The sequence below is a fragment of the Pirellulaceae bacterium genome, assembly GCA_029243025.1.
Lineage (GTDB): Bacteria > Planctomycetota > Planctomycetia > Pirellulales > Pirellulaceae.
Window position 1 is genome coordinate 115,343 of the sequence record JAQWSU010000045.1, and the last position, 57,671, is coordinate 173,013.

Below are 57,671 nucleotides of genomic sequence, written 5' to 3' on the forward strand. Positions count from 1 at the left end.
GTCGGTACCCAACGTCGAAGCACACCGCACATCGCGCAAGCTCGGGAAGAAATCATTCAGTCGGGTCTTCTTGGCAACGTCGGCCTTGTCGAAATCTACTGCTATTACCACATGCGGGCTCGAGACAACCCGGCAGACAGTGACCCGCCAGCCAATTTGGATTATGAAATGTGGACGGGGCCTGCCCCGCTACGTCCTTACAATTCACTGGTCCATCCTCGACGTTGGCGCGCCTTTATGGAATACAGCAATGGCATTGTCGGCGACATGTGCATCCACATGCTCGACATGGTGCGTTGGATGCTCGACTTAGGCTGGCCAGACCGTGTTTCGTCGACCGGCGGCATTTACGTGGACAAGGCCAGCAAAGCAAACATCACGGACACGCAAACCGCGACGTTTGATTTTGGCGATCTTCCCATTGTCTGGCAACATCGCAGCTGGGGACCTCCTGTTGATCCCCAGTATCCTTGGGGCGCCACACTCTATGGGGACAAAGGGACGCTGAAGGTCAGCGTGCAAAGCTTTGACTTTATTCCAAAATCAGGTAAGTCGATTCACCAAGATGTCGTTTACGAGCTGGAACAGTATCCGGAAGACAAAACTGAGAAAGATCTGGAGCGACATGTGGCGCCGGCCATCCGCCGCCACATGCAAGATTTCTTGAGCAATATCCAATCACGTGGCAAACCAATCGCCGACATCCAAGAGGGTCACATTTCCACGACCAGTTGTGTGCTTGCCAATCTATCAGTTGACCTTGGACGTTCGTTGACCTGGGATGCTGAAAAACAGCAGGTCGTCGGCGATCAGGAGGCAAACGAGCGACTGGCACGGCCCTATCGAGCGCCTTGGATCCACCCCGATCCCAATCACGTCTAACTCAAGAAAAACAGTTCGGAAACAAGTCGATCTTCTTTTCCGTATGCCGAACGAGAAGATCGGACCGCTGTTCTGTTGCCGCTTGAAAAAGGTCAGTCAAGAATTTGGTCAAAAACATCCTGTCGACAAGACCGATCGGGCGGGCGATCGAGTCTCGGTATGCACTCACATTCATTGCTTCCCTCGCCTTCATCGGCCTGCCAGCCGAGGAGAGCCAAGCCAGCGATAATCGGCCAAATATTCTGTGGATCACTGCAGAGGACATGAGTGCGAATCTTGGCTGTTACGGAGACTCATTCGCGTCGACACCGCATCTAGACCGTTTCGCAAGTGAATCCATTCGCTTCACTCAAGCCTACGCATCGGCGCCCGTTTGTTCACCCGCGCGCTGCTGCCTGATTACGGGCATGTATGCAACGTCGCTCGGCACACAACGTTTGCGTTCTCATTTCTCTCTTCCGGAACATTGCAAACCGTTTCCTGAATTGTTGCGAAGTTCGGGTTACTTCACATCAAACAACGTAAAAACCGATTACAACATCCAGGATGAGAGACAACACATCCAAGCCATGTGGAGTCAGAATGGTCCGCACGCTCACTGGCGTCAACGGAAGTCAAAACAACCCTTCTTTGCCGTTTTCAACCTGATGACTACCCATCAGTCACGAACCAGCGTCTGGCCCCACGCGAAGTTTGAACGCGAAGTTGCCGCTCAAATCAGTGATGGAATTCAACATCCGCCAGCCGATGTGCCGTTGCCACCTTACTATCCGGACACTCCAACTGCCCGACGTGAAATGGCACGTTACTATGATTGCATTCGTGTCATGGATCAACAAGTCGGACAACTCTTGCGAGAACTTGACGAGGACGACTTGGCCGAGGAGACAATCGTTTTTTTCTTTTCGGATCACGGCATGGGAATGCCGCGCGGCAAACGATTACTCCACGACAGTGGCATGCACGTGCCGTTGATTATCCGGATCCCTGAAAAATTCAAGCCGTTGAAACCGGGAGACGTCCAGCGTCACAACAAGTCAGACGTCCAGAATCAAATGATTTCGTTTGTTGACTTCGCACCCAGCGTGCTGGCCTGCACCGAGGTTGAAACTCCCGCGTGGATGCAGGGACAGCCTTTCATTGGACCGAACCCAATACGTCGAGAATACGTCTACGGAGCGCGCGATCGGGTGGATGAAGTCGACGATTTGTCTCGATCCGTTCGCGATCATCGCTACCTGTATATCCGCAACTACATGCCTCATCGATCATGGATGCCGCCCGAATGGTATTCCGATCACTCTGCTTTGCGCCGTGAAATAGCGACATTGCGAGATGCGAAGCGTCTCAATTCGAATCAACTCACCTTCGCCGCAGATCAAAAGCCCGTGGAAGAACTCTACGACACGTCCGTGGATCGGTTTCAGTTGAACAATCTGGCAAAGGATCCTCGAGTTTCTGATGTCCTCCAACGCATGCGATCAGCTCATAAAAAATGGGTATTCGAGACACGCGACATTGGCTTCTTGCCGGAATCCATTGTCTGGGATCGCTTGCGTCACGACAGCCCCTGGGACGTGGCGCAAGATCATGATCGCTATGCCTTAGACCACACGCTGTTGACAGCTCAATCCGTCGGACGGGAAAGCACGCTGGCGGAACATATAACGCGCTGCCAAGCTGCGGATCCGGCCGTTCGTTTTTGGGGCGTAGTCGGTTTACGCTGCCAGGGAGAATTGACCACGTCGAGCCGATCCCTCTTGTTGGATCTACTGAATGATCCAGTCGCCGCGGTTCGAATCGAAGCCGCTTCGGCCCTTCTTTCAGCCGGTGAATCCCAATCAGCAACCAACGTACTTTTAAGCGAGATCCGCGGTGACAATGTTGATGTGATCCTGCGGGCAATTCGGGCACTGCAACTGAATTTCAAGACGGCACGACCTGACCGCGAGACAGTTCAAGCTGTCTTGGATCGAGCAACAGAAAAAGAAACGACTAGCTCGCATCCCTGCTGGATGTTCGTCCGATTCAGCGCCGATGCCTTGCGAAACCACCTGAAACAATAAGACAAGAACAGCGTCTGATGCAGACCAGCGAGCGAGCAAGTCACTTAACAGCGACTCATGTAGCCTGCTGAAAAACTCCAGCCTTGTATGCCAAAATGAATTCAAATTGCATTGTGGAAGACAAGAAGAAAAGTACCATGTCGAATTTTCAAATTGATTTTCGCCCCCAGCTCGTTGATCCAACAGCATTCATTGCCGAAAACGCAGTGGTACTAGGCGATGTGACGATCGGGGCCGAGGCGAGTGTTTGGTTCAATGCGGTCGTTCGTGGCGACACGAGTCCGATACAAATCGGTCCTGGCTCGAATGTGCAAGACAGTTGTGTCCTGCACGCCGACCCAGGTTTCCCCTGTGAGATTGGAGAGAACGTTACCATCGGACACGCTGCCGTCGTTCATGGAGCGACGATCGAGGACAATGTCTTGATCGGCTTGCGTGCCGTTGTCCTGAATGGAGCCAGAGTTCGTTCGGGAAGTGTCATTGCCGCTGGTGCAATCGTCACCGAGGGAGTAGAAATCCCACCTCATTCACTCGTAATGGGAGTGCCAGGCAAAGTAGTTCGAGAAACGACCGAGCAGCATCTAGCGCAGATTCGTCATGCAGCTGAACATTACAAGATTGCAAGTCGAAAATACAATTCTCGGTTGGAGAGCTGATGAGTAACACGGTGACCCAACGTGTTATTTCGATCCGTTCATGAACAGAACATTAAACTTCAGAACTGAGTAAGTGCCGATGACAAAGGATTTGATTGATTTACTATCAGTTGCATTTCGGCGAGTCTCTATTTCCACCGAAAACCGAAATAGAATGCAGGCAATCATGATTATTCGTTGCTTATTCTTACTCTGCTTTCTGGCAATGCTACCAGACCCGGTCAAGGCGCTTCCACCGGACCAGTCCCTGGAGATGCAGTTGTGGGCAGCCGAACCTCAACTGCGTGATCCGGTTGCCTTGTCATTCGATAATTCGGGGCGGCTGTATGTGGTTCAATCGGCTCGACGCAGCTCAGTTGACATCGACATCCGCCAACATAAAGAGTGGGTTCTCGACGATCTTGGCAATCAATCCATCCACGATCTCCGGCAATTTTTCCGGCAAAAGATGGCGCCGAAATTCAGCGACACCAATCGGTCATGGCTGGAGGATCGCAATCATGACGGCAGCCACGACTGGAAGGATTTACAAGAGGTCACAGAAACGATCCAACTGCTGGAAGATCGGGATGGCGATCGAAAAGCTGATCACTCCACCGTGTTCGCGACCGGCTTCCAAGAAGAGATCACAGGAGTTGCTGCGGGCGTGATGCCATTGGGAACGGATGTTTTTTTCACCGTCTACCCTGATCTTTGGCGTCTGTCAGATGCGAACCGGGATGGCGTGGCAGAAAAACGTCAGTCGGTCCACCGAGGCTTTGGTGTCCACGCAGCTTTTGACGGTCATGATCTGCACGGCTTGACCATTGGTCCGGAGGGAAAAATCTATTTCAGCGTAGGTGACAACGGCTTTTCAATCAAACCCACAGGCGCGACACCGATTCACTATCCAAACACAGGCGGTGTACTGCGCATGAATCCCGATGGGAGTGAGCTGGAAGTCTTCGCAATCGGTTTACGCAACGTGCAGGAGATCGCCTTTGATGAGTATGGAAATCTATTTTCTGTTGACAACGACGGAGACTTGGCAAATGAGCGTGAGCGGTTCGTTTATATCGTGGAGGGCGGCGACTCGGGCTGGCGACTGAATTGGCAATTCCGCACCGAAGGCTGGTCGAAATTCACCCAAGGGCCTGCCTACAACCCTTGGATTGAGGGCCAATTATGGAAACCCCATTTCCAGGGACAGGCGGCCTATATCGTGCCTCCAATTTCGAATTATTCCGTGGGCCCCGGCGGCTTCAAATACAACCCGGGTACTGCACTCAACGACCACTATCGTGGTCACTTCTTTTTGTGTCAGTTTCCCGTCAAAAAAATCACGTCGTTTCAAGTTCGACCTAATGGAGCTTCGTTCTCGATGACGAACGAACACACGTTCCATGAAGGTTTAATGGCCAGTTCAATCAACTTTGGACCGGACGGCGCGCTTTATATTGCTGACTGGGATGGAATGTGGAGTCCCAATGGACGCGGAAAAATATATCGAGTCGACGAACCCAAGGCAGCCAACGGAGAGCGACGCAAGAACGTTGCTAAACTATTGCAAACAGGCTTACGCGATCACCGGATCACGGAGGTGAGTGAGTTACTCGGCCACCCTGACCAGAGGATTCGACGACTGGCCCAATTTGAACTCGTACGACGCCAGGCTGCCGCCACCTGTTTGCAAATAGCTGCCACAACATCCGCCCCCCAATTGGCTCGCATCCATGCCCTTTGGAGCCTCTTGCAAATGCAGGCTCATTGCTTACCCGACTTGACCACACAGCTACCTTGGCAAGATGCAGATCCTGAAATTCGCGCTCAGGTTGGCAAATTAGCAGGTGACATGAAACTCGACACCGCGACAAAACAGGTAAGACAATTACTACAAGACCCATCGGCACGGGTCAGGTTTCATGCAGCGATTTCAATCGGCAAACTGGGCGCCGCCGAGGCGACAAACGAGCTGTTCCAGTTGGCAAAGCAAAATGCAAATCGGGACCCCATGTTGCGACACGCAGTCATCATGGGTCTTGCGAATGCAACCCCGCCTGCCCAATTGGCGCTTGCCAAAGACGACCCTTCCGTCTTTGTGCGATCCGTTTGCGTCGTCGCGTTGCGTAAGCGGCGAGCTGAAGAACTCGCCCACTTCTTGACTGACTCGGATCCCTGGGTCCGCCGAGAAACAGCTGCTGCAATCCATGATGACTTCTCACCTCCTATCGCCCTGAAAAAGCTCGCTGCTCGACTCAATGAACAGCCAACGGAAAGTGACCCCGCAATCATCCGCCGAGCAATCAGTGCTAACTTTCGACTGGGACGAAACCAGGATGCTGCGCGATTGATCAACTGTGCTGCAGATGCCAGCATGTCCCTCGAGATGCGTCTCGAGTCGCTAAACTGCTTAATGCGTTGGGCAGAAAACCCCAGCTACGATCGAGTGGTCGGACGCATTCGCGAACGCGAACCGCAAGATGTCAGTGACGCTCGCAATTTGCTTCAAAGCCACATTGAATCATTGTTGCAAAACCAAGAGCCCGAACTGGATGTTGCCATCGCACGACTCGTTCGTGAACGAGAACTCGATGTTCCCAATGAAATCTTCGCTCGCTGGTTTCGCACAGAAGATCAACCACTGCCGATACGAATAGAATCGTTAAAGACCCTGGCCGCACGAAATTCCCCGCAACTTGCTGAACAATTGGAAATCGCCTTGGCAACGAACGAACAAGCGTTACGAGCCACCGCTTTCCAATTACTGACCACCCGCAATCCGCAACGGGCGATCGATTGGCTGACTGAGCAGTGGCCCGACATCGATTTGCAAGAACGTCAGGCCGGGATTCGACTTCTCGCTGCTCTCGACAAACCGATGGTGAAGCGATGGTTGAGCTCTTTGCTGGAAAAGTGGTCCCTCGGACAACTAGAGCCCGAGTTGTATCTGGATGTACAGCAGGCGATTCAGCAACGGGCGAACCGCGATCTCTTGGCTCGCTTGCAACCGTTGACAAACAAACATTCTGACCAAATCAACCTGCTCGGAGGTGATGCCGCGCGTGGAGAACACATTTTCAAAAATCACGTCACCGCCCAATGCGTGCGTTGCCATCTGGCCGGTGGAGGTAGTAAACAAGCAGGACCGGAACTCCAGGAGATTGGCAAACGAGTCGACCGGACCTACCTATACGAAGCCTTGATTGAACCTAGCAAAAAAATTGCCAAAGGTTATCAAACGGTAGTTTTGGAGACAGACGATGGACGACAAGTCACCGGTAATATCATCGCAGAAGATGAATCATCACTGACAATCATGAACTCGACCGCGAAGCCACAAAAGATCGCAAAACAATCGATTGAATCGAGAAGAATAAGTCAGTTGTCAACAATGCCATCGATGAAAGACGTCTTAACGCAATTCGAGATCCGCGATCTCATCGAGTATTTATCCCAATAACGTCACTGAACCATCCAGTAACAGTCGTACGTTCTCACCGCGCTGTGAATCCACCACGGCTTGCCGAACCGACCTTCTGTGAGCCAGTCTCAGAAAAACATCCAGTCGATACTCACGATTTTTCCTGTGACACATGCACATCCATTTGTGGAAATGGAATGCCGATCCCCGCTTCATCCAAGTGCATTTTGATCGCCCGCATGAGTTCTTCCCGCTTGCCCGAGTATGCGGCCGCTGGAAACCAGACTCGCACCACCCAATTCACGGACGAATCCGCCAGTTCATTCAGATAAATCTGTATGCCGCGTCCTTCCCCCTCAATGATTCCGTCTAACGACTGAACCGCAGCCAGCAGGATCGCACGAGTCGTGTCAATCTCGGCCGAATAATCAACACCTACATTCACGTCGATTCGACGCTCGTTGTGATGCGTCACATTCTCAATGATCCCGCCCGAAATCATACTGTTGGGTACCACGATTCGCCGATTGTCAGGCGTATCGAAGGTCGTGGCAAACAGGTCGATCTCATTGACCTTCGCCGTAATGCCAGCGGCATTGATGACATCGCCGACCTTGAAGGGGCGAAACACCAACAACATCACCCCAGCCGAGAAGTTTGAGAGCGTACCCTGGAAAGCAAGACCCACGGCAAAACCTGCCGCACCAATCACCGCTGCAAAGCTGGTCACTCCAATACCAAAGTACTGTAACACTCCCAGACCAGCACCAACGATGATCAGGTAAAAAATGACCTTTCCGACAAATCGCCCCAACGTTTCATCAACCCGTTTTCGGACCGGAGCGCTACAAATTCGTGCGACAAATGCCGCAAAGAAATAGGCGAGAATAAAAACGACAAATGCGGTGGCCGCCGGTAGAGCGTAGCCCTTCAACAACACTCCCACGCCGGAAACGGCCGACTGAAAGTCACCAGACTGAAGCGATTCAAGTGTTGTTGAGGCTTGGCTTCCCAGATCCTGAACTGATTTTTCAATTTCTTGCTTCACGTCGTCCTTCGCATTACTCTCCTGCCCCAAAACGGTCATCTCTGAAGCAGAAAATGCAACTGAGATCGCGAATAGTAGAAGCTTCCATTTCATTCCAAGACTCCTGAAAACAATCATTAAAATTCATCTTGCAAGATTTGAACTTACAAAAATGAGCGGCCAACAAGTAAACGTTTGAAAAGAACTACCCTTGGAAGGTTTTAACAAGTTCAAATTCAATCGGATATGGGCAGGACGCTTGAAAACAATCAAGAGTTTTTGCCCCTTGTTTCTATCAGCTCAACACGGTCTTCCTTGCCTACCCAGTATCAAAAATTCCCCGCAGAAGGGAATCAAGAACAGACTTATAAAAAAACCTTTGGTCGGTATCAAGGGATAACCGGCAATGGCACGGCCGCGTTCGACCTCCACGAATCGTGGCAGGCGGATGGACTTGGTCTTCTCAATTCCGTAGTTCGCCCCGCATATCGGCTCGCCTCTCGAACGTTCCATCACACAGCATGCTGCCACTCGATGCGTTCTATATATCGACTTGGTAAATCGCTCGGTAGAATAGTCGGGCAGCGAGTAAAAACAGAAACGTCGTGTGAATCGAATGTGTTCGATTACGAGCGTTGCATTTCAGCAAGAGCCAAAACAGAGAAGCATTGAATCACTGTGAAATATCGTGACCGCAGACCGTTACGCCCCATGGCCATCGAATTACTCGAGAATCGAATTCTCCTGGCAGTCGACCATGTCGTCCACATCAGCGTCGATGGCTTAGCATCGCGTTGGCTTGAACCACTCTTGCGTGCAGAAGAACGAAATTCCAGCGGGGACTATTCAACGTTTCTGGAGTTGCAAAACGAAGGTGCATGGACGCTCAATGCGCGCACCGATGCAAATTACACATTGACCTTACCCAACCACAGTTCGATGTTAACGGGGCGACCTGTATTGGAGCACAACAGTCTTCCATTGCAGATTGGACATGCCTGGACGGACAATAATGATCCGCCTGTTGGGCAGACGCTTCACGCCAATCATCCCGATTTAGACTACGTGAGCAGCGTCTTTGACGTAGTCCATGATCAGGGTGGATCCACAGCGTTGTATGCGACCAAGAGCAAATTCTCGCTTTTCGACAGATCTTACAATTCCTCCAATGGAGCTGCAGATACGAATCCCAAAGGTGGCAACAACGGTCGAGACAAAATTGACCGCTATTTTGTATCTGCTGACATTTCTCAGGTCGTCGATCAATTTGCAGCTTCGCTCGGCAGGGAAGAGTTCACCTACAGTTTTTTGCACCTAGCCGGGCCTGACCGGAAGGGGCACCAATTCGGCTGGGCGTCCCCAGCCTGGAATGAATCTGTCAAAGAATCCGATCGCCAAATTGCTCAAGTGATGAACATGATCAGATCGGATTCAGGACTGCGAGATTCGACCGCGATGATCGTAACTTCGGATCATGGAGGACTTTCCACAGGCCACGCGTCGGCCGCAGAACTTGCGAACTACCAGATTCCTTTTTATGTCTGGGGAACGGATGTCCAAGCAGGTGCCAATTTATATTCGATTTATTCCTCCACAACATCAGATCCGGGTTTCGGTCAACCAAATTTTTCGAATGCTCAACAACCGATTCGCAACGGTGACTCAGGGAACTTAGCATTGGAGCTTTTGGGATTGCCACCCATTCCGGGATCGACCCTTCGCAATTTACACCCTTGTGCCGTTAACGCGACTTGTGATTTACCTCCCGACCGTTCTCCATCGGAGTCATTCGACTTCGGTGACGCACCGGCACCATTTCCAACTTTACAGGAAGAAGCGGGAGCTTTCCACAAGCTAGAACCGGGATTCTTTCTTGGTTCGATGGTAGATGCTGAATCAGATGGGCAGCCAGATCGCCAGGCCCTGGCTGATGATGATGAAGACGGGATCACTTTCATTTCCGCAATGGTGCCAGGCCAGACAGCTTCCCTTGATGCAGTCGCATCAGAAGCGGGTATTTTGCAGGCCTGGTTCGACTGGAACGTGGACGGTGACTGGGCCGATTCAGGTGAACAGGTGGTCGCCAACCAACCACTTACGGCCGGCAGCAATCGTTTAACCTTTCAAGTTCCATCAGCCGTCACATCAACTTCTTTGTTCGCTCGTTTTCGATTTTCACGTCAGCTTGATCTGTCACCTAGCGGTTCTGCTGAGACGGGTGAAGTCGAAGATTATCAGGTCATCATTCAAACCGAGCCGATGACGATCGGCGAAGTCAGGGCTGGGAACGATTCATTTCAAATGCACAGCGGAACAGCACCCGTCAGCTTGCCAGTCTTGACCAATGATCAGGGGACGGGTGAACTGACAATCATCAATCTAATCCAATCCGACTTGGGGCAGGCAACCATCGCGAGCAATGGCAGAAGCATTATCTATGCGCCCGCGGCAAGCTTTCAAGGAAGGGAAACATTGGTCTATCAAGTTCAGGATTCGGGAGGATCAGTTGGACAGGCGAACGTTTTGATCCAAGTGAACAGCATGATTTCGCCTCATCCGCATCCGCCCTCCAAAAATGATGGTCCTGAAGTTGCTCTGCGACTGAAAGCGACAAACGAATCTGGCGACGCAGTCACCCAGGTGGCTCCTGGTGAACAATTTTGGCTTTCGCTGTTCGTTCAAGATGTTCGTCCCGATGCAAAAGGGGTGGCTCACGCATTCGTTGACGTGGTTTTTGATGGCAAGCTGACAGCCAAAGGTCCCCTGGTGGCCGGGCCACTTTATTCGGTGGAGGCAGCGGGCATGCTTGAAATCGGGCAGATTAACGAGGCCGGAGGCCGACAAGCAAGTGCCCCCGGACCGCAGGAAGCGTTGCTGTTCAAAGTCCCTTTAGCCGTCGATGATTTTGGACTGATAAGATTCAAGATCGTAACGGCTGATTCGGCTGACCATGATCTGCGCTTGATCGGCGCTGCTGATGCGACGCCTTTTCGTCACTGGAATGTTTCAACACTGGAGTTGCAAGTGATTCAAGACCAGGAGACGGCCTTTGATCCTCGGGACGTTGATCAAAACCAAATCATTACCCCGTTGGATGCTCTGCTCGTCATTAACGATCTCAATCAACATGGAGCCCGCATTTTGGCTGATTCGCCGCAAGCTCCTGCACATCCTGTGGATGTCAACGGAGATGGTGCGATCGCGGCCATCGACGTGCTCTTGATCGTCAACTGGCTAAATCGTCAGGCTCAACCTCGCGAGATCGCTCGACCGGCGATCGTGGCAGCAATCGCGGCTGATCTACTGTTCGAAACCTGGAGCCAAGACGAAGAAGCTCAGACGGTGCTCATACCGTCGCCAGCAAGCGAACAGGCGTTTGCTGCCCCATTCACATCCGATAAATTGAATCGGTCACAAATTTCGTAAGATGGGGAGCGTGACCACCGGTGCCTATTGCTGCTTCCGTCGAATGTCATAACACATGAGCTTATCTTGCTCACGCAACAGTAACCTGCCATCGTGGACAACCGGATGCGCCCAGCTGTTACCCTCTTGAAAATTCGGTTCAAAGGTCCCCTTGAGTCGATAGGCATCCGGTGTTGCCTCGATCAAAGCAACCACACCATTTTGATAGCGGTAAATCAGGTGACCATCGGCATAAACAATCGCGGCTGATCCACCACCCGGGCCACGTTGATTACCGCCCCAAACCACATCACCGCTTTCCAATTCCAGGCAGATCGGAAAACCCTGATTGTGCTTATGGCCGGAGAACAGGTGCGTTCCAACCCGAATCATGCCTCCATGGTGATTTTGAAAAGTCGACGCATCAAGAAAATAAACCTCGTTCGCTGTCATCTGCCCCGCTTCAAGCGTCAATTTCAGCAATGCGGCACCGGTCCCATACCCGGTTGAACAAAAAACAAAATCATCCCAGACAATCGGCGTCGGAATATTGGCCACATCATTGGCAATCGCGTTGTATTGCCAAAGCGGCTCCCCATCAACAGCTCGTACGCCAACCAGTCCGCGTCCTGTCAGCTGGATATACTGTCGGACGCCGGCTGCTTCAGAGATGACGATCGACGAATAACCAGCGCCATCCTTGCCACGGGACGATTCGGCTTCGGCAGGTTTCGTCGACCAAATAGTTTCGCCCGTCATTTTATCCAGCGCCACCATCAAGGCATCCGGCCCTCCCGGCGTGCAAATCAGCCGATCGCCATCAATCAACGGAGACTCGCTGTAGCCCCAACCCGACATCATTTTTCCCTCAAAATCGTCGGCAAAGCTTTTTTGCCAAATCACTTTACCTGTTTCCACATTCGCGCAAATCAAATCCCCTCGCAAACCCACTGCATAGACTCGATCTCCATCAACCGTCGGGGTCCCATTGGAGTGGTCCCCTTCGCCAAAGGAGACAGTCCACAATTTTGCTCCATCCTCGACACTCAAAGCAACTAAATCTTCTTGACCGTCAATCGCGCCAAGCGTGAACATTCGACCATCCGAAATCGCTAAGCTCGCGTAACCTTTGCCAAGACCGTCAACTTGCCAAGAAAGCTCCGGCGCGTTCGCGGTCCAGTCCTTGGTCAATCCTGTCTCATCTGACTTACCGTCGCGCTGTGGTCCACGCCATTGGTTCCAATCTGCCGAGATTGCCAGGGAAGCCGCCACGCAAATTGTGATCACAAAACTACTGATGGCTAATCGGAATCGAATCATAATTAACTACCTTCATGGAAACGCAAGCGTTTGTGTTTGAATAGCTTCGCGAACCGCATAAACACCCAGACTAATCGAGTGTTACTGAGCATCGCAAATAGTCTTGAAAGTCTCCGACGAGCATGGCCACGGCCTACTATTTCGCCCATCTTATCTTTGCGTCACTTTTATCATCGAAACCGAGTCGAAGATCAACCTTAATCGAACCCCAATTCCAAATTGCACGTACCGATTTGAAGAAGCCAGTGATGTCATGAGTACATTTAACGCGTGACGTTGTTTTTAGATAGGGGCACTATTCGGTGAGGTTTCACAAATGGCGTTACTCCGAGTACTAATTCTGCGGCAAAACCAAATCGTGGATCTCCATACCTTCGAAGACCCACGCGAGGAGTTTGTGAGAGAATTCAACCAGCTAAACCACGACACGACCTACTCGGCTGTCGTCGAAGAAGATCCATCGCAAACATTTAGCGACCGCATGCGAACACCCTGTTCTCATCGACGCACCTGCGAAGATGTCTGATCAGGCTAAATCCTTCAAACTTTTCATTTCAACTTATCAACTTTTTGCGTTCGTTTTTTTTGAGATGATCGCACACCTCGAAGTCCGGGTTCCCGGTAAATCGAAAACCCTTTTGAAAGCGCAGGTAGCGGGCACTCTGTGTGCCGCCCCAACTGATGATAGGCCTTCTCTGTTTCTAGGGGCGGTACACAGAGTGCCTGCGGCTGCGAGCCGGTGCTTCACTTTTTCCGAAGAGTGAAATATTGTTGCGAACTTAGAGAGGTCCGAATCCTTATAGAAGTAAATGAGATCGAACAAGGAACACCGACTGGCGTCGCCCTCAAGCTCTGATTGACATACACTGACGCGAGGGCGGCGCTGCGGTATTTAGACAAAGAGATTTGAAACAGAATCAATCTCTCGGCGAAGCGTTCCACCGATTAATGACACGAGAGTCTTCCAGCAGAGCCGTCCCCACGAATTGATTGGCCTACCGTGAGGTGGGGGCGGCTGTGTTTAACCTACTGTTGCTCGACCTAAGCTTCTGGCTCCTGCATACGAACCAGCAGCCATTGTTGGGTTTCACCATTCTCGAAGTGCAACAAAGCCGGTGCGTCGTCTTGAGTAAGGTTTGAAATTCCGGTTTCCATGATAGGCCAAGCCTTCTTTTCAATTCCCCAAGCGGCTCGTTGCGATTTCGGATCAACCATGCCCTCAATATTCTGGACACTGTCGGTTGCCGTATTTTGGATGGTACCAGCAATGATCCCTTGTTTACTGACTGCCAATTGCAGGTAGATCGTTGGATCGGTTCCCGTCGATTCCCCAGCGTTCGTCAATGCAAACACACCCAGCGACATCCATTCAGCGTCGTCAGGCTTCACATCCGGAACACTTTCTGCCAACGATTGGGCTTGCTGCGCGTATTGTTCGGTAGTGGCAACCACCTGACCATCTTGGTAGACATCGCCGTTTTCATAGTAAACATTGTCACCGTAGTTGTAATAAACGGGCTGTCCCCAACTCGAAGTCACCCAGCCGGTGACGGCACCCCAAGTCGCCCAGCGCCACCAATTCGTGCCGGGCGCAAAATTCCAGCGGCAAGGATGGTTGTGCCAGAACTGATTGTTGTACCAGCCTCGATAATGATTCGGATGTCTTTGGGCGTAGTCGCGAACGTCATTGATGTGATCACGACGATGCTCCTGCCAAGCTTGCCGATCTTCAACTCGCTCAGGTCGATGTCCGACGCGATCACGATCTTCGGGTCGGACGCGATCACGATCTTCGGGTCGGACGCGATCTCCCTCACCAGGGCGAACCCGATCACGATCTTCAGGTCGGACGCGATCTCCCTCGCCAGGGCGAACCCGATCTCCCGCATTGGGACGTTGCCCCGGTTGTGGCGCTGGACGAGTTGACGGTCGGTTCCCATCGGTCGGACGTTGCTTCAGAAACTCCGCAGCAGCACCACCCGCTGCAGCGCCACCTGCCACACCTGCGGCGGGGCGAGTCGACGGCCCAGAACCCTTCAAGTCTAAAAAATTGTTCAAGTCAGATCGGCTAGGCTTATTTCCGGGCCGGTTACCTCCGCCGGCTGTCGGCCGATTGCCCGTGTTGGGCTGCGGCCGATTGCCCGTGTTGGGAGTTGGCCGATTGCCCGTATTCGGAGTCGGCCGATTGCCCGTATTGGGCTTTGGGCGATTGCCCGTGTTCGGTGTGGGTCGGCTACTCGTATTGGGTCGGCTGCCGCCCGATGGTCTCGCAGAGGGCTGGCTGCTTGGGCGACTCATCGAAGGGGAGCGTCCGCCTGACGATCGTGCGCCTCCACCACCGCCACCAGCTCGACCGCCACCGCCACCGCCACCGCCACGACCTCTCGCCTCAACGTTCTCAGCAACAAGCGCCCCGGCAAGTCCAACACAAAGCAGCGTCACCAACCATTTTTTTTTCGTTACCAATCTCATTGCATCAAAGCCTTCTTTATCTCTCGTGATTCTATTTCGGAAGTCCGATTAAGTGATCTTAAATCAAGCTCAAGATCCCTTGCGCACGACTTCGATTTCACCCACATTGGGAAGAATATCGCCATCAACCAACCGATTAATTTTCTGCCAACCGAATCGATTTTCATCGATGGGTCGGAAGACACTGGTTGATGAACCGCGTCGACCGTCAGGGAGCGTCGCAACCGTTTGCGCAATCCACTTCCCGTCATTTTGCCGCCAATTGCTTTCGGCAAACCCACCATCTGAGTCAAATGTCCATGCGCGAATCTGTTTTTGATTCGGGTCCCAACCAATGAATTGCATGCCAGTCAACTCAACAGCACCTTCAATGGTGACAGCAAACGAACGTGTGATAAAATTTCTGTTTCGAGTCCACGAGCATTCGGTCGTGATTGTTCCGCGTCCCTCGGTATCGGTCCAGTCGCCGATCAACCACTCGAGCGCTTTTAACTCTTCGTAATGCGAGGGCATTAGTTCCGTCGCTTCATCCGTCAGCCGATCGATCAACCACTTTCCATTGCGTTTGACGTGGACCGCGCTATAGTCGGATTCGCGGGGAGGTTGATTCGGGAGAACCAGGGCAGCCGCACCTTGTTCGAGAGCAACATTAGGTGAGATAAATTGAATTGAGTCGACCGCTACAGCGAGCTTTGCTCCCTTGATTTTTGCAAACTGGCTAGCAAACTCCTGTTCCAAAGCGTCGCGTCCAACAATGGCGTCGCCAGAGAGACGACTCGTGTAGACGCCCTCGGGCGACCAGTGAGCAGCAATGGATTTTGCATCTGCCTTGTTAAATGCCTCAGTGTAGGTTGCGATGGCGTTTCGAATCGCTGCCTCGTCCCCACTCGCCTGTTGGGCATTACACGCCTGCGTCAAGCCGCTAACGGCTCCAATGATTCCAAGACCAACCAGCATCATCTGTTTCATCGTCAATTTCCTCTCGAGCATACGCATCCGCGCGTTAAATCAAAACGAAAGCCCCATAATACTTCCGCAAAGCAAAACAAACCGGGTTACACAGTCTTGCACTTTTAGCGGGAATTTCCAGCCGGGACTCGACTTCCACGGATGAATTATCCGGGGGGAGACAGATGCCTGCCATGTGGCGCAATCGTATCAATTTGAGAGATATTTGCTGATAAGTCCCGAGTTCGTGGCTTCACCGAACGCTGGACCGTAACTTGTCCCAATCACGGAAGGATTTGTTCGAAGGACTGATTGAGAACCGGGTATTCCCGCCAATCTCCGTAGTCAAAATGCCACCACTCAAACTTATAAATCGTGAAGCCCGCCTGCTCCATCGCATCGCGGAGCAATTCTCGATGCCAGCGAGCTCGACTGTCAGCCACGGGATAATCGGGAAAGGATCGTGGAGAAAACTCGTCGTAACCAGCGCCCATGGGAACCGGAAGACCGTTACTCAGATTGTACAGGGTTAGATCCACCGCACAGCCTCGATTATGCCGTGAGCCGTTAGCCGGATTTGCGACAAAGATTTTTTGATGAGATGGTGTTGCTTCCCAAAACATTTTCGTCACGAACCACGGACGGTAAGCATCATGTATGAGCAATCCGTACCCTTTGTCCTTCAACCATAAATGCGCGGCAACCAGCGCCTTCGCCGCAGGGCGCTGCAAAAAGGCTCGTGGCTGCTTGTAAAACGCAGCATTCATAAAGTTATTGTTCGACGCATAACGAATATCAAGCTTGATTGAACTGTCGAGTGAAGTCACGTCAACCAGATCAGGTTTGCGGTTGGCCTGCCTCAGTTTTGCCGGCATGGTTGCGTTCGTCGCGACCTCTCGCACTTTCGCAATGGGCTGCCTGGGCGTGATGCGAAACGTTTCCCCATCAACTCGCCCGACAAGGCGTCGTTCGAATGTCACCTCTGCGGCAATCACTTGCAGGACATCCCCTCGCTGATCGACAGCAAAAACGACTTCCTCATCCTGATAGAGACCGTAATCCGGAAAACGAAACCGCCTAGTTGCTGAATCTGCATCCGCAGGAATTTCTTTCAAAGGATAATGAAAGGCCCATTCGATCAGACACCACAGTTCCCCATGACGTTCGTAGATAAAGAGCGTGTTATGGTCCCATCCGTATTCACCCACAAGCCGTACCCAGCGTGATGGCAAGCGCGCCGGCGCATCATTGTTTTCCACACGACGATAGAACTGTCGATTCATCTTCCACGTATCGTCATCGATTCGCTCCAACCTTGGTCCGAAACCAAACACATCATCGGCGACCAAATCTGAACCTTGGGCTCGTATCTCCCGTTGCAACTCCAAACCAATCATGCTGAGCCGCCCGTTCGACTCCCGCAATTCTACTCGTTGATCAGAGCCCTCTCGCAAATACGTGCCATCCAGCAATCGGGCACGACTGATCGGGATCGCCGTGGTGGTTGGAAAAACAGCAAACTCCTCCTGATCGATTTGCAGAGCACCGCTCAATGCATGACGCGCGACACGTCGGACCACGCCGTTGGTTAAATCTTTGGCTGCGACACAGATAACTGCTAAATCACTTTCAGGCAGAGCGTAAAACTGCGTCGAAAACCCATAGACAGCACCGCCATGCCCCACTAACTTCTGCCCCTGAAATTCTGAGATATGGAAACCGATCCCAAATCCATCGGACTCATCGGACTGAGGCTTCATTGCCTCTTGCAAAGATTCAGAGGTCAACAATTGGCCTCGCTCACCACGCCCTTCGTTGAACAAGGCGACCGCAAACTTGCTCAGGTCAATGACCGTCGAATAGAGGTTACCCGCCGGAGAGGTTCCTAGTTCAAAGGTTGGAGCAGCGAATTTACGACCATCATGTGTCCACATCTGGGCATCAGCCAAACGCTCCCGCAGTGAATTATTTAGGGCGAAACGACTGTCCGTCATACCAAGCGGTTGCAGAACATTTTCCCAAATGACTTTCTCGAAACGCTGTTGAGTAACCTCACTGAGGACATGGCCCACCACGGCAACACCCGCATTCGAATATTTTGTCCGAGTCGATGGCTGATAGACCAATTTAGTTTGGTTCAAGCTACGCACCGTTGCCAACAACGAAGGCTCCGTTGGGTCGAAATAATTTCCTACCGGTGGTTCACGAACAAGACCAGCGCGATGAGATGCTAACTGCCGTAAAGTGATCGGAACCCCAAACACATTTGCCGGCGCAAAATCCGGATCGTAATCCGTCAAAGGCGCGTCAAGGTTCACCTGGCCTTGTTCAACACATTGCAGGATGGCAAGGTCAGTCAACAACTTAGACACGGAGCCAACACGATAGACAGTTCGCGCAGTGGCTGGCTGCGTCCGCTCAGCATCAGAAAATCCGAATCCTTCTGCCCATACGATCTCCTTACCAGAAACAACTGCAATAGACAGACACGGAATCCCTTTCCCCTTGATTTCGGCCTGAATGATGCCACACAGATGGTCACGAAGCTTTTGATAAGCCTCCGATACAGCAACATTATCTCCAGCGCAAACCAACGAGTGCGGAAACTGAAACAACAACAATAGGAATAAAACAAATTTCATGATTGACCTCTCGCTTGGCAAGTCAGCCTAACGACCTCGCATAGATCACTTCTACGATGCATTTCCCTGAATAACGAGACAGCCAACCGTAATTTTGCGACAAATCTCTGAAAACGCAGTATTTTTTTGACTATTGGAACCTATTCAACCACAATCGGCGTGCATTCCAAATGTCCGTTTTCGCAAGTCAGCGACGATTCCGCATTAAACAGCAATCGCTCAAACACCAATCGCTCAAACAGGAACCCGCTCGTTGTGTGAGGCAAAAAGGACGAAAACGCCTACTTAACATCATGTTTTATTTTGCAAAGTGAATGACAAATGAGAATTAAATTCGCATTATGCGTTGGGGCTGTCTTTTCCTTCGCTATTTTGATTCCCGAAGTGTCAGCTGGCCCGAAGGGAACCGTATTGGTACCCGCCATTCAATCGGGTTCAATTACCATTGACGGAAAATTCGATGATTGGCCGCTCGCAAGCTACACGACCGTGGCGCGGCAGCCCGTTTATCCCGAAGCGTTAGAGAACGAATCAACAGATGCTTTCGGCGATCATATCGTTTGGGAATTAGATCGAATCGCTGGGTTCAATGGTTCAATTGCTGCTGACTGGGATCCTGAGTCTCTGTCAGAATTCGGGGCGTCCGTTTACTTTGGTTACGATGAAAATTTCCTTTACGGACTAGGTGTTTTCATTGACGACGAGGTGAATGGCTCACGTGACGAAGGCGGCTTTTCAAATTTCCTAAATGACGGATTGGAAATCTTCATTGACGCCAAAGGCGACAGTGATGATCCAGCGGACGAAGCCGCATTCCCGAACTTTGATACCGAATTCGATGAAGAAGACTTAGGAGTCACAGCCAACACGGATGACTTCCAACTGACTGTTGGTGTCAATGAGTTTTTCGAAGGTGGCGCCGAGCAACATCTAGAACGTGGCGGTGATCCGGACATTATCAAGGAAGGATATCTCGACATCCGCGGAGAGACTGATCTTAGCTCGGTCGGCGGCAAAGACATTGCTCTGGAGCAGTATTCCAATTTGGGCGAAGCGGGCGCTCAAAATCCTGAAGTGCTTGCCAATCCCGATGCCGCATTGAGCGGATACGCAGTCGAATGGGTTGTTCCTTTCAACCTGGTCGACGGTTTCACTCCTGATCATGACATGGGCTTCGAAATCTTTTTCCGCGACACAGATGATCCCGATGATCCTGATCCCGGAATGGGCGGTGCAGGAATCTTCTGGACGGATTGGACACAAAACGAAATCGTGGGCAGCGACCTGGAAGCCGAAATTCCAACCGGTTTGTTCCATACAGGCACCTGGGGAAAACTGCAGTTTGTCGGAAGCCTGGATCCAACCGTTCGCCTCGATGATGGCTCATTAACAGATCCTACCGAGCGTGCCGATTACGTGCACGATGTTCTCGGCACTTGGATTGGTGACTCAAACTTTGACGGCGAATTCAATTCGACCGACTTCGTTGTAGTCTTTACGGCTGGCCAGTATGAAGACGATTTGGAAGGCAATTCAACCTGGGCCACAGGCGATTGGAATGGCGACAGCGAGTTCAATTCCAGCGATTTCGTCGCAGCCTTTGGAGACGCTGGTTACGAAGCGGGTGTGCGTGCGGCAGCAGCGGTCCCCGAACCGAGCAGTTTCGTACTTCTCTTGATCGGTATTCTGGGGTTCGTCCGTCGTCGACGTTAAACGTTTTGCCTGATCAAGTATCGCCCCATCCATGTGGCGATTGAAAATTGTTCGGACAAGCTCTCGTCAAAACTGCTTGCACGAAAAGCGTGAATAACAACGATCGGCGGCGGATTGCCCCTCCGATCAATGATGATGATGAAACACGCCAGCTTTGGAGCTGGCGTGTTTTTTTGGTCACTTTCCACGCAAAGCTGCACCGCTGTGAAGGCAACAAGTATTAATTGCAACTTGCTATTCGCTGCTTGAATCATCTCCAACGCAGCTGGTTGTAGCGCACCACTCCGTTCAATCCAAGAAATTCGCAGGTGACATTCCACTCCATCCACCTCTGCGAATCCACAGGTTAGGTTGTTGTGAATGACGACGACTCTTGTCACGCTCCTGACGAATCATGTTACAATTCGGCAATGACACGTGCACTCAATATTGCCGCCGTTGTGACAGAGTATCGCAAGTATTCCCACGCTCAACATATTGTTGATCGCTTTCTCTATGGTTATGGCTGGAATGGCAAGCACCATCGGCCCGCCATGCAGATCGTATCGATGTACACGGACCAATGTCCGGAAAGCGATCTTAGTCGAGATCGCGAACGCGAGTTCGACCAGCTAAAAATCTATCCTACGGTGGCCGAGGCCTTAACGCGCGGTGGTGATTCCCTGGCTGTCGACGGTGTACTGCTGATTGGTGAACATGGCGACTATCCAACCAACGAGAAGGGACAGCGGCTATATCCGCGTTACGAGCTCTTCCAGCAGATCACTTCGGTTTTTCGTGACAGTGGAAGATCCGTACCCGTTTTCAATGACAAGCACCTTTCATGGAATTGGAGATGGGCAGAAGAAATGGTCGCCACAGCGCGAGAATTAAATTTCCCACTCCTCGCCGGCTCATCTCTTCCATTAGCTCGCCGGCTACCAGAACTCGAAATCCCACGAGACGCCAAAGTCAAGGAAGTCATGAGTGTCGCCTTGGGCTCGCCTGACTCTTACGACTTTCACGCCTTAGAAGTGATTCAGTCCATGGTAGAAAGACGGGTAGGCGGAGAAACGGGTGTGATTTCCATGCACGCATTAAAGGGCAAAGCCGTTTGGGATGCGATGGCGACAGAGTCCTGGGATGCGGGCGGCTGGGACCCTCAGTTGCTGGAAGGCTGCCTAAGCCGAAGCCACAAACTCAAATCGGCGCGTGACACATACAGCCATCGTCTTCCAACTCTGGCCGAACTTCGTGCTCAACACCCAAATCCGGTTGCCTATCGCTTTCAATATGCTGATGGCTTGAAGGCGACCATGTTACTGGCGGACGGATTGGTCAGTGATTTCACCTTTGCAGCGAAAATTGAATCGCAGCCGAAACCCGTGTCAACGCTGATGTTTCTGCCGTATTACGATTTGCAGAATTTCTTCAGCCCTCAGGTTAATCATATTGAGAAACTTTTCCAGAGCGGCCAACCCGCTTATCCGATCGAGCGGACTCTGCTTACGACAGGACTAACCGCAGCCGGCGTTGACTCCCTCTTCCGCGGGCAGCGTCGGATCATGACACCCCACCTGCGATTCGCCTATCAGCCAGCAGACGAGTCAACCTACTGGAGAACCTAACATGTATACGCGTCGTGCTTTTCTTGGCACCACTGCGGCCACAACGCTGGCCACAACGCTGACTGGCAACAACGAAGCTGCCGAAGGTCGCAAACAAAAAATTGCGGTCGTAACGACGGCATGGCATTTCCAATCGCATGCCCAACACATGGTTGATCGCTTCCTTGTCGGCTATCCTCATGAAGGCGAATGGCACCATCCCCAGTGCCAAGTGGTCGCCGCTTATGTCGATCAAACACCGGATGGCGACCTGTCAGAGCAACGTGCTGCTGAGTTTGGTTTTCAAATCTACCCGACCATCGATCAAGCCCTGCGACAAGGCACTGATAAACTGGCAGTCGATGGGGTTTTGCTGATTGCTGAACACGGAGAATATCCTCGCAACGAAAAAGGGCAAATCCTTTATCCTCGCAGCGAATTCTTTCAGCAAATCGTCAACGTCTTCGAAAAAGATGGTCGCTCGGTTCCGGTTTTCAATGACAAGCATTTGTCTTATCGTTTCGACTTGGCCAAACAAATGGTGGACAACGCTCATCAGCTTTCATTCCCTTTGATGGCCGGTTCGTCTTTGCCAGTCACCTGGCGTTTACCCTCCGTTGAAATGCCAGCAAATTGCCGAGTACGCGAGGCACTCATGGTGGGCTGTGGCGGATCCGACGCGATGGACTTTCATGCACTGGAGGCCATGCAGTGCATGCTCGAGCGGCGGCGTGGAGGCGAAACGGGAGTGAAGTCGGTTCAGGTCGTTGTTGGCGAACAAGTCTGGAAAACGGGCAAACAGGGAGTCTGGTCTCGTGACCTGTTGGAAATGGCACTCTCCCGCAGTAACGAATTGCAGGGAATCAGCCGCACAGAGGCCAAACCCCAAGATCTGACTCGCAGCGGCCAGTTGCAAGAGTTGGTGAACGATCCGGTCGCCTATTTCATCGAGTACATCGACGGTACGCGAGCTACCCTGCTGATGCTCAACGGCGCTGTGGCAGATTACACTTTCGCCGCCAACGCTGTCGATGAAAATCAACGAAGTCACAAACTTTCAACACTTTTTTACCTGCCACCCACGCCCAACGTCACCTATTCTGCAGAGCTGATGAATCGGGTCGAACATATGTTGATAACGGGTAAGTCGCAGTATCCGGTTGAGCGCACTTTGCTAGTGAGCGGCATGCTCGAAAGCTGCCTGGAATCCAAGCACCTCAACGGCGTAACCGTTTCCACACCCCACTTGGCCGTAAGGTATGAACCGACGGCCGAATCTCAGTTTGCTCGCAGCTAAACGTTGGAGACTTTTGTCTTACACAGCCTAATCACCCAAGGGACTTTGGTAAAACGGTTGTGCAAAGCAGGGCCATCAAAGAGAATAGGCAGAGGAGCTTTTCTCCCTGCGCGCAGCGTCTTCACCCCATCACCTTTCCGAAGTTGATTCATCGAATGAGCATTTCTTATCGCAAACGACTCTCGCGCGCCTGGCTTTTCTCTCTGTTGCTTCTGCTGTCATTATTTTCCGTGACAACGAAACGGGTAACGGCACAAAATAGCGGCAAGCTGCTGGTCGATCAGTTACGAGCGATCGACCAATCCCAGCTTGTGGATGATGCGATGGAACGGGGTGATGCACAACGGGGCGCGATTTTGTTCCACCAGGCCCAGATGCAATGCGCGAAATGTCATGCAACAGGTCGAGAGGCATCGTTACTGGGTCCTAATCTGTCTCGATATGACGAGAAGGTAGTACGGACGCATTTGATCGAATCGATGCTGGACCCCTCCAAAAAGATCCGGGAAGGGTTCCAAACCGTCGTGGTCTTGACTGCCGACGGAATTTCAACGACCGGAATTCTGGCAGCCGATCGGGGCGATCGCTTGGTTGTCCGCGATGCCTCGAACGATGGTCGTGAAATGGAACTCCGCAAACAGGAGCTCGAGGACTGGTCCTTATCGGAGCTTTCGTTGATGCCCGAGGGTCTTGTGAATCAACTTGGCACTCGACAACAGTTTTACGATTTGGCCCGATACGTCATTGAGATTGCGGAACAAGGCCCTAAACGTGCAGAAGAACTCGAACCGCCTGCCGCTCTGACGCAATTGCCTCCCTTACCCGAATACGAAAAAGACGTAGATCATCGCGGCATGATCGCTACCTTTGACGCAGAATCACTGCAACGGGGACAGAAGATCTACAATCGCGTCTGCGCGAACTGCCACGGTACGATCGAGCGAGAGGGATCTCTGCCGACGGCTCCTCGTTTTGCCACGGGAAAGTTGAAGAACGGGAGCGACCCCTACCGGCTCTACCAAACACTGACTCATGGATACGGCATGATGATGTCGCAACGCTGGATGGTGCCTCAACAAAAATATGATGTCATTCACTACATGCGTGAGTCCTATTTCAAGAAACGCAATCCCAGTTTGTACCGTGGCATTGATGCCAATTATTTGGCCAACGTGCCGTCCGGTACGACTCGTGGTCCAAAGCCCATTCGCCTAGAACCTTACGTGGTGATGGACTACGGACCTTCGCTGATCCATACGTACGAAATTCAATTAAATAACCCGGGCGACGAAGAACGGGTCGGATGGAATCTTGGCCGTGGTCCGAATGCAGGCGATCCCTGGGCAAATCCCGATGAGTACTTTGCCCCAGGTGAAGCGCCAAACTTTGCCTATAAGGGAATTGCCGTACGCTTGGATCCTGGCGCAGGCGGGATTTCACGCGGTGCCCAATGGATGGTCTTTGACCACGACACGCTGAGTGTCCAGGCCGGTTGGAGTGGCACGGGATTCATTGATTACAGCTGTATCCAATTCGATGGAAAGCATGGCTGTCACAATCGCTTGGTGGGAGAAATCGACTTTGAGAATCCAATCGGCCCGGGTTGGGCACAACCGCTTACCGGCAGCTTTACCGATCCGCGACCGGTCGGCCGCGATGGCAGACCTTATGGGCCAATTCCCCGCGATTGGGGTCGCTACCGCGGACTGTATCATCACGGCCAACGCACCATCCTGTCGTACTCCGTGGGCGGCGCTGCCATCTTAGAAATGCCAGGCCAACTGAGCAACGAAGACGAGGCACCGATTTTCACGCGACAGTTGTCGATTGGACCCGCAGCACATCGTCTCAGCTTGCGAGTCGCACCCGAAGGCAACACAGTATTGGTCCGGGGAAGTGACGAGACGGAGATCGATCAACGCGATGGCTTCATCGTCATCGACATCCCAGCCCGCGATGCGACCATCAATGTGGAAGTGCTCATCTCAAGCGCAGCGATCAACATCAATGAAAACAACCTGCCCGACTTGATCGACCTGCGCACACTGACAAAGGGCGGACCACCTCGATGGCCACAACGAGTTACGACTCAAATCGAAACGGAATTCGACAAAGTGTTCACGGTCGACAGATTGACGTTGCCTACTGACAATCCTTGGAATTGTCAGGTAAGGGCTACTGGCTTGGACTTCTACAAGGACGGCAAACGTGCAGCCCTTTGCACTTGGGATGGCGATGTATGGATCATTAACGGGGTCGACCAGGCGTCTGGCGAACTTGTCTGGCAAAGAATTGCATCAGGCTTATTCCAGCCACTCGGACTTAAGATTATTGACGACCAAATCTTCGTGACCTGTCGCGATCAAATTGTGATTCCTCGCGATTTGAATGGTGACAACGAAACTGACTACTATGAGTGTTTCAACAATGACCACCAAGTCACGGAACATTTCCATGAATTTGCAATGGGCCTTCAGGCCGATGAAGAAGGCAATCTGTATTACGCCAAAAGCGCTCGACACGCGAAGCGCGCTGTAGTCCCTCACCACGGTACATTATTAAAAGTCACTGCCGACGGGGAACGGACCGAAGTGATTGCGACTGGATTCCGCGCCGCAAATGGCGTCTGCATCAACCCCGACGGTTCGTTCTTTGTGACCGATCAAGAAGGGCACTGGAATCCCAAAAACCGAATCAATCGGGTCACCCAAGGGGGCTTCTACGGAAACATGTATGGATACACTGACGCCACCGATCCAGCCGATGAAGCGATGGAGCAGCCGTTGTGTTGGATCACGAATGCCTTCGATCGTTCCCCAGCCGAGTTATTGTGGGTCCCCAAAGGCAGCTGGGGACAGCTCAGCGGTTCACTCCTAAACCTCTCTTATGGTTACGGGAAGATCTTTATCGTGCCCTACCAACAGGTGGGCAACCGCATGCAAGGTGGCATGTGCGAACTGCCGATTCCAATGTTTTCGTCCGGATTGGTTCGTGGTCGATTCCATCCAGAAACGGATGACTTGTTTGTCTGCGGAATGTTTTCCTGGGCCGGAAGCCGACAAGCACCGGGGTGTTTTCACCGAGTGCGTTACCGGGGCAAACCGTCTCACTTACCTGTTCATTTAAACGCCTACGAACAAACACTCGCGATCACACTAGCTGACCCGGTTGATCGAAAAACGGCCTCCAATCCGGCCAACTACTCGGTGACTGCCTGGGATTTGCGAAGAACGCCCAATTACGGCTCGAAGCATTACAACGAGCGTGGACTCAAAATCAAATCTGTCTTTGTCAGTGAAGACGGACGCACGCTAATACTCACCCTGCCCGAGCTTGCCCCCAGTTGGGGAATGTCAATTCAATACAGACTCAAAGGCAGCAACGGTCGACAGTTCGAGGGCAACATTCACAATTCGATCTTCGAACTGCCTACCAATCCCAATGTGAGCGCCTCAAACCGATAGCTGGTACCAACTCGTTTTGAATTTTTAGCGACGGGTATCCAGCATGAATCCCGACAATCGCGTCTGCTGACGGGCTAGCTGCCAGAAACGCTCGCTAATCCGCTGCTCGCCGCAGCCATCTTGCAGATGCAAATAACGAATTATCCCGCGATTTTCCGTTGATCAGTTGGCAACGAAGTCTGCGTGAACAATCGAGAAATCGTCATTTAATTCGTCGCGGCCTTGCAATTCCCGAACGTAAGTCAGCAGTTCTTCTGATTTCGTCGTTCCATCCGCAATGGGTTGCTTCATAAACTCCAAGAACTCTTCCATGGTCCACATCGTTCCATCCGGCTTGATAATTTCGAAGACCCCATCGCTGAAGAAATAAAGTTGGTCTCCAGGTCGCACCTCACTGGTTTGTGACGGGAAGGTTGAGTCCTCATCGATCCCGATCATCGGGCCCGACGAATTAAGTTCCCGTAGTCGGTCATTATCAGTTACATCGGGCGCGATCAATAACGCAGGGGGATGAGCCGCACCTGCGTGCGTCAATTGCCTGGTCTCACAATCATAAACTCCATACCACATCGTAAAGAACAAATCATTCTGTCGATCCATTTGAAATGCTTGATTCACGCGCATTAGCACACTCGATGGATCCTTGAAGTTGGTGTCAGGTAATGTTCGCGACCTCAAGGTGTTGAGTACGGAAACGGACAATAACGCCGAACCTACCCCATGCCCACAAACATCAAGCAAACACATCGCCAGGCGTCGGTCATCAAGCCACTGGTAGTCGAATGCGTCTCCCCCTAACGCGGCTGATGGCACGAAACTCCAGTCGATAGAAATTGGCGACTTCATCGGGAGTGGCAAAAGCGAAATCACATAGTCTGCAGCGCTATCTAATTGGTCGCGCAAGATACCTTCGCTTCGTTGTAAAGCCTCATAGGCCGCTTGTCGCTCTAACATAGCGATGTAGCCGCGAGAGTGATATCGAATTCTCGCGATCAATTCCAGCCCATCTGGAATCTTGACCAGATAGTCATTTGCACCCCGCGCGAATGCTTCGGCCTTTGTCACCGCCTCCTCTTTCGTACTCAGTACGATCAACGGCGTATCTTTTGTTTCTGCTTGGGTGCGATACTGGGGCACCAAATCAAGCCCATCGATTTCAGGCATGACCAAGTCTTGGAGGATCACGGTGGGCCCCAGCTCAGCCGCTTTTTGCAAAGCCTCGGTAGCGTGCTGGCAATAGTGGTAGGTGATGTCGTCCGCTACCGACAAAATGCGTCGAACGGCTTCACCGATGATTGGTTGATCATCGACCAGTAAAACAATGATTTTGTGTTCCGATAGACTTGTCGCTTGGGCTGCTAGATTCATCCGTATCAACTCTTATGGATTAATGATCCTAAATACTGGTTCGCCGCATTTCCAATTTGATTCAGTGGCAAAATCTGCATCGCAGCTCCCTCGCGAGCGGCGGTCCCTGGCATTCCCCATACAATACTCGATTTCTCATCCTGAGCGATGGTCTTCCAGCCATTATCTCTCAGTTCACGCAGTCCCGAAGCTCCATCTCGCCCCATGCCGGTGAGCAGAATGCCCACGCCAGGCAAGACAGCCGTTTGGCAAAGAGATGAAAAGAACACGTCCACCGAAGGTTGATGAAGATGATCTTGGGGCTCTAATTGATAGTCAAAATGGCCTTGATCGTCCAGCACAAGATGCTGGATTGAGTTGGCCAAATAAGCGTGCCCCACTTGAGACGATTGTCCGGCTTCTGCCAAAACAACTTTCCAGGGTGTCTCCTCGGTCAACCAGTTTGCGAGACCCGTGATGTAGGCTTCCCCCAGATGCTGGACGATCACGACCGAGCAATCTCGTCGCAAGCTACCAAGCACCTCCCGCAGCGCATCAGGACCGCCTGTAGAAGAACCGATCACAACCAACGGTGGATTGGAGGTGTGTGCGGGGGAGCTGACGATGGTCTCTTTTGGCATCCTCCGCTCCGGATTTATTTCCGCGTTGGCAATTTGCAAAACACATCTCATTTTCCGAATTAGCGCTTCAGCACCCTGCAAACTGCCGTGACGTCCGAGCACGGGGGTCTCTATCGCATCGACAGCGCCAGCGCCCAACGCGTCATACACCAGCTCACGATTACCTGTGACGGTCGCAGTGGTGACCAAAATAGGGCAGGGAAACGATCGCATGATTTGACGAGTCGCCTCAACTCCATTCATTTCCGGCATGATGAGATCCATCAGGATCAAATCCGGCGGATCTTCCCCACACCGTGTCACGGCTTCGCGACCATCGATCGCACACCACGCTTCTTCGGCGTCCGGCATCGATTGAATGACTCGCCGTAAGGCCTCCAGAGCCAATCGTAGATCGTTGACCAGCCCTACACGCATTAGGTGCCTGCTCCGATCAAATCCTTCACGGTGGAGATGAACGAATCGTCGTGAAAACTGCCTTTGGTCAGGTAGGCGTTCGCACCTGCCTCCATCCCGGCCAGTCGATCGCTCTCCCGATCCTTGTATGAGACGATAATAATTGGAATGTTCCCCTCTCGGTTATCCCCACGAACTGCTTCGATCAGTTCGATGCCGTTCATTCTGGGCATATCGACGTCTGTGATCAACAGGTCGTAATGAGACGCTCGCAGCCGATTCAACCCATCTTGACCATCGACTGCAACTTCGACGTCATAACCGTGATGAGTTAACAATTGGCGTTCGACCTCGCGGACCGTAATCGAATCGTCGACCACCAGAATTCGCGGCAGAGTTCGACGTAAATGGGCCGGTCGACGTGTCATGCCACTAATCCGACCATCCCCGAGCCGCTGTTGGATCGACAAAGCAAGATCTTCCACATCGACAAATAATACCGCTTCGCCAGCATCCGTCACCGCAGCCGAAGAAATATGCTGAACTTTTCCTAACTGCGGATCCAGCGGACGAACGACCAAGTCTTGCTCCCCACAAAACTGATCAACCACCAATCCGCAAAGCGATTTTTCAGGACCAAACACAACAATACTCAGCTCTTCATCCGATTGCGATTGATTCGGCAGTTCCAGGATTTCGGTGGCTCGTACTAAGCCCACAGATTTCCCATTGAGCTGCAATTGCTGTTTCCCTTGGACAGCCTGCAAATCGGATTCCGCTACCCGCAGGACACGCGTCAATTTCGACAAGGGGAACGCATACGGCTCACCTCCGATGTCGGCCAACACGGCACGAACGACCGACAAGGTCACCGGCAAGCGAAGCTGAAAGGTTGTGCCTAGCCCGAGAGTGGACTCAACGTGAACCGTTCCGGAAACCTCTTGCACCATATTGCGGACGACATCTAATCCGACGCCGCGTCCCGATACTTCGGTAATTTCCTTGGTGGTGGTAAATCCGGGCAGAAAGAGGAATTCCCAAAGTTCGCTTTCAGTCAGCTGTTGAGCCACATCTGCAGGCGAAAGCCCCCGCTCAACAATGCGATTACGAAGTGCCTCGGGATCGATGCCACGACCATCATCTTGGACATCAACCGACAGCATGCCGGCGTGATGACGAGCATGCAGAGTGATCGTTCCGGTGTCTGATTTCCCCGCGTCAATCCGTTCTTGAGGGGTATCGATGCCATGATCAACGCAGTTCCGAAGGATGTGATTCAGCGGCGCTTCGAGTTTTCTCAAAATATCACGATCGACCGCCACATGGTCACCAATGACCTTGAATCGCACCTTTTTATCGAGCTTGCGAGCAAGGTCTCGAATCATGCGAGGAAAGACAATTGTCCCTTCTGAGAACGGTCGCATGCGACTGCCGATTACTTCATTGTAAAGAGCAGATGACGTGCGTTCCGATCGCCACAAGGCTTGCTCTAAATCCGTGGAATGATCTTGCAACAATTGCTGAACTTCACCACCAAGTTCGCGCATCGTTTGTAAGTCTTTGGCAAGCGGTTCGATCAAAGCCGTTCGCGATGCCTGATCGGCAATTTCCCCCAACCGCTGCTGCATCGTGCGCAACTTAGACAAGGATTCCCCGAGCGACTGAAGCCGACGTGACTCGATCATCGACTCACCAGCCAACCGCATTATTCGGTTGAGATTTTCCGAGTTAACGGGTACGGTTCGTTCAGATCGAGACGCCGCATCGTCCACCACAGCAACCGACGAATCCGCCGTGTTGATCGACTTGGCCGAGCCATCGGCAGCTATCTTACCAGCAGCCTCCTGAGTTACTACCGGCTCGCGGTCGGCGTCGTTAGCTTCTGCTTGCTTGTTGAACTCAGGAGCCTTTGCCAGACTCTCTTTGGCCGAGTCATCATCCGGCTCACCGACGGTGGCCTGCTCCGTTGTTTTGTTCTCCGCCAAATCAGCCGATGACGTTGTGTCCTTCGTCGTCTCGCCGGTTTCTGCATCGACAACCGCTGTCGCTTCAGAAGTGACATTCGATTCCAACGGTTCCTTATCGGCCGGCGCGTCGCAGGCCAGATTAAGTTGCTTTGCCAAAGACTGGCACGTTTGTTGGTGCGATTGACTCCAAGCCTCGATTTGCGATTCTTCTAAATCGGCAAGTTCACGAATTAAGTCCACGCCTTGCAGCAATTGGTCGGTGCGCGTCGGCGTAATCGTTTCTTCGCCTTTCTGCAGCGCAACAAGACGGTCTTCCATGCCGTGAGCCATATCAACGATCACATCCAGTCCAATAATACGAGCTGCACCCTTGATCGAATGCGCAGCCCGCATCAGGCTTTCAAATTGCTTAAGATCGGAAGGGTTCTCTTCAACAGCTAACAAACCTTCACTGAGCGTGATGGCGTGTACTCGAGCTTCATCCCTGAACAGCTCGAACATCGAGAATCCCGAGAGGTCACCGCTCATGATAAGGCCGCCTGAAAAGCTGAGATAATAGAGGCGACGTCCAACACGGAGGCCAGTTCGTCATCAATTGTGACGAGACGATCAACAAATCGCTGTTGAGCATCACGAACCGTGACCGGGGGAGGAATTGCCTGCTGTTCGTCCAAATTAACAACACCAACGACTTGATCAATTTCCACAACCCAGCGATCGCGATTCCCGAGAACGACCATCCGACATGACTCCTCTTGCTCGGAGTCTTCTCGGCTAAGTTGCATCAAGCCAGTCAAGTCACCACAAATCAGTAGGTCACCATCCAACGGACAAAGGCCACGTACAACTTGATTACTCCGATGAGGTATTCGCCGCACCGGACTGACGCGGGCTACGCGATCAACCGATTGCGACGGGAACAGAAAGAGTTCGTGACACAAGCGGAAAAGCAAATGCCCCTCGCTTGTCATCTTGTCATGAACAAGCGGCTTGGAGACACGATTGGTTGATTCTTTGAGCTCCTCCGGACGGAGCGGCCGATCCAACAACTGATGGATCGCGCTGTCCTCAAGCGGCGATTGCTCGGACGTGGGCGGTCGATTTTGAGCAGAAGAGTTCATTCTTTCGCCTCCTGATCGTGAAGGGATGCTGCTCTTCGCCGGTAATTCTCGGCCTGGATTAGTTCTCCAAGTCGTTCTTCAACAATGGCAAGTTGCAACAGTGCATCGGCATTGGCGGAATTCAGGTAGATCGATTTCCGCAACGCGACACGTGCTTCGGAGCATTGATTCATGGCAAGCAAAATACTGCCCATCAGGGCGAACAACTGTGGATCTACGCTCGGCATGAGCGATTCACAGATTTTCAGTGCGTTGGGCAAATCGCCACCGTCTGCCAATTTAATCGCATCCTCGAGCGATGCGGGGGTTTGGATTTTCGGGGGGGGCTCCACCAGTCGCACGCCGGGATTCGGCCTTGGCTCGACGCAAGGCGGTTGTGGCAAACGTAAGGGTGGGTCATCACGCACCTGACAATTTGAAGAGAAGGCTCGGTAGGCAAATGCCCCGTGTTTGTCCTGCCGCTCAAATCGTTCTCGCAGCAATTCCAGTGCGTCGGCATGTCCGGCAAACAAATATCCACCGTTGGTCAGCAACTCAGATAATTTGTTGGTCAAAGCCAGGCGCGCACGACGATTGAGATAAACCAGCAGATTGCGGCAAAAGATCACATGATAGCTCGCTGCAAAAGGCGTCTCGAGTACCGTAACGTCAACAAGTTTCCATTCGATGCATGCCATGATCTCGGCAGCAACAACCAGATCGTCACCTTCTCTTTGCAGCCAACGCTCCGTCCAAGCTGGCAATGCCTCGCGGACTGAATAGCTCGAAAAACGATTTTCCTGCGCTCGAGCAAGGTGTCGCGGCTCACGATCAATCGCATCGACCCGGACTTTCTCCAAGGGCCAATCGGCTCGCGCCGCCGCGATTGCCATCGACACCGGTTCTTCTCCGGTGGCACACGCAATACTCAACATTCGCAATTGGGGAATTGGCGAGAGCTGTTTCCGAAATTTCCGCAGGTACTCGGTGAGTAAATCGAACGATGCGGGATAACGAAAGAACCATGTTTCCGGCACGGTCACTTCGTTGACAACCTTTTGAAGCTCGTCAGGATCGCTTGCCAGAAGGTTACGATAGCTGGTCAGGCTGGGAGCCAGTCCATGAATTCGAAGTCGCTCATTCATCAGAGACTCGAACCATTCACGATCCAGTAATTCTGCATCGAGACCCGTTTGCCGGGCTATCCAACCTTTGAGTTGCTCAGCGTTCAGACTCATAGGTGACTTGCTGGGTTCGGAGTAATTTGTATTTTCGTCGCATCCGTTAACTGGATGGAGCCTTGACCGAACAATGAGATCGGCCCTAAAAAGGGAAGCTGAGGCGGAAGCGTGTCGGTGGGTGCTGTTTCGGCCGAATCAAAATCTAACGACTCTGCACTCAGCACTGATTCGACGAGTAATCCCAACCATTCTGTCTCCGATTCTGCACCACGTTTCACCACCAAGATGCGGGCATACAATTGTCGTTTTGCTGCCCCGTCACCAAGTAATTTGGAAACATCGACGAGCGGAATGGGGCGACCACGATAGTTTATTAAACCACAAACCCAAGGATCAACCGAAGGCAGGCTACGTACGTCGACAACGGAAATCGCTTCCACAACATCCTGTGTGGGTGTTGCAAACCGGTTATCTCCAATAGTCCAGATCACGACATGCATGAAACGATCCGTCAACAAAGGTTATAGGCGTTACTCCGCCCTCAGCTGAAACGACGAAATGGAGGACTTGAGCGAGCCGATCGAATCTTGAAGTTCTGATGCTGCCCGAGCACATTCGTCAGCCGCATCGGTAGAACCCGATGCGTGGGTCGTCAATTGACTCATCGCCGAATTAATTTGGTCTGCTCCCTGGGCTTGACTCTGCATACTCTCATTGACTCTTTCAAAACGCGCCGTATTCTCAGCGACACGAGCGATCACCTCACTCAACTGATTGCTAATGTGCTCGACATCTTTCACGCTGTGCCGCACTTGATCCGTGAAACGATCCATTTCCATTACGCCTGCCGATACGGCCGACTGCATCTGAGCCACCATCTGTTCGATATCCAACGTGGCTGATGCGGTTTGATCAGCAAGTCGGCGAATTTCACGAGCTACCACCAGGAACCCGACACCGTATTCACCCGCCTTCTCGGCTTCGATGGCCGCGTTGACCGAAAGTAAATTCGTCTGATCCGCAACCTTGGTAATCGTCGTCACGATGCCGGTGATATTGGCTGCCTTTTCATTGATGACACTGAGTTTATCGCCAAAAGAGGAAGTGGCTTCATCCAATCCACGCATATTCGATTCCATTTCAGTCAGGCCTTGTTGACCAGCTGTTGCCAGCCCCGTCGCATCATTCGCGGCATCACTGACTTCGGTCATCGTTTCCACGAGTTCGCCCGTCGTGGAAGAAATTTGCTTGACGGCCGCCGCGATTTGAGTCGATGAAGCACCGAAAGAACTTGCCGTGCTTTGCTGCTCACGACTTGTGGCGGCCAATTCGGTTGCCGTCGAATTCAACTTAATGCTGGCGTGCTTCACATTTCCAACCAATGAGTTCAGATTGTCTGTCATGGTGCCCAATGATCGCAACAGCATGCCCGTCTCGTCTTTGCATTTGATATCGCCTAACTCCTGAGTCAAGTCACCGGCAGCGACTTGACCAGCCGCGGAGGCAGCTTGTCGAATTCGACGCGCCATGCGAAGCACCACGAAAATCAGAATGCAGATAATGCAGAGGAAGCCCACGCTCGCAAAAGTCGCGTTCTTCCATAGTTGCGAGCGAATCGGCGTCAAAATCGCGGCCTCGGACTTCCGTAAAATCAATGTCCAATCACCCGTGGGGATTTCCGCTGAAAAAAAGAAATATTTCTCGCCATCAACCGGGTCAATCGAATTCACGAGAAAGGTGGGCTTCTTGTTCCCCAAGATTCCCCCAAAGAGCTCTCCGTAATCTGTTTCCGCAACTGCTTGGGTTTTGAGCAGACTAGACGGGTCACTCTGCGATTCCAGCATCGGATCAATCGTCGTGGCAATAAAGCGACCCTTGGCGCTGATCAAAAATAGATCAACCTGCGATTCTTTGGCAAACCTCCGTAATTGCTGTTCGACCTCCACAAGCCCCCGATCCACTCCGGCAACTCCCATGAACTCATTGTTGAGCACAATCGGGTAAGTATGCTCGACGATCATCTTTCCTTCGTAAACGTACGGTTCGGTGAAGGTCGCCTCGACCTTTCCTGTTTGTTCGAATCGTTCCTTTGCGCCTCGGTAATAGTCGTTGGTCTCCATTTCCACTAACGGCCGAAGTTCCAGCGCACGAGTGTTGAGATCCGTGATATCCCAGTAGGGAATGAAGCGGCCCGAACCATCCATCGCTGCTGGCGGAATATCGCTGGACGCTGCATCAGCATCCGCGTCGTCGGCATTTGGTTCATAGCCAAAATAGGCAGCCGTGATATCCGGATAGTTTTCTAAAATGGTCTTCGCGAATTTCAGCGACGTGGCTCGATCACCAAACATGCCGCTTATCTGAGCCTCTGCCATTCGTTGCGAAGTCGAACTCGCTTCGTGGTTCTGTTCCTCAATGCGCAATGCCAACAGAGACGTCGTGGCACTGAGATGTTGTTCACTGGACGCCATCAAATCTCGATATTCGGACATCGTGGTCAGAGTAATCAGTAAAAACGTCATGACGCATGTCGGAAGCACGAAGGCCAGGATTAAACGGCCAACAATACTTTCGAAAATCGTGCGATATAAGCCTGACATAGAGACTCCAGTAGAACGACGTTGGCTTGAGACAGCAAAATGATGGTGAAACTTGGCGCAAATAGTCCGAATATCGCGGTTCCATATCGTAGTCGCGCCCCAAGCGATCTCCAAATCAATGTTGGACTCACGACACGGAAGCCCAGGGTCCGCAGTTGGAATATGTGCGTTGTGTGCTTTCTGCTGCCATCAAAAACGGGGCATCTCTCCGCAAAACCAATCGGCCAACCCGAAACGAGTGTACAGTAAAGTCAAACACGCTTGGGCACGATTGCAGAGCCGCAAGCGGCAGAAAGCCAACCTGGGCAGCCACGCCTGGACTTGCCATCAGACTCCTACGACGGGTGCCAACTCATCCCGCCCCTGAGACCGTTTCAACGTTCGACCGTGACTAGCAACAACAAGGGTGATGAGCAGCGAACGGCCATCTCGCCGACACCGACTGTCGCGCCCCAAATCGATTCCATCCGGATCGACAAAAGGATCGTCACCGCCTTCGCACAAACACCCAACTCAAGGCTGTTCCAATTTGCCCGGATCGGCGAGTATCAGAATTTTCGCTTCGATTTGATCGCGCGCATCCCCTTCGGCGCGTTTTAATGCCAGTCGGTAGTAAACTCGCGCCATTCCGGTGCGCCCCATACGCAACTCGTGCTCAGCTTTTCGCACGTATCGATCGATGGCTCGGTTTCTGAGTGCATCGTTAGCCTCAGCCCGCCGTTGTTGTCGTTCAGACGCTTCAATCTTTGGCAGACTGCCGCGTGGAGGCGGAAAATATTGGCGCTGCCAAATCGATTGCCGCCCCACAATGGGAACGAAGCCGGTCACAAAGGGAGTGAGCGTTCCGTTGCTCACCGAGCCGAAACCACCGTCGGGGAGGGTGGCACGAGTCGATGTAGATGTGATTGATCGATTGCTACCCTGGACAGCCGACAGTCGAAAACGAAATCTCTGAGCCTGAATCGAGTCGCAGAGCGTCAAGCCCCCGATGGTCGAGCAAAAGAGCATCATCCGCGCGAGACGAAGCGCCATCTTCTTGTCTCCCCAAATCAATCGAACTCGGAACGCCCCTCTGCCAACAGCCGAGGGCGGTGAAATTTGGTCAGCCCTGTGGGCAGCCTACGCGTTTTACGAGGCAAAAGCGAGCCAACTTGCGCTGGGATGCGCTCTGGCGCAATTCAACAGTGGTTTTTCTTGGCGCGTCCCGAATCCCACTTCGCGGAGCCAACCCGCTAGGACAGCCAAACAATCGGAAGAACTCGTACAACCTCCGCCCACTTCTTGTCCTGTGACAATCAATGGGAAGTTAACGGCTCTAAACCAATTTCCCCCGTTCTCCGTCTGCTTTTCTAGCGAACGGCCAGGCGTCGGTAACTAGTGTGGAATTTATCGACAATTCTGTCGGTCGACTCCTCCATGACTTCCCATCTTCGACGCCACACCGTGATCTACGAGGCACTGTCTTGATCCAGGATCGTCTTGCTCCGTTTTGCCGTAAACATCGCTTTGAACCACTTGAAAGTCGCACCTTACTCGCGGCGGACCTACTCATCTCGTACGAACCAACCCTCGAGCACTCTGGCTACACGACGTTTTTCTTGACGATTGAGTCAGACAGTCCCGTCAGTGCCCTGCATGGGACCGTGGAGAGTCGAAAAATGCGGCAGATCAACCCACGTGGAGCCGATACGATTTTCCGTGACCACAACTCAGAACTGATCGACGCGGGGGGTACGATTTATTCCGATTCTCAGTTCCAATTCTCGTTGGTGGAAGATGAGCTACAAGTTATCAGCAGCAGCGAGAGTTCCTCAAAATTACAAGCTGAATTTTCTGGCTTCACGCCTTTTACCAATCGAACGGTTGCTCATGTTGTCGTTTCGAGCGGAAGTCAGACGAGCTACTCGTTTGAGATAACAACCGCAAGCGGTACCGAGACGCTCGACGGAAACCTGCATTCAACGCGCGTCGATGTGATCGGTCGACGAGGAAATGATTGGCATGTAGCACGTTCCAATGGATCTCGATTGAAGACAAGTCGTCTGGGCTCAACTGATCCTGAAATCGAATGGCTCGAACCGGGAGATGTGAATGGCGACGGCGTCGATGATCTCGTCGGTTGGAATCCTGATACCGGCCAATGGACGGTCGGTGTCATCACGGAAGCTGGTTTGGTTCAATCGACGTGGGGAACCTGGTCGAACAAGGTCGAGTGGACGGATGTTAACCTAGCCGACATCAATGGTGATGGGCGTGACGATTTGATTGGTCGCGTGGCCGGTCACGGCGCGTGGTGGTCTGGCATTTCCACAGGGGACAGTTTCGTCAATCGGGCGGAAGGCAGGTGGTCGGCTAACATCAATTGGCTCGACGTTCGTACGGGTGATCTATCAGGCGATGGTCGCGCTGACATTGTCGGTCGAGTTGAATCAACAGGTGAACTGTGGGTTGCTGTCTCAACCGACAACGGCTTCGACACACGTCTCTGGGGGCGACTCCGCGCAGACGTAAATTGGGGCTTTGTCGACGTTGGAGATGTAAACGGTGATGGTCGTGAAGATCTGATTGCCCGCAATGACCTGAATGGCATTTGGTTTGTCGGGGTATCCAATGGCTCTCGCTTCACCGTTCAAGGCGCTTGGTCCAAATGGTCGAAGGGATTCCCCTGGGTCGACATTCAACTAGCCGACATGAACGGTGATGGCTTGATCGACGTGTTTGGACGGCTTAAGAACACGGGTCAACTATTCGTTGCTGAATCACAAGGTGATCAGTTCGTAACACGCTCTTGGGGACGCTGGCCGAAGAAAACACAATGGACCGACGTCCAGACAGGAGATCTGAATGGTGACGGTCGCGATGACCTCTTTGGCCGCGATCTGAAATCGGGAAAGTGGTCAGCCTCACTCTCAACCGGGCGTTCCCTGACGCGCAAGAAAAAATGGGGCAAATGGCAGAATCCCAGACAGTGGGAGCAAGTGTTCGCCGCTGATTTCTAGTCTCACCCCGATGCTCGCTCGCAACCTTCTCAGCAACAGCACTGCTGTTGACCACCACGAACAGGCGATTCTCCATTCTACGATCGTGAAGCTGATAGGCTGTCGACCATCGATGATTGACTGCGGACTCCCCAGCTGTCCCCAGTCACGGCAACCCGAAAGCTAACAGCGACCTTTGGCCAGGAACTTCGTCGCAGGCGGGTTGGTCGCTGAGAAGTGGGGCGAATCACAGACGCGCAAATCGCTGGCAATCGGTTGGACGGGAAGGTATCGGGGTCGACGCCAAGCGATTTTTCGGGCACAAATCCTGATATTCGTGCTGAAAATCTGGACGGTTCCCATTTGGGGAGACGTGACCCGCCTCCGTTTTCCGAGTATGATTAGCTCACAAGGCACTCCGTTTCCCCACCTATATTTCATACCCAATGAGGATTTAGTTATGGGCAATCATTCCAACCCTAACCGTCGAGACTTTATCAAGACGGCGAGTTCGGCAATCGCCTTGCCTTACGTGATTACGTCGTCAGCGTTGGGCGATGCCGAGCGACCGGCCGCCAGCGAACGAATTGTGATGGGCGGCATCGGCATCGGCAACATGGGCCGCGGCGACATGGGCAATTTCCTGGGTCGGTCCGATGTCCAATACGTTGCCGTGAGCGACGTCCGCAAAGGAGCCCGTGAATCGGCGAAGGCCCGCGCTGACAAGCACTACAACAACAAAGACTGTGCTGATTACAACGACTTCCGAGAACTAATCGGCCGCCCCGACATCGATGCAGTCCATGTGGCAACTCCCGATCATTGGCACGCAATTATGGTGATCGAAGCATGCCGCAACGGAAAAGACGTTTACTGCCAAAAACCGGAAACGCGCACCTTGCGTGAAGGCCCTCTGATGGTTGACGCCGCGCGACGTTATTCACGCGTGGTCTCGGGCGGCAGCCAGCGAGTGCTTCAAGACTACCGCTCAATTGTCGACAAATGCTGGGGTGGAGAACTTGGTGAAGTCAAGTCGATTAATGTCAACGTAGGCCCTCTGTCTCAAACCTGCAATCTGCCCGCTCAGGATGTACCGAGCGACATCGATTGGGATCTTTGGCTTGGACCAGCCCCTTGGGCACCCTACAACAAGGCACGCTGTGATGGCAACTTTGGCACAAGTGGCGGAAGTTGGCGATCCTATATCGATTACTCGGGCGGTGGTATGACCGACTGGGGAGCCCATCACTTTGGTGGCGCGACCTTTGCCGTTGATGTCCGTGAATTGCAGCCCAACGAAGTGATCTATCAGGATGGCGGCAAATGGATCACGTTCGTTTATCCCAATGGGATGCAGATCCATCACAACAAGCCAGACACAGGCAATTTGGCCGTCGAAGGAACGCCGAACGAAAAACGAGCGGCGAAACCCGTGCCGGCCTACAAAGGCACTGGCGGAATCTACGGTGACTTCATCGAATGCGTCAAAACACGCGAGCAGCCCTTCCGCGACATTGAACTCGCGGTGAATTCCGTAGCGTTGAGCCATCTGGGTACCATCGCATATCGACTTCAGCGATCACTGCAATGGGATGCTGAAAACCAAAGATTCCCAAATGACGAAGAAGCCAATCGAATGCTCGATCGAGCACGTCGCCAACCCTGGCAACTGTAGTATTGGCCGTTAATCCTTGTCTGTGAATCAGAAATAAACTCTCACTGGGAGATAAACATTATGTTGGACCAAGCGTTTGAAGCCCTGAAGGAATACAACTGGGGCACTGATCCGAAAGTTCTCAATCCGATCGATGAAGCGATCGTTTCGTCACACGGTGATCAATCAGCTCGTCAAGCTCTCGAGACTCGTCTGGCTGCCGTTCTTGGTACCGATGTGCCACGTGATGCGAAAGATTATGTCTGCCGAAAACTGATGCTGATTGGCTCAGCAGAGTCGGTATCCGCATTGGCGACATTACTGTCTAACCAAGACAATTCGCACATGGCTCGCTACGCGTTGGAACGCATTCCGGCACCGGAAGCTGCTGCCGCAATGCGTGATGCTCTGCCGAATATCAATGATCCGCTGAAGATCGGTGTCATTGCTTCACTTGGCGTCCGAGGCGACACGGCCAGCATTCCCCTCTTGTCCAGTTATATGTCAGACGAGAATGCTGCCGTCGCTGCTGCAGCAGCCTATGCCCTGGGCGATTTGGCAACATCCGCAGCTGCCAAAGCCTTGACAGAACCAGGGTACAGGGCAAGTGAGCAAGTTGTGTTTGCTGCAACAGATGCATCCTTGTCCTGTGCCGAGGCGCTGTTAGCGGATGGCAAGAATAGTGAAGCATTAGCCATTTACAAAGGCTACATCGGTCTCAATCACCCCAAGCACGTGCGATTGGCTGCCACCCGAGGCATGCTTGCCTGTAGCGGCAAAAAGTAGTTTTTCTCATTCGGGAATTTGAACACATGGTGACGGGAACGCTCGTCACCATGTTTGTTTTTGAGGAGGCGCCTTGATGTGGATCCGACTGGTCCTCTGTTTTGTTTTTTCACTCACCGTTCTGACCGTTGATGTCCGCCGGACCGTCGCGGCTGACGTCAACGACGAATTAGTGCAGTTGGTCGTCAGTTTGCTCAGCGATTCCGACAAGGACATGCGAGCACTTGGCTTCGAACAGATTCGCAATGAAGCCCCGGGAAAAGCTGCAACACAACAATTTGCCGCACTCTTACAAAAATTGCCCCCTTCAACACAAGTCGGACTGCTGAGTGCGCTTGCTGATCGAGCTGATCGTTCAGCTCGACCAGCGGTGGTGGAATTGCTTGAGAGCCAACCAGCTCCCGCCGTTCGCGTTGCAGCAATCCGAGCGCTCGGATCCTTGGGAACAAGTCAGGACACACCGCGATTCGTCGAATTTGTTTCCAAGGGAACCGATAACGATCGAACCGCTGCATTCGCAAGCCTTGTTTCCCTGCGGGGTGAGGACGTATCCCAAGCGATCGTCCAGCAGATGGCGGGAGCCGAATCCAATGCACAAGTGGAACTCATTCGAGTCTTGACCACCCGACGGGCCCTCGACGTGGTGCCTGATCTGTTGCAGGCCGCCGTTGGCAGCGATGCAACGGTTCGCTCCGCTGCCATGCAAGCGTTAGGAAAACTAGGCAGCACCGGACAGATTCCGGGAATGGTCCAAGGTGTGCTCAAAGCAAAGCGGGGTGCCGAACAGGCAGCCGCAGAAAAAAACCTGATGTTCGTCTGCCGTCGCTCAGGTGAACCAGACCAACAAGCCGAGCCACTGCTCGCCGCCATCAACAAACTTAATTCGGCCGATCGTGTGACCTTGCTCTCAACTGTAGGCAGAGTCGGAGGTCCGTCAGCCTTGAAGGTAATCGAGCAAGCGCTGAATGACCGCAAACAACATTCCGCAGGACTGAGAGCACTCTGCAATTGGCCGAACGCGTCCGTCGCACCCCAGTTAATCAAGGTCATCTCAACCGACAAACATCGAGGGCATGCCACGACCGCGTTGCGGGCGTTGATTCGTATCGCACCGCTCCCCGACGGCCGGAGCGACCTAGAAAAGCTTGATCTTCTGAAGCTGGCCATGCAACTTTGCCAACGCGATGAAGAACGAAAACTGGCCCTTAAACGGGCTAGCGCAATACGCATCCCGGAAACTTTGCGTTTTGTCCTTCCTTACATGGATCAGCCTGGCTTCTCCGACCAGGCTTGCGAAACAATTGTGGAGCTGGCCCATCATCGCAATCTGCGAGAACCAAACGAAGCCGAGTTCCATCAAGCATTGGATCAGGTTATCGCGACCAGCAAGAACGCCACCGTTGTCGACCGTGCAAATCGGTACAAGCGAGATGAAACCTGGGTACGTCCCAAATAATCTTGACTGTCTGAAGAAATGAAACCCGGAAGGAATGAAATAATGTCACGATACACAACGCTGCATAGCGCCTTCCTGTTGATCGGCTTCTACCTCTACCCAGCAACCTGTTTCACAACCCACGCTGCCGAAGTCACTCTCTGCCAAGGTCATCATCACTCGGAAGCAGAAGCAGTCGAACAGTTGCGACGAATGGCAGCTACCTACTCAACTGCCGATGAATGGCAGCAGCGTGCCGATCGCGTGCGAAGCCAGATCCTGTCTGGAGCGAAACTTGATCCAGCGCCGGCTCGGACCCCTCTGAATCCGATTGTCCGCAACAAAAGAAGTTACGACGGCTATTCGGTTGAATCGGTCGCATTCGAAGCGTTACCGGGCTTCTTCGTTTACGGCAGCCTCTACCAACCTTTGCATGGCAAGCAGCCCTACGCCGGCATCCTCTGCCCCCATGGACATGCGCGCGGCCCTGCAGGTGGACGTTATCGAGCCGATCAGCAACATCGTTGCGCAACATTGGCTCGCCTGGGGGCCGTCGTATTTTCCTACGACATGATCGGGTTTGGCGACTCTTTGTACCTTGGATGGGATCACGGCCATCCCCAGGCGTTGACCCTGCAAACATGGAGCAGCATTCGAGCGATCGACTTTCTTGAATCACTCCCGCAGGTGGATCGGCGACGCATTGGCGTGACGGGATGTTCCGGTGGGGGCACACAAACCTTTTTACTCACCGCCGTCGACGATCGAGTCACGGTGGCCGCGCCGGTGGTAATGGTTTCGGCCCACTTTTTTGGCGGTTGTAAATGCGAAAGTGGCATGCCGATCCATCAGACCGAGTCTCTCGAGACAAACAATGCTGAGATTGCGGCTTTAGCCGCTCCCCGCCCCTTGCTCCTCGTCTCGGTTGGGGGTGACTGGACAAAGAACACACCCCACGTCGAGCTACCCTACATCCGCAACATCTACCAACTCCGAGGAGCTTTGGGAAATGTCGAGAACGCACATTTCCCCAATCAAGAGCATGGCTACCAGCTTTTGAAGCGGCAAGCCATGTACCCTTTCATGGTAAAACACCTCGGATTGAATGCGGACGGCGTGCGAGATGGAGAAGCAGACCTGTTTGATGAAAGCAAGACGGTCATCGAAACACCCGAACAGATGCGAGTCTTTGACGAGTCACATCCGCTGCCACCCCACGCTGTCAAACCGGGTACGATCATTCGTTTCTAAGGCGATGATCGCACGATTACTCTTCAAAATCGGTACCGGTCTCGTCGAGATCTAATTCCGCAATCCACGTATTGCGGAAACGTACATCGTGACCTTCACACTGTAGCTTGAGACCGCCGGGTAGATCAGTGATACCCCGACCCCCCTGGTTTCCGCCGTCAATGCCTGAATTGGGACCGCCCCATACTTGATTGATTTCCTGTTCGGTGTGCACCTTCTTACCATTGAAATAGACCGTGACCCTTGCCTTTTCAATCCGTTTGCCGTCTGCGTCAAAGCGGGCAGCCCGAAAAACAATGTCGTAAGCATTCCACTTGCCTGCACCGTTGTAAGCATCGTAAGGAGATTCGGTTTCATTGATCACGGCGGCCATACCATGCTTCGTCTTGTCACCATCAAGGATCTGGATTTCGTAACGGTTCTGTAAGTAGACACCGCTGTTACCGCCCGGTTTCATGACCAAGAACTCAATGTGTAGACGAAAGTCACGGTACTTCTTTTTTGTGACGATGTCCGCCGTACCATACTTGCCACCTGCGGCCACTGGATCATCTGACATGACAACCGTGCCACGATCGACCGGATCATCGACGATTTTCCATTTGATCGGCAGGGACGAGCTGAATCGCGGCCCTTTCCAATAAGTCCACTTCTCGTCCAACAATTCTCGACTGCCATCAATAATTAAGTCAGCACCCACATTCGGGGCTGCGCCAACGCCAATCCCGGCTTCACTTGTGGATTTCCCAGTCAGGACTGCTCCCAGGGCCAACAGAACTGCAAAGTAGCGAATTGAAAGATTCATCTCGAAAACCTTGTGGAGAAAGATTGGGAAAGAAAGCCGCGCGGCCCGTGCATGATACAAATGCCAGCGCCACAACGATAGAGAATTTGTTGCTCAGCCCTCGAAAGTCGGCAACTACCAAAAAAATGCCCCGGCACCACGGGGTGCTGGGGCATTTTGGATTACTAAGATTCGGAAGGTCGGTGACTAGACGGCTCGTACGGAAACCGCACAAGGTCCTTTTCGTCCTTCGCCGATCTCGTACTCGACGGTTTGACCCTCTCGTAACTCTTCGATTCGCATTCCTTGAACTTCAGAATGATGGAAGAACAGATCGTCTCGATCTCCTTCGATGAATCCAAAACCTTTGTCCGACAACAACTTCTTAATCTTACCTTCGGGCATTTCTGCCTCCACGAAATTGGATACCTAAGACCGCCGGGCTAACTTCGGCGAAGCTAAACCGTAGATCTGAAATTGATGGAGCAGATAGCCACAATACGACCAGGCACTTTGTGTGAAAGGCACAGCAACGCAGAATGCGGCGTGACGGGAAGAACATTTGGAAGGCACTTGAAAACTGCAATCTCTTTCTCTCTCTCATCGCTGCTCGTCACGAAATCGCTCGTGACAGGGAAAGTATAGGCCACGATCCAATTGAAATCAATGGAGTCAAATAAGCAGAAACAAACTCGGGCTAGAGCCCGATTAATAGGCAGTCTAGGCAATGCAGGTCCATAATAAAGTAAAATTGCGACATACGTGAATACATTTAGCCCGCGCGGCGAATTCGCTAAACTTGGAACACCCAACTGGATTAAGTGGGTTACCCACCCCGAACCAACGGATCGCTACCAGTGCCACTATTAGAGCTTGAATTGTCGATTGAAGAGGTTGAACTAGCGCCGGATGTGCACGAGTTTGTGCTGGAGGCTTTACGGCGTGTGACCGAGTTTTCGCAACATAAGCCGGATCGCATGAGCGGCTTCATTCCATGTGGCTTTCAGACCGTCGCAAAAGCCGTACAAACAATTCGGGATCAGCAGTTAGCCCCGGGCCGTTTGTTTTGCGAGTGGGGCAGTGGCTTTGGAGCCATCGCATCGTTGGCAGCCATTTTGGGTTTCGATGCCAGCGGGATTGAGATTGACCCGATGTTGGTGGACGAGGCGCGACAACTGGCGCGGGACTTCAACCTTTCGCCTGAATTCATCCATGGGAGTTTCATACCGCAAGGTGGTGAGCACCACACGGAATACGCCAACGACGACTTTTATTGGTTAGTGACCGAATCAGACAGTGCTTATGACGAGCTTGGCTTGGGCCCAGACGATTTCGATTTGATTTTTGCTTATCCCTGGCCTGGAGAAGAGCGAGTCGTGGAAGTCCTATTCGAAGAGTTCGCCGCACAAGGCGCTCTGTTGCTAACCTACAACCAATTTGACGCAGTCCGCTTACGGCGCAAGGTCTCAAATCGCTCACGTAACAATTATTGACATCGAGTGAAAAACATCTCCTCGCTGGGCTCAAACGATCGGTATCGATGGGATTTTGCTCACCATTTTTTTCTCAATCGCAAGTCGGTGTGAAGTGCGACAAAACAATTTTGTTTTGTCGACCATGGCGTGCCACTCATCTAAAATGCGAATTGGACGGTGTGGTTGCGATTTCCCATATTGCGACAGCGAGACACGTGTTTCTCGTTACGGTCTGCTCGTATCACTTTTTGTAAGGCGCATGAAGGTGTTAAGAAATCACGGTTTGATTGGCTGGTGGATCGTTGTCGTGTTCCTCGTTTTAAATGGTCTGGCATGGCCTGCAAATGCTGGCGACATTTCCAAGTTACCCGTACTCAATCGGGCTGGCATTTCACCTCCAACGTCTGACTATTTACTTGATGGTCGTTTTGCCCAAGCCGCCGTTTATCAGGATCCAACGGCGAAGACATTGATTTTGGACAATGGTTTGATTCAACGCAGTTGGCGACTTCAACCCAACGGGGCGTGCGTTGCTTTCGATAATCTCATGACTGGCCAATCGATGTTACGCTCGGTACGACCAGAAGCGCGGGTCACAATCGACGGCGTTCGCTTCGATGTGGGAGGGCTGATTGGCCAGCCCAACCATGCTTATCTGACCCCCGACTGGTTGGAGACAATGTCTCGTGATCAGGCAGCTCTCCAGTTCATTGATTTCGAAGTGAGTCAGCCGATCGAACGACTGAAGTGGGGGCGCACGCGTCATGCGCAAGCGGAGGCAAACTGGCCGCCGAAGGGGATTCACCTGCGACTGGACTTTGCTGTCGGAGATTCGCCGTCAAGGACGGCTACCAAAGCAACGGACTTCGTCGTTTCAGTGCATTACGAAATGTACGATGGCATTCCAGTGATAACCAAATGGATATCGATTCAGAACAACACAAAACAAACGATCACATTGGATCGATTTACCGCCGAGGAATTGGCGATCGTCGAGTATGCCAATTGGGTCGAGACACGTGGAAACGTTGACCTACCGACACCCGATGTCATGCACGTCGAGACAGATTTCGCCTTCGGGGGATTTAATTACGAGAATGCAAATCGCCACGTAGTTCATTGGCGTGCCGACCCGCTTTTTTCGACGCAAGTGAATTACACTCGTGAGACGCCTTGTCTACTCGTGGTGGAGCCAACTTATGGCCCAGCCCAGGAGATACAGGCGGGAAATCGCTTCGAAAGTTTCCATCTATTTGAGTTGATATATGACAGTTCAGATCGGGAACGCCGAGGGCTCGCCTTACGACGCATGTATCGGACACTGGCCCCCTGGGTCACGGAAAACCCCATCACCCACCACCTCATCAATTCGAATCCCGATGTGGTTCGCCGAGCGATTGACCAAGCAGCCGAAGTCGGATTTGAAGCAGTGATCATGTCGTTTGGAAGTGGATTCAACATGGAAAGTACCGATCCGGACTACCTCAGCCAGTGGAAAGAGACAGCAGAATATGCTCAACAAAAGGGCGTTGAACTGGGAAGCTACTCCTTGTTTTCTTCACGGCGAATCGGTGGTGGCAACGACATTGTCAGCCCGGCCGGTCAAAAGCCAACTCACAATCATTGCCCAGCAGCCACATCGGAATGGGGTCGCGATTATTACGCCAAACTTCAAGCTTTTTATGAGTTCACGGGTTTCGATCAATTCGAGAATGACGGCCCCTATCCGGGCGATGTGGACGTAACCCCCAGACCCCCCTATCAAAAGGGAGAACAAGATTCCCGTTGGGCTCAATGGAAAATCGTCGTCGGGCTTTACCAGCAGTTACGCGCACAAGGCGTCTATATCAACGCACCCGACTACTACTATCTGTCTGGTTCCAACAAATGTGGTATGGGCTACCGGGAAGTAAATTGGTCGCTGCCTCGTGAACACCAAGTGATTCACACTCGACAAAACATCTATGACGGAACATGGACGAAGACCCCCAGCATGGGATGGATGTTTGTGCCACTGAGCCAATATCACGGCGGCGGTGCGGCTGCAACCACCGAGCCCCTCAGCGAACACCTTGATCACTACGAACGATTGTTGCGATCGAATCTTGGCATGGGAGTCCAAGCTCATTACCGCGGACCTCGGCTTTATGATACGCCTGCTACGCGAGATCGGGTGAAACAGGTTGTCGACTGGTTTAAATCACATCGAGAAATCCTCGAGTCCGACCTCATTCACGGTCGGCGAGCTGACGGTCGTGATCTGGACTGGGTGCTGCACGTAAACCCGCAACTTTCTCAGGAAAAGGGAATGCTATGTGTCTACAACCCACTCCAAGCAGAGCTAGCGCGAAAACTTCGCGTTAATCTCTACTACACTGGACTCAGCGATGCGATCGAAGTGAGGCACGAAGGCCGAGCTCCCGAACGAAGAGAGCTGGAACGAGATTACAGCTTGGAACTTGAGGTAAAAGTTCCCGCCAGTGGAATGACTTGGTACCAGTTTGGCCCCAGCACAAAAAACAACTGATCGTTGGTTCCAACGAGATTAAGAAGTCATGGTCGATCAAGGCTGCGTGATGACGTACTTGAGGATCTTGACCACCTGCTCCGGTTCACGAGCCGTCGCACAGGCAGCCGCATCCACTTCTTTCAACGCATGATCAAGGGTCAGATCGTGCAATGTAATTAACGGCTTACCCAACGCCGATGCATAACCGGCATCGAACGCCGCATTCCATTGTCGATACTTTTCACCAAACCGCACAACGACGACATCGGCATGTCGAATTAATGTTTGGGTTCGTATTGCGTTGATGCCGGCACCACGACGGTCTTTCCAAAATGGGTCCGATTCGGTTCCCAGAATCCCGACACCGCAGTCGTCACTGGCTGAATGATCCGTCACAGCTGACATAAGTTCGATCGGCAGACCAGCCGCCTGGACGCCCTCCGCAATTCGATCTCGCCAGGACGTGTGAATTTCACCTGATAAAAAAAGGTTCCATTGCATAGAATCGCCAACTCCACTCATGTGCTACGAAAGGCCTGATGAGAAACCGCCAAAATCATTAATCGTCGTTCTGAAAGCGTGCGATCACTGCACAACCGCAGGAATCACTCCAAACGTTCACACAAGTGCGAGCCATGTCCAGAATTCGATCTACCGCGATAATTAATCCTTGTGCTTCGGTTGGCAAACCAACAGCCTGCAAAATAATGACCATCATCACCAAGCCTGCGTGAGGTATACCGGCAGCTCCGATGCTCGCAAGTAAGGCAGTAAAAGCAACGATAACTTGTTGCGTCACGGAAAGGTCAACACCGGGTGTGAGGTTCGCGATAAACAATACGGCCACAACCTCATACAACGCTGTGCCGTCCATGTTGACCGTTGCACCGAGTGGTAAAACGAATGAGCTGACGCGATTACTGACACCTGCTCGACGCTCAACACTCGTCAGCGTCAACGGTAATGTCGCATTACTTGATGCCGAACTAAAAGCAGTCAGCAACGCCGGACTCATCGCCTTGGCAAATTGCCACGGGTTTTGCTTAGCCACAAATTTGAGGATCAGTGGTAAAGTTACGATCGCATGGATCGCCAAGGCGCAGGCCACCGTCAGCATGTACATCCCCAATTGACTAAAGATGCTCAGTCCCTGTGTGGCTGCCGCGTAAAACATCAAGCAGAGCACTCCGAACGGTGCCAGCTTGATCACCGCCATCGTCATTTTCATCATGACTTCAAAGCCGGCCTGTGCGATTTCCCCAACGGTTTGGTAAGCTTTTCCGCCCACCAGCACGGCACAAATCGAGAAAGCCAGCGTAAAGGCAATGATGCCAAGGAATTGGCCGTCCGTCACCGCTTTGGCCGGGTTCGGAGGAATCATATTTTCCAGTTGCTCAAACAGGACGGTGGGTAGCTTCTTACCTTGTTCGGGTGCCGCCACTTCATTGCTGGCCGCCATCGCATCCGGACTGTGGTCGACACCCGGCTGAATAATATTGACCAGTAACAGCCCCGTGAGGATGGCGAGCAGACTCGTGCAAACGTAGTACGCCAAGGTACGACTAAACATCTTGCCCAAGCGGTCAGCACTTCCCAGACCCAATACGCCAGTGCTCAGCGAAAAAATGATCAGCGGCACCGAAACCATCTTCAGCATCCGCAGGAAAAGATCGCCTGCCAATTTCAGCCGATCTCCACAAACTCGTGCCTGGGATCGTCCAAAGCGAAGAAACAACGCGTAAGCCGCCGGATCGGCCTTCTTGAGTTCTCCCAGGCTGGGGCGGATGATTTCAACCGTCTTGTCGACAGCCGGATTCGCAGCAGGCCACTGAGGCAGCCCCTCAAGTCGTTTACCGATGGGCTTTTGCAGATCCGCCTTGTCAAGGGCTCCCACAAAAATGCGTTGCTCGGTTCGCCTTCCGCTCTGGTCAAGTATGACTTGCATGAAGATTCGATCGGGACGATCGTGCGACCAGAAGGTTCCCTGAGACAGCTTGACGGCGGAAGAGTAGCCGTAAGGTTGTACCTCGCCGGCAGGAAACTTCACGGGTGTTGGCAGCACTCGATCACCGACTGAAAAGTTCATCGCCAAACCACCCACGGCTCCAACGATCATCGCAATAAGAATCTGCCAATGAAGTGCAATACGAGACATCTTTACTCCTGCCGAGAATGCTGTGACAAAATCGGTTTCCGCGACGATTCTAACAGCGCACCAGGACGATCGACGAGATCAGATCGGATGCTTTTCAGCCGATCTTGGCTAGATCTCATTGACCGGATCGCCCCTTGCCGCATCCCTTCGGTCAGAAAAGCCAGTTCGATAAACAGCTACTCTGAAAACAAACTGAGTATCCCCATCATTGCCAATCCTGCCTCAAAAGCTGCTCAGCATGCTGATTGCAGGCCGGAAAACCCAGAGTTTTTTCGTCACTCAAAATCGCTATGAGCGGCATTTACCGGGAGCCACTCGGCAAGCGTCAGAGCGTCACAATCCAGCCAGAACAACCCCATGCGGGTGATTGCGTGAGAGCGGCTCGCAACGAACCATCAGGAGTCGCCCCCGAGTGCGGATTTCCCGAGTGCGGATTTCCCTGAACGACAATCTAATTCGAGGGAAATATAGCAGTCGGCTTGGCGGCTTCTCGTCGTCGCAGGGCTGTCTTGACCTGTTGTCGCTTCAACCAGCCAACTTTTGTTCCCGATAGTTCCAAACGGGTGAGCGTCGGCAGACGGGAAACAAGCGAAAGGATTTGATTCGTCACAGGAGTCTGGCTCAAATTCAAACTACTCATCCGCGAAAAAACGTGCAACCGTTCCACGGCACTGTCCGAGAGCTGGCTCCCCGCCAAATCCAGATGCTGCAAATTATCGAGCACCTGTTGATGGTTGAGCATGTGAGTGATCAGGTCGTCAGCAGCATCAGATCGGTGAAGCGTAATGGACTCAACTGTTTCCGTCAAAGACGCAAAGTCCCCCAGAGATTGTTCCAGCCAACCCAACGTGGTCGTTCGTACTTCGCCGCCAAATGACTCGATTTTTTCCACGACGGCGTCCTGGGCGATTGATTTCTCCACCATCGCCGCGATCCAATTCCGACGATCTCCTTGATAATCGATGTACTCTTTTGCCGCATCATAAGCTTCACGCAAAGCATGAAAGTCTGCCACGCTCCCACCTCGATCCGGATGGGCAAGGCGAGACTTGGCGAGGTAAGCCTGCTTAACATCATCGTGTGCGTAAGGCGGAAGCAATCCGAGTTGGATCATAAAGGCCGGGCGGGACTCCGTTTTCGTGGGCTGCGGTTTCATGATGAACAATCTCCCGATCGGCAAATCGGCTAAGCCTGTATTTCTGCAACATGGTGAAGTGGCCACAACCATTTAAGCAGCCAATACGATCAAAGCAACTCACAACCCCGACAGTGCGAGCCCCCTATTTGTGATTAGATTTTATGACAAGAGCAAGACCTAATTCGCTCAATCGCGTTGATTCAGTTTAATCAACATCCATTCTTTGTCTGTCGTTGATAGCAAAAATGTCTTCGCCGATATTTTTTTCGCCGGTATTTTTTTCGCCTCGGGAAGTACGTCGCCGCCCGCCCTGCTGCAAACTGGCTCATGAGCCACACAAAACGACAATCGGTTCATGTTTCAAACAACCCAGTGATGCGATTCGCGCTCCTAACGTTTCCGCAACTGAATCATTTCTCGGAAAACCTGTATTTGGCGATCTCGTCGGTCCGACTTGAGTTTTCGCCGTCGGATGGCTCGGTAGACTTTTCGACGAGTCCACCAATCAATGCGGGTCCGGCGCAAATTCAATTCAATTAACGCCGGAAAGGATCGTACAATCCCCAGCGAATCCTTTGTAATCGCAGTCCGACTCAGGTCGAGTCGAGTGAGTCGAGTGAGAACACGAAGTCGTTGGACATGAGCGTCATCCAAGAGACAGCCCGTCAGACTTAAATGTTCTAGACTCTGCAGCAACTCTTTGTGTTCGGCAATTAAATGGACCGTCTGATTTCCTGCTTTTGAATTGACCAATGAAATCACAGAAATTGACTCCATCAAAGTCGCAAAGTCACCAAGTGACCGTTCCAGTGACGGCGATGAGCTGATCGAAATCTCGGCTCCAACGACTCGCAGTTGCTCTATCAGCTGATCCTGACGGATCGAGCGTTCGACCATTGTTGCAATCCAGTGGCGGCGGTCGCCACGATACTTGACGTACTCTTTGGCAGCGACGTACGCATCCTGCAACGCCAGAAAATCGGTTGTACTGCCACCGTGATCCGGATGAACTGAGTGGGCTTTTGTCAAATAAGCCTGCTTGACATCTTCCAAAGCATAAGGAGGTAGCAGATCAAGCAAAGCCATGCAGTCGGGGCGGGGTTGTGACATGGTTTCGAATTAACGTTAAGACACAGATGTTTTTCAAGGTGACCACAAATAAAAACAGGACACAGCTCACCTCCCTGAATTTTCGACCGGTAGAAATCGAAACCCACTCCTGTTGATTAAAGCTTCGTTTAAGCAATCCTCCGTTCACAGGAACGATCGAACCCTTTACCAATTTGCGACACGGTAGTCCTTTAAGAACTTCCCCCAAAGGTGTTCACCGCTATTGAGACCATCAAAGATTGGATCACAGATTCTCGCCGCTGCATCTTCATGATCCAAGGGAGTATGGAATCTTAATTCTTTCTGCTTGCGTTCCGCGATTTCCAAAGGATCCTCATCGGTGATCCAACCGGTATCGACACTGTTCATGTGGATGCCATCTTTGACATAATCCAAAGCGGAAGTCCGTGTCATCATGTTCAAGGCTGCTTTGGCCATGTTGGTATGCGGGTGTGTATCCCGTTTGAAGGCGCGATAAAACACACCTTCCATGGCGGAAACGTTGACAATGTGCTTGTCTCGACTTGGCTTTCTCAGCATCAGTGGCTTAAGCCTTGCGTTCAAGATAAACGGTGCCACGGAATTAACCAGATGAACTTCCAGCAATTCGACGGTGGGGACTTGGGCAAGCTTCAACCGCCAACTGTTGATTAAACGACGATCGATCTGTTGATCATCGATGTCATACCGACCTTTTGGAAATGTTTCCGCATTGCAATTTGAGTCGTCAGGAACGAGTGGTATTTGAGTAAGTTCGGCAGCCGATTGAATTCCCGCCAGGCTACTGACGACTTCAGCCGGCAATCCGGGTGCCCCTGAAAGCGTTTTACGTTTCGTTGCCGCCAAGGCCAAGTGGGATTGCAACGCTCCTTGCGCCTCGGCGGGCAGGGTATCCAATTCTCGTTCCCCTTGCATCAAATGAGCGTAAAATCCCGGTGGGCGTCGGACCGTTTGACAGGCGTTGTTCAGAATGAAATCGAGTTGCGGCAAGCTGTTCGCCAAATGATCGGCAAATGCCTCAACGCTGGGTGAGTGTCGTAGATCAAGACCGTGAAGTTGAAGTCGATCAAACCAATCCGAACTATCCTTAACCGCCAAAAATCTCTGAGCCGCATCTCGCGGAAAACGAGTGCTTACCAAAACGTTCGCGCCAGCGCGAAGTAGCTTGAGAGCCACATGGAACCCGATCTTGACACGGCCGCCTGTTAAAAGTGCATAACGGCTTTTTAAGTCCGCCGTTTGATTTCGCTTTTGCCAATTAAATTCCGCACAGGCAGGGCACATCGAGTCATAAAAGAAATGGACATCGTTAAAATCCTGCTTGCAAATGTAGCAGTTGCGTGCAACGCTGAGCCGTGCTTCTGATGAATCAGCCTGCGGTGAATCGTCGCTGGGGTCCGATATGGGCATCGGATGTGGTGGCGCCGAACCTTTGAGCTGCAACCGCGTTTGCTGACGAATTCCTGTTTTGCTCAGCAGGGACTCGTCCGCCTTGCGACGCTGCTCGAGATGGGTCCGCTGTTGTTGCCGCCGCGCCTGGTTCAACCGCCGGCGCGCTGAACGGCCCGGATGCGCGATCCGCCCCGCCGCACGTTGCAAACGACGACGATCATCGTCTGAAAGATTGAGCTGCAAATGCGGGTCGTTAGCCAATTGCTCCAGTTGATCAATCGCTTTACGCAGCTGATCGCTATCGTCACTGGTAAGCCCGGATCGCTTCACTTCAGATTCCAATGCGTATCTCCTCGTCTGGCCAGATTTGGTCAGCAGGTTATATCACGCCGAATCCGGTGGGCACACGCCGAGTCCCGCAGATCAGCAACAGATTTCTAATCGGCTTGGCTCGGATGATCGTGCCAACCGGCGCACTGCAGCGGCCCCAGGCCCCATTTTTGTCGTCCGAACCAAGCTCAAAACTATCGAAAAACCGGCGAGTTATCGCGTAAGCGACTGGCAGCAACTGCTGGGATCCTGGGCAATCTCTGATCGCTCATCGGTGAATCGTACCGCTTCGAAGGCGTCAAACAGCATCCCCGCAGTCGAATCCGTAATGTCACTCGATTCGGCCCCTTATCCGGCACAAGAATTGCGGCTCAAACCTCCCGTCCGGAATCCGACCCGTTGTCAAATGGGGAGAACTGACGGTTCACTGGTAAAGATCAAATTCCTTTCGAATGAAAAACAAACCCGCATGAAACGTGACCATCTCGAATTTCTGTGCGATGTGGGCGAGCTCAGCGCCTTGCTGACAGGCAGCTCAGACGTTCGCTCACTCCTGGATCGGATCGTGCGTTTGGCCGCACAACACCTCCAGGCACACGTCTGTTCGATCTATGTCTATGAGGAATTGAGCGATGAGTTGGTGTTGCGAGCAACTGTCGGCCTTCAATCGCACTCCGCGAATGAAGTGCGTCTTCACTGCGGAGAAGGCCTTGTCGGACAAGTCTTGGAATCTGGCAGTCCCATCCTGGACAACCATGCCAGCAACAATCCGCACTATAAATTCATACCCGGAATTGGTGAAGAACGTTATGACTCATTTTTGGCTGTACCGCTTTTGAAAGGTGCAGATAAGATTGGCGTGCTGACCGTCCAACGCGAGGAAAAAAACTATTTTGAGGACGATGATCTGAGTGCATTGCGTGTTGTCGCTCGCCAGCTCGTGGGCTGTATTGAAAATGCCCAGGCGTTGATGGTTTTACCCCAGCTAAAACCGGTTTCCAGCGTCCCACTCCCTCCAAAATCGTTCTTGGTCCGTGGCCAGGTGACATCGATGGGTTCAGGTGCCGGCCCCGCACGTGTCTTACGCACGACTCAGTCGCTTTCAAAGCGGCTAAGTGAATTAGATACGAAGATCACAATCGACCAGTTTCGCGCTGCGGTCAACAAAACGATCGCTCAAATCGAAGCGTTGCAATTGCGTGTCGCAAAACGCTTGCCGGAAGCAGTTTCGTTGATCTTTTCTGCCCATCTACTGATGCTGAAGGACAAAGCGTTTATCAACAAAATCACTCAATTGATCGAAGGTGGCAGTCCGGTTGGGCTGGCAATTTTTCACGTCGCTCAGTCTTATATCGATCTATTTTCTGCCAGTAAACCAGTGCACATCCGAGAGAAGGCTCAGGACGTCGAAGATTTGGCCGTCCGATTGGCAAATAATCTGACGGGAACCCATTCTGTAGCGAGTAGTATTGAACGCCAAGAGGTTGTGATCGCGAACAATGTGTTTCCTTCCGATCTTGTCCTGTTATCACTTGAGGAACTAGCTGGAATTGTCTTAGTCGGGGGAGGAGCCACATCGCACGTTTCGATCCTGGCACGATCTCTAAGACTACCATTGTTCATTGCGGACGCTCCGGAACTGATGGCTGTCATCGATGGTACCCCGATGATGTTGGATGGTCACACGGGGAACATCTACGTTTCGCCTCGCGAGGATATCGTCGAGCAATTTGAGCAGCAAAAAAAGATGATGGCTGCGGCCCAACAAGGTCTCCAACGTCCCCGAGGTATCACACGAACCAGCGACGGAACTCGCATTCGTCTGCAGGCAAACATCAATCTGCTGAGTGAATTGCCCGTTGCTCGCGAGGTAAACGCCGAGGGCATTGGACTCTATCGCACGGAGTTCCCCTTCATGATTCGCAACAGTTTCCCAGACGAGGAAGAACAGCATCTTGTCTATCGACAACTTGTGCGGGGAATGGATGGCAAATCGATCACATTCCGCACATTGGACGTAGGGGGTGACAAAACACTGAGCTATTATGAGCATCGTGAAGAGAATCCTGAACTCGGCTTGAGAGCGATTCGATTCTCTTTGCATCATCAGGAACTTTTCGAACAGCAGGTACGAGCAATCCTTCGTGCAGGTGCTGAAATTTCACATTTGCGGATCATGTTCCCGATGATCTCCTCACTCGACGAATTCCGACAGTCACGAGCAATCGTCGAGAATTGCAAACGGCAATTGCAAGCGGATCGCATTCCTTATCATCACGATCCGGAAATTGGCATGATGGTGGAATTACCGGCAGTCCTAGAAACTGCAGACGAATTCTCGCGTGAAGCTGATTTCTTTTCCATCGGTTCCAACGATTTCATTCAGTACATGCTCGCCGCAGATCGTGGCAACAAACAGGTTGCCCATTACTACTGCGCCCATCATCCGGCTGTTTTAAGAGCGATTGCCCGTTTCGTTCGAGTCGCACACCAACACAATCGAGCTGTCTCAGTATGTGGTGAAATGGCACAACAAACCCATTACATCCCTTTCCTCTTAGGAG

39 protein-coding genes (2 of these 39 running past the window's edge) are annotated in these 57,671 nt (G+C 52.3%); 18 read left to right on the plus strand and 21 right to left on the minus strand.

Annotated elements, in window-relative coordinates:
• The 4 genes from P8N76_19480 to P8N76_19495 all read left to right on the plus strand — a co-directional run.
• Positions 1 to 882: the 3' portion of a Gfo/Idh/MocA family oxidoreductase gene (locus P8N76_19480; protein ID MDG2383864.1), read on the plus strand. 465 nt of this gene lie to the left of the window's left edge; only the last 882 of its 1,347 coding nucleotides appear in the window; its start codon lies off the left edge, out of view; the stop codon is at positions 880 to 882.
• 104 nt (positions 883 to 986) lie between these two features.
• Positions 987 to 2,948, plus strand: a complete 1,962-nt coding sequence (locus P8N76_19485) for a sulfatase (protein MDG2383865.1) — start codon at positions 987 to 989, stop codon at positions 2,946 to 2,948.
• 137 nt (positions 2,949 to 3,085) lie between these two features.
• Positions 3,086 to 3,604, plus strand: coding sequence for a gamma carbonic anhydrase family protein (locus tag P8N76_19490; protein MDG2383866.1), 519 nt, complete (start codon positions 3,086 to 3,088; stop codon positions 3,602 to 3,604).
• Positions 3,605 to 3,770: 166 nt separating this feature from the next.
• Positions 3,771 to 7,043, plus strand: a complete 3,273-nt coding sequence (locus tag P8N76_19495; GenBank protein ID MDG2383867.1) for a HEAT repeat domain-containing protein — start codon at positions 3,771 to 3,773, stop codon at positions 7,041 to 7,043.
• A gap of 112 nt (positions 7,044 to 7,155) precedes the next feature.
• Here P8N76_19495 and P8N76_19500 read toward each other — a convergent pair whose 3' ends face one another.
• Positions 7,156 to 8,145, minus strand: a complete 990-nt coding sequence (locus tag P8N76_19500) for a mechanosensitive ion channel family protein (GenBank protein MDG2383868.1) — start codon at positions 8,143 to 8,145, stop codon at positions 7,156 to 7,158.
• Between the two features lie 564 nt (positions 8,146 to 8,709).
• Here P8N76_19500 and P8N76_19505 point away from each other — a divergent pair.
• Complete coding sequence (locus tag P8N76_19505; GenBank protein MDG2383869.1) at positions 8,710 to 11,457, plus strand: alkaline phosphatase family protein; 2,748 nt, start codon at positions 8,710 to 8,712, stop codon at positions 11,455 to 11,457.
• Between the two features lie 24 nt (positions 11,458 to 11,481).
• On the opposite strand, the gene P8N76_19510 is transcribed toward P8N76_19505, so the two are convergent.
• Entirely contained in the window at positions 11,482 to 12,756 is a 1,275-nt protein-coding gene (locus tag P8N76_19510) for a PQQ-like beta-propeller repeat protein (GenBank protein MDG2383870.1), read from the minus strand.
• A 316-nt stretch (positions 12,757 to 13,072) separates the two neighbouring features.
• Here P8N76_19510 and P8N76_19515 point away from each other — a divergent pair, with 316 nt between their 5' ends.
• Positions 13,073 to 13,282: a hypothetical protein gene (locus tag P8N76_19515; protein ID MDG2383871.1), complete on the plus strand. Its 210-nt coding sequence runs from the start codon at positions 13,073 to 13,075 to the stop codon at positions 13,280 to 13,282.
• Positions 13,283 to 13,797: 515 nt separating this feature from the next.
• Here P8N76_19515 and P8N76_19520 read toward each other — a convergent pair.
• The 3 genes from P8N76_19520 to P8N76_19530 all read right to left on the minus strand — a co-directional run bounded on the left by P8N76_19520 (position 13,798) and on the right by P8N76_19530 (position 18,818).
• On the minus strand, positions 13,798 to 15,228 hold the full coding sequence (locus P8N76_19520) for a hypothetical protein (GenBank protein ID MDG2383872.1): 1,431 nt from the start codon (positions 15,226 to 15,228) through the stop codon (positions 13,798 to 13,800).
• A gap of 69 nt (positions 15,229 to 15,297) precedes the next feature.
• Positions 15,298 to 16,197, minus strand: coding sequence for an SgcJ/EcaC family oxidoreductase (locus P8N76_19525; GenBank protein ID MDG2383873.1), 900 nt, complete (start codon positions 16,195 to 16,197; stop codon positions 15,298 to 15,300).
• A 263-nt stretch (positions 16,198 to 16,460) separates the two neighbouring features.
• Positions 16,461 to 18,818, minus strand: coding sequence for a serine hydrolase (locus P8N76_19530; protein MDG2383874.1), 2,358 nt, complete (start codon positions 18,816 to 18,818; stop codon positions 16,461 to 16,463).
• Between the two features lie 321 nt (positions 18,819 to 19,139).
• Here P8N76_19530 and P8N76_19535 point away from each other — a divergent pair, with 321 nt between their 5' ends.
• On the plus strand, positions 19,140 to 20,531 hold the full coding sequence (locus P8N76_19535) for a PEP-CTERM sorting domain-containing protein (protein MDG2383875.1): 1,392 nt from the start codon (positions 19,140 to 19,142) through the stop codon (positions 20,529 to 20,531).
• On the opposite strand, the gene P8N76_19540 is transcribed toward P8N76_19535, so the two are convergent.
• Positions 20,528 to 20,911 carry a hypothetical protein gene (locus tag P8N76_19540; protein MDG2383876.1) on the minus strand — a complete coding sequence of 128 codons (384 nt, stop codon included), beginning with the start codon at positions 20,909 to 20,911 and terminating at the stop codon, positions 20,528 to 20,530. The genes P8N76_19535 and P8N76_19540 overlap by 4 nt on opposite strands.
• Positions 20,912 to 20,941: 30 nt before the next feature.
• On the opposite strand from P8N76_19540, the gene P8N76_19545 reads away from it, so the two are divergent.
• The 3 genes from P8N76_19545 to P8N76_19555 all read left to right on the plus strand — a co-directional run bounded on the left by P8N76_19545 (position 20,942) and on the right by P8N76_19555 (position 26,878).
• On the plus strand, positions 20,942 to 22,138 hold the full coding sequence (locus tag P8N76_19545) for a hypothetical protein (GenBank protein ID MDG2383877.1): 1,197 nt from the start codon (positions 20,942 to 20,944) through the stop codon (positions 22,136 to 22,138).
• A 1-nt stretch (position 22,139) separates the two neighbouring features.
• Positions 22,140 to 23,414, plus strand: a complete 1,275-nt coding sequence (locus P8N76_19550) for a hypothetical protein (protein ID MDG2383878.1) — start codon at positions 22,140 to 22,142, stop codon at positions 23,412 to 23,414.
• 155 nt (positions 23,415 to 23,569) lie between these two features.
• Positions 23,570 to 26,878, plus strand: coding sequence for a c-type cytochrome (locus P8N76_19555; protein ID MDG2383879.1), 3,309 nt, complete (start codon positions 23,570 to 23,572; stop codon positions 26,876 to 26,878).
• 162 nt (positions 26,879 to 27,040) lie between these two features.
• On the opposite strand, the gene P8N76_19560 is transcribed toward P8N76_19555, so the two are convergent.
• From P8N76_19560 to P8N76_19595, 8 genes are all read right to left on the minus strand, one after another.
• Positions 27,041 to 28,246: a SpoIIE family protein phosphatase gene (locus P8N76_19560; GenBank protein ID MDG2383880.1), complete on the minus strand. Its 1,206-nt coding sequence runs from the start codon at positions 28,244 to 28,246 to the stop codon at positions 27,041 to 27,043.
• Positions 28,247 to 28,251: 5 nt separating this feature from the next.
• Positions 28,252 to 29,283, minus strand: a complete 1,032-nt coding sequence (cheB, locus tag P8N76_19565) for a chemotaxis-specific protein-glutamate methyltransferase CheB (protein ID MDG2383881.1) — start codon at positions 29,281 to 29,283, stop codon at positions 28,252 to 28,254.
• Positions 29,283 to 31,757 carry a hybrid sensor histidine kinase/response regulator gene (locus P8N76_19570; GenBank protein ID MDG2383882.1) on the minus strand — a complete coding sequence of 825 codons (2,475 nt, stop codon included), beginning with the start codon at positions 31,755 to 31,757 and terminating at the stop codon, positions 29,283 to 29,285. Before P8N76_19570 ends, cheB begins: the two co-directional genes overlap by 1 nt.
• On the minus strand, positions 31,754 to 32,350 hold the full coding sequence (locus tag P8N76_19575; GenBank protein ID MDG2383883.1) for a chemotaxis protein CheW: 597 nt from the start codon (positions 32,348 to 32,350) through the stop codon (positions 31,754 to 31,756). The genes P8N76_19570 and P8N76_19575 overlap by 4 nt, the downstream gene beginning before the upstream one ends.
• Positions 32,347 to 33,567 (minus strand): CheR family methyltransferase, encoded by a 1,221-nt coding sequence (locus tag P8N76_19580; protein MDG2383884.1) that lies wholly within the window; start codon positions 33,565 to 33,567, stop codon positions 32,347 to 32,349. The genes P8N76_19575 and P8N76_19580 overlap by 4 nt, the downstream gene beginning before the upstream one ends.
• Positions 33,564 to 34,010, minus strand: coding sequence for a chemotaxis protein CheW (locus tag P8N76_19585; GenBank protein MDG2383885.1), 447 nt, complete (start codon positions 34,008 to 34,010; stop codon positions 33,564 to 33,566). Before P8N76_19585 ends, P8N76_19580 begins: the two co-directional genes overlap by 4 nt.
• Positions 34,011 to 34,040: 30 nt before the next feature.
• Positions 34,041 to 36,110 carry a methyl-accepting chemotaxis protein gene (locus P8N76_19590; protein MDG2383886.1) on the minus strand — a complete coding sequence of 690 codons (2,070 nt, stop codon included), beginning with the start codon at positions 36,108 to 36,110 and terminating at the stop codon, positions 34,041 to 34,043.
• 513 nt (positions 36,111 to 36,623) lie between these two features.
• Positions 36,624 to 37,142, minus strand: coding sequence for a hypothetical protein (locus tag P8N76_19595; protein ID MDG2383887.1), 519 nt, complete (start codon positions 37,140 to 37,142; stop codon positions 36,624 to 36,626).
• Positions 37,143 to 37,489: 347 nt separating this feature from the next.
• Here P8N76_19595 and P8N76_19600 point away from each other — a divergent pair, with 347 nt between their 5' ends.
• The 5 genes from P8N76_19600 to P8N76_19620 all read left to right on the plus strand — a co-directional run bounded on the left by P8N76_19600 (position 37,490) and on the right by P8N76_19620 (position 44,214).
• Positions 37,490 to 39,109, plus strand: a complete 1,620-nt coding sequence (locus tag P8N76_19600; GenBank protein ID MDG2383888.1) for a VCBS repeat-containing protein — start codon at positions 37,490 to 37,492, stop codon at positions 39,107 to 39,109.
• A 439-nt stretch (positions 39,110 to 39,548) separates the two neighbouring features.
• A complete protein-coding gene (locus P8N76_19605) occupies positions 39,549 to 40,763 on the plus strand; it encodes a Gfo/Idh/MocA family oxidoreductase (protein MDG2383889.1) in 1,215 nt (404 codons plus the stop codon).
• A gap of 60 nt (positions 40,764 to 40,823) precedes the next feature.
• A complete protein-coding gene (locus P8N76_19610) occupies positions 40,824 to 41,528 on the plus strand; it encodes a HEAT repeat domain-containing protein (protein ID MDG2383890.1) in 705 nt (234 codons plus the stop codon).
• Positions 41,529 to 41,604: 76 nt separating this feature from the next.
• The gene (locus tag P8N76_19615; GenBank protein ID MDG2383891.1) at positions 41,605 to 42,984 is read left to right on the plus strand and encodes a HEAT repeat domain-containing protein; all 1,380 of its coding nucleotides are present in this window, start codon (positions 41,605 to 41,607) and stop codon (positions 42,982 to 42,984) included.
• Between the two features lie 42 nt (positions 42,985 to 43,026).
• Entirely contained in the window at positions 43,027 to 44,214 is a 1,188-nt protein-coding gene (locus tag P8N76_19620; protein ID MDG2383892.1) for an acyl-CoA thioester hydrolase/BAAT C-terminal domain-containing protein, read from the plus strand.
• A 16-nt stretch (positions 44,215 to 44,230) separates the two neighbouring features.
• Here the strand turns inward: P8N76_19620 and P8N76_19625 are convergent, their stop codons facing one another.
• Positions 44,231 to 45,019, minus strand: coding sequence for a DUF1080 domain-containing protein (locus tag P8N76_19625; protein MDG2383893.1), 789 nt, complete (start codon positions 45,017 to 45,019; stop codon positions 44,231 to 44,233).
• 186 nt (positions 45,020 to 45,205) lie between these two features.
• Positions 45,206 to 45,403 carry a cold shock domain-containing protein gene (locus P8N76_19630; GenBank protein MDG2383894.1) on the minus strand — a complete coding sequence of 66 codons (198 nt, stop codon included), beginning with the start codon at positions 45,401 to 45,403 and terminating at the stop codon, positions 45,206 to 45,208.
• A 452-nt stretch (positions 45,404 to 45,855) separates the two neighbouring features.
• Between P8N76_19630 and P8N76_19635 the strand changes: the two genes are divergently transcribed.
• Together P8N76_19635 and P8N76_19640 are read left to right on the plus strand one after the other, a co-directional pair.
• Positions 45,856 to 46,491, plus strand: coding sequence for a class I SAM-dependent methyltransferase (locus P8N76_19635; protein ID MDG2383895.1), 636 nt, complete (start codon positions 45,856 to 45,858; stop codon positions 46,489 to 46,491).
• 247 nt (positions 46,492 to 46,738) lie between these two features.
• Positions 46,739 to 49,000 carry a hypothetical protein gene (locus tag P8N76_19640; GenBank protein ID MDG2383896.1) on the plus strand — a complete coding sequence of 754 codons (2,262 nt, stop codon included), beginning with the start codon at positions 46,739 to 46,741 and terminating at the stop codon, positions 48,998 to 49,000.
• Between the two features lie 36 nt (positions 49,001 to 49,036).
• Here P8N76_19640 and P8N76_19645 read toward each other — a convergent pair whose 3' ends face one another.
• From P8N76_19645 to P8N76_19665, 5 genes are all read right to left on the minus strand, one after another.
• Complete coding sequence (locus P8N76_19645; protein MDG2383897.1) at positions 49,037 to 49,483, minus strand: YtoQ family protein; 447 nt, start codon at positions 49,481 to 49,483, stop codon at positions 49,037 to 49,039.
• Between the two features lie 58 nt (positions 49,484 to 49,541).
• Complete coding sequence (locus P8N76_19650; protein MDG2383898.1) at positions 49,542 to 51,137, minus strand: dicarboxylate/amino acid:cation symporter; 1,596 nt, start codon at positions 51,135 to 51,137, stop codon at positions 49,542 to 49,544.
• Positions 51,138 to 51,588: 451 nt separating this feature from the next.
• Complete coding sequence (locus P8N76_19655) at positions 51,589 to 52,293, minus strand: hypothetical protein (GenBank protein MDG2383899.1); 705 nt, start codon at positions 52,291 to 52,293, stop codon at positions 51,589 to 51,591.
• 372 nt (positions 52,294 to 52,665) lie between these two features.
• On the minus strand, positions 52,666 to 53,385 hold the full coding sequence (locus P8N76_19660; GenBank protein MDG2383900.1) for a hypothetical protein: 720 nt from the start codon (positions 53,383 to 53,385) through the stop codon (positions 52,666 to 52,668).
• A gap of 165 nt (positions 53,386 to 53,550) precedes the next feature.
• Entirely contained in the window at positions 53,551 to 55,107 is a 1,557-nt protein-coding gene (locus P8N76_19665) for an SDR family oxidoreductase (GenBank protein ID MDG2383901.1), read from the minus strand.
• Positions 55,108 to 55,576: 469 nt separating this feature from the next.
• Here P8N76_19665 and ptsP point away from each other — a divergent pair, with 469 nt between their 5' ends.
• A protein-coding gene (gene ptsP / locus P8N76_19670) for a phosphoenolpyruvate--protein phosphotransferase (protein MDG2383902.1) crosses the window boundary here: on the plus strand, positions 55,577 to 57,671 show its 5' portion. The gene runs 203 nt beyond the window's last position; only the first 2,095 of its 2,298 coding nucleotides appear in the window; it begins with the start codon at positions 55,577 to 55,579; its stop codon lies off the right edge, out of view.

What these genes read in the sequence shown, in the direction of transcription:
- P8N76_19490 (MDG2383866.1), top strand. Translation starts at nt 3,086, where the DNA reads ATGTCGAATTTTCAAATTGATTTTCGCCCCCAGCTCGTTGATCCAACA.
- P8N76_19495 (MDG2383867.1), top strand. Translation starts at nt 3,771, where the DNA reads ATGATTATTCGTTGCTTATTCTTACTCTGCTTTCTGGCAATGCTACCA.
- P8N76_19500 (MDG2383868.1), bottom strand. Translation starts at nt 8,145, where the DNA reads ATGAAATGGAAGCTTCTACTATTCGCGATCTCAGTTGCATTTTCTGCT.
- P8N76_19510 (MDG2383870.1), bottom strand. Translation starts at nt 12,756, where the DNA reads ATGATTCGATTCCGATTAGCCATCAGTAGTTTTGTGATCACAATTTGC.
- P8N76_19515 (MDG2383871.1), top strand. Translation starts at nt 13,073, where the DNA reads ATGGCGTTACTCCGAGTACTAATTCTGCGGCAAAACCAAATCGTGGAT.
- P8N76_19520 (MDG2383872.1), bottom strand. Translation starts at nt 15,228, where the DNA reads ATGAGATTGGTAACGAAAAAAAAATGGTTGGTGACGCTGCTTTGTGTT.
- P8N76_19525 (MDG2383873.1), bottom strand. Translation starts at nt 16,197, where the DNA reads ATGAAACAGATGATGCTGGTTGGTCTTGGAATCATTGGAGCCGTTAGC.
- P8N76_19530 (MDG2383874.1), bottom strand. Translation starts at nt 18,818, where the DNA reads ATGAAATTTGTTTTATTCCTATTGTTGTTGTTTCAGTTTCCGCACTCG.
- P8N76_19535 (MDG2383875.1), top strand. Translation starts at nt 19,140, where the DNA reads ATGAGAATTAAATTCGCATTATGCGTTGGGGCTGTCTTTTCCTTCGCT.
- P8N76_19545 (MDG2383877.1), top strand. Translation starts at nt 20,942, where the DNA reads ATGACACGTGCACTCAATATTGCCGCCGTTGTGACAGAGTATCGCAAG.
- P8N76_19550 (MDG2383878.1), top strand. Translation starts at nt 22,140, where the DNA reads ATGTATACGCGTCGTGCTTTTCTTGGCACCACTGCGGCCACAACGCTG.
- P8N76_19555 (MDG2383879.1), top strand. Translation starts at nt 23,570, where the DNA reads ATGAGCATTTCTTATCGCAAACGACTCTCGCGCGCCTGGCTTTTCTCT.
- P8N76_19560 (MDG2383880.1), bottom strand. Translation starts at nt 28,246, where the DNA reads ATGAATCTAGCAGCCCAAGCGACAAGTCTATCGGAACACAAAATCATT.
- cheB (MDG2383881.1), bottom strand. Translation starts at nt 29,283, where the DNA reads ATGCGTGTAGGGCTGGTCAACGATCTACGATTGGCTCTGGAGGCCTTA.
- P8N76_19570 (MDG2383882.1), bottom strand. Translation starts at nt 31,757, where the DNA reads ATGAGCGGTGACCTCTCGGGATTCTCGATGTTCGAGCTGTTCAGGGAT.
- P8N76_19575 (MDG2383883.1), bottom strand. Translation starts at nt 32,350, where the DNA reads ATGAACTCTTCTGCTCAAAATCGACCGCCCACGTCCGAGCAATCGCCG.
- P8N76_19580 (MDG2383884.1), bottom strand. Translation starts at nt 33,567, where the DNA reads ATGAGTCTGAACGCTGAGCAACTCAAAGGTTGGATAGCCCGGCAAACG.
- P8N76_19585 (MDG2383885.1), bottom strand. Translation starts at nt 34,010, where the DNA reads ATGCATGTCGTGATCTGGACTATTGGAGATAACCGGTTTGCAACACCC.
- P8N76_19590 (MDG2383886.1), bottom strand. Translation starts at nt 36,110, where the DNA reads ATGTCAGGCTTATATCGCACGATTTTCGAAAGTATTGTTGGCCGTTTA.
- P8N76_19595 (MDG2383887.1), bottom strand. Translation starts at nt 37,142, where the DNA reads ATGGCGCTTCGTCTCGCGCGGATGATGCTCTTTTGCTCGACCATCGGG.
- P8N76_19605 (MDG2383889.1), top strand. Translation starts at nt 39,549, where the DNA reads ATGGGCAATCATTCCAACCCTAACCGTCGAGACTTTATCAAGACGGCG.
- P8N76_19610 (MDG2383890.1), top strand. Translation starts at nt 40,824, where the DNA reads ATGTTGGACCAAGCGTTTGAAGCCCTGAAGGAATACAACTGGGGCACT.
- P8N76_19615 (MDG2383891.1), top strand. Translation starts at nt 41,605, where the DNA reads ATGTGGATCCGACTGGTCCTCTGTTTTGTTTTTTCACTCACCGTTCTG.
- P8N76_19620 (MDG2383892.1), top strand. Translation starts at nt 43,027, where the DNA reads ATGTCACGATACACAACGCTGCATAGCGCCTTCCTGTTGATCGGCTTC.
- P8N76_19625 (MDG2383893.1), bottom strand. Translation starts at nt 45,019, where the DNA reads ATGAATCTTTCAATTCGCTACTTTGCAGTTCTGTTGGCCCTGGGAGCA.
- P8N76_19630 (MDG2383894.1), bottom strand. Translation starts at nt 45,403, where the DNA reads ATGCCCGAAGGTAAGATTAAGAAGTTGTTGTCGGACAAAGGTTTTGGA.
- P8N76_19645 (MDG2383897.1), bottom strand. Translation starts at nt 49,483, where the DNA reads ATGCAATGGAACCTTTTTTTATCAGGTGAAATTCACACGTCCTGGCGA.
- P8N76_19650 (MDG2383898.1), bottom strand. Translation starts at nt 51,137, where the DNA reads ATGTCTCGTATTGCACTTCATTGGCAGATTCTTATTGCGATGATCGTT.
- P8N76_19655 (MDG2383899.1), bottom strand. Translation starts at nt 52,293, where the DNA reads ATGAAACCGCAGCCCACGAAAACGGAGTCCCGCCCGGCCTTTATGATC.
- P8N76_19660 (MDG2383900.1), bottom strand. Translation starts at nt 53,385, where the DNA reads ATGTCACAACCCCGCCCCGACTGCATGGCTTTGCTTGATCTGCTACCT.